Consider the following 56,644-nt stretch of genomic DNA (forward strand, 5'->3'; position numbering starts at 1 on the left):
GGATCGACGCGGACGGGAGCGTGTTCGCCGAGCCGATCAAGGGCACGCGGCGCCGCCTCGCCGACGCTGCCGCCGACGCAGCCGTGCGGGTCGAACTCGCGCTGAGCGCCAAGGACCGTGCCGAGAACGTGATGATCGTCGACCTGCTGCGGAACGACCTGCTGCGGACGGCGACCCCGGGTCGGTGCACGTCGATCGGCTGTGCGCGATCGAGACGTACACGAGCGTGCACCAGATGGTGTCCACGATCGGTGCCGTGCTGCCGTCGGGGACGTCGCCGGCGGACGTGGTGCGGGCGGCGTTCCCGCCGGGATCGATGACCGGTGCGCCGAAGATCAGCGCGATGGCGATCGCCGACCGGCTCGAGGGTGCGCCGCGCGGGGTGTACTCGGGGGCGATCGGGTACTTCTCGGCGAGCGGGGCGGTCGACCTGTCGGTGGTGATCCGGACACTGGTGACGGCGGTGGACGCCTCGGGCCGGGTCCGGTCGCGGACGCTCGGGGCCGGGGAGCGGTGACGTGGTCGTCGGTGGCGGCGGACGAGGCGGACGAGGTCGTGACGAAGACGCGGTCGGTGCTGGGTGCGGTCGGGGCGGTGGCGACGTGGTGAGCTGACCGAACACGCGTTCGACCCGATTGTCCACGGATGTCGGACGCGATTGACATCATCGAACACATGTTCGAATATGAGGGCATGCAGACGGCGGCGGCACTCCGGTCGCCCGGCCCGGACCGGGTCGGGCGGGGCGGTGCTGCACGCGGGGGTGCGGGTGCGGCGCGCGGGAACGGCGTGGGTACTGCGCGCGGGGGCGGCGCCGACCACCTCGGTGACGCTCGGGCGGCGCTCGACCGCATCACGTCCCTGCGGTCCCGGGTCACCGACATGGAGTCCACCCGCGTCGACACCGCTGGGCTCCCGACCGCCTCTGCTCTCGAACCGCTGCTGCCCGGCGGGGCGATCCGGGCCGGCGGCACCTACGCCGTCCCCGAGTCGGTGCTGCTCGCGATCACCATGCTGCAGGCGGCCTCGGCGGCCGGTGCGTGGTGTGCGGTCATCGGGGTGCCCTCCTTCGGGATCGAGGCGGCCGCCGCCGCGGGCATCGACCTCGAGCGGCTCGTGCTCGTCCCCGACCCGGGCGACCAGTGGCTCGCGGTGACCGCGGCGATGGCCGACGTCGCCCAGATCGTGCTCACCCGGCCGCTCGGCCGGGTGGTCCCGGGTGACGTCGCCCGGCTGTCTGCACGGCTCCGGCAACGCGGCGGTGCCCTCGTCGCGCTCGGGTCCTGGCCCGGTGCCGATGTCACGTTGCGGATCACGTCGTCGGTGTGGAGCGGCATCGGACAGGGCCACGGGCACCTGACCGAGCGTCGCGCCACCGTGACGGCGACCGGTCGCGCGGGTGCGGTGCGCCCCACGAGCGCCGAACTGCTCCTGCCCGCGGCCGACGGCACGGTCCGGGCAGCCACCCCGGTGCCGAAGGTGGGCTCCGGCGACACCCGGGTGCTGCGGCCCGTCGCGGTGGCGTCGTGATCGCCGCGGTGCTGCTGTGCGTGGCGGTGGCGTCGTGATCGCGCCGGGGCGTGTCCGGGCCGACGCGATCGCCCGCGGCGGGGCGCTGCCCGAGCCGCCACCGACCCGGACCATCGTGCTCTGGTGCCCGGACTGGCCGGTGATCGCGGCGGCCCGCGCGGCCGGTGCGCCGCCGGATCAGCCCTTCGCCGTGGTCGCGAAGGGCCTGGTGTTCGCGAGCTCCGCGTCCGCACGACAGCACGGCGTCGTCCGGGGCCTCCGGGTGCGCGAGGCACAGGCGCGCTGTCCGGAGCTCGTCGTCCAGCCCTACGACGACGCGCTCGACCACCGTGCGTTCGAACCCGTCATCCGCGCGGTCGAGGCGGCCGTCCCCGGGGTCGAGGTACTCCGTCCCGGCACCCTCGCCCTGCGTGCCCGGGGGCCGGCGCGGTACTACGGCGGCGAGCGGGCGGCAGCGGCGACCCTGGCGGGGATCGCGGCCGACCACGGTGCCCCGGCGGTGCGGGCCGGAGTGGCGGACACCCCGTTCGCAGCGGAGCAGGCAGCACGGGCCCGGCCGGTGCGTCCCGGCGAACGGGTGCGGATCGTGCCGGTCTCCGGCTCGTCGGACTTCCTGGCGGCCCTGCCCCTCGGTGTGCTCGGCGACCCCGAGCTCGCGACCGTGCTCGACCGGCTCGGCATCACCACGCTGGGCGCGTTCGCGTCGCTCAGCGACGAGCAGGTCCGCGACCGGTTCGGGGTCGCCGGGGCGTTCCTGCACCGGCTGGCGGGCGGACGCGACCCGCGGGAGATCTCGGCGCGCGCGATCCCGCCCGAGCTCCGGATCGAGGCCGCCTTCGAGCCCCCGCTCGACCGTGCCGACCAGATCGCGTTCGCGTTCCGGCGCTCCGCCGACGACTTCGCCGCACGCCTCCGTGCCGCGGGGTTGGTCGCGACCACCATCCGGGTGGGGATCGTCGACGAGCGGGACATCCTGCTCGAACGCACGTGGGCACACCCCGCTGGTTCGACGCCGCCGACGTCGTCGACCGGGTGCGGTGGCAGCTCGCCGGCGGGGTCGACCCGACCGGGCTCGAGGCCCCGGTCACCTCGGTCGTGCTCGAGCCGGTCGCCGTCGACGACATGGCGAACCACGAACGCGGACTCTGGGGCTCCGGGCCGGACGAGCGCGTGCACCACGGGCTGGCCCGGATCCAGGGCATGGTCGGGCACGACGGGGTGGTGAGCCCGCGAGTCGGCGGTGGACGGACCCTGTCCGAGCGGGTGGTGCTCGTGCCGTGGGGCGACGCCCCGCCCGGCGGCGAGCGTGCCCTGGCCACCGTGCGCGACCGACCGTGGCCCGGCAAACTGCCCGGTCCGCCGCCCGCCACCGTCCTCGAGCGTCCCCGGCCGGTCGACGTGGTCTCCGGCGACGGCGCGAGTGTCGACGTCGACGACCGCGGTGTGCTGTCCGGCGCGCCCGAACGCTTCCGCGCCGAGGGGGACCGGGGCGGCGGGTTCGCACCCGTCACCGCCTGGGCCGGCCCCTGGCCGCTCGTCGTGCGGTGGTGGGAGTCGGGCGGTCGACGACTGCACCGACTGCAGCTCGTCGACGCCGAGGGTCGTGCCTGGTACCTGGTGCTGGCGGACCACCGGTGGTGGGCGGAGGCGATCGCCACGTGAACCGATCCAGGAGCAGGACCTGATGGGCTACAGCAACCCACCCGTGCCGTGGTCGCAGTTCGAACGCGCCCTGTCGGACAAGCGCAGTCCGGGGACGGCGAAGGCCGGCGACGGCGGGGACAGCCCGGCGTGGTCGCGGAAGCGCGAGCGCTACGTGCCGACGGCCCTGGACACCGACGGCGCTCCGGTCGTGCCGTACGCCGAGCTGCACGCGCACTCGGCCTTCAGCTTCCTCGACGGAGCCAGCCAGCCCGAGCAGCTGTTCGAGGAAGCCGCACGGCTGCGCCTGCACGCCCTCGCGCTCACCGACCACGACGGCTTCTACGGTGCCGCCCGGATGGCCGAGGTCGCCGAAGCGTACCCGCAGGTCGGCACCGTCTACGGCACCGAGCTCTCGCTGGGTCTGACCGAGCCGCAGAACGGCGTCCCCGATCCGCAGGGCTCCCACCTGCTCCTGCTCGCCGACGGGCAGGACGGCTACCACCGGCTCGCGGGCGCGGTGACGAGTGCGCACCTCGCGGCCGGGTCCGAGAAGGGCAGCCCGCGGTACGACCTCGACGAGCTCGCGGGTCGGGCCGACGGACACTGGCGGGTGCTCACCGGGTGCCGGAAGGGCACCGTCCGGCAGGCGCTCGAGCAGGGCGGGGAGTCCGCGGCGGAGACCGCGCTGCGCGTGCTGCTCGACCGCTTCGGCGGCGGCAACGTCGTGGTGGAGCTCCTCGACCACGGCGACCCGCTCGACAGTGCGCGGAACGACGTGCTCGCGACCCTCGCCGAGCGGTACACGCTACCCCTGGTCGCGACCGGCAACGTCCACTACGCCACACCGGACCGGTTCCCGGTGGCGACGGCGCTGGCCGCGGTCCGGGCCCGGCGCAGCCTCGACGAGATCGACGGGTGGCTGCCGGCCGCCGACACCGCGCACCTGCGCTCCGGCGCCGAGATGACCCGGCGGTTCGGGCGGTACCCGGGGGCGATCGAGAACACCGTCACGCTGGCCGACGAACTCGGGTTCCGGCTGCGCACGGTCAAGCCCGGGCTGCCCGACCTCGACGTGCCGGACGGTCACACCGCGATGTCCTGGTTGCGGGAGCTCACCTGGACGGGTGCACGTCGGCTCTACCCCGGTAGCGCCGACGGCGTGGACCCGCAGAAGCGCGAGCGCATCGAACGCGAGCTCGCGGTGATCGAGGACAAGAACTTCCCCGGCTACTTCCTGATCGTGCGCGACATGGTGCAGTACGCCCGCGGCCGGGGATCCTCTGCCAGGGGCGGGGCTCCGCCGCGAACTCCGCAGTCTGCTACCTGCTCGAGATCACCGCGGTGGACTCGATCCGCTACGGCCTGCCGTTCGAGCGGTTCCTGTCGGCGATGCGCGACGAAGAACCCGACATCGACGTCGACTTCGACTCGGACCGCCGCGAAGAGGTGATCCAGTACGTCTACGAGAAGTACGGCCGGTACAACGCCGCCCAGGTCGCGAACGTCATCACGTACCGCCCGAAGGGTGCCGTCCGCGACATGGCGAAGGCCCTCGGCCACAGCCCGGGGCAGCAGGACGCCTGGTCGAAGCAGGTCGAACGGTGGGGCTCGGTGACCGAGAGCCAGGACCACGACATCCCGCCGGCGGTCGTCGGGCTGGCGAGCGACGTCCTGGGCTTCCCGCGCCACCTCGGCATCCACTCGGGCGGCATGGTGCTCACCGACCGGCCGGTGGGCGAGGTCGTGCCGATCGAACACGCGCGGATGGACGGCCGCACCGTGCTGCAGTGGGACAAGGACGACTGCGCCTTCATGGGACTCGTGAAGTTCGACATGCTCGGCCTCGGCATGCTCGCGGCGCTGCAGTACTCGTTCGACCTGGCGGCGGAGCACTGCGGGGAACGCTGGGAGATGCACTCCATGCCGAAGGAGGAACAGGGCGTCTACGACCAGCTCTGCCGAGCCGACACCATCGGGGTGTTCCAGGTGGAGTCCCGTGCGCAGATGGGCACCCTGCCCCGGCTGCTCCCACGGCGGTTCTACGACCTGGTGATCGAGGTCGCCCTCGTCCGCCCCGGCCCGATCCAGGGCGGTGCCGTGCACCCCTACATTCGGCGTCGGACCGGCGAGGAGCCGATCACGTACATCCACCCGTCGCTCGAACCGGTGCTCGAACGCACCCTCGGGGTGCCGCTGTTCCAGGAGCAGCTCATGCAGATGGCGATCGCGGTCGGCAACTGCTCGGGCGACGACGCCGACCTGCTGCGGCGGGCGATGGGATCGAAGCGCGGCCACGAGAAGATCGACCGGCTGCGCGACAAGCTCTACGCGGGCATGTCGGACAACGGCATCCACGGCGAGGACGCCGACGCGATCTACGCCAAGATCCAAGCGTTCGCGAACTTCGGCTTCGCGGAGAGCCACTCGATCAGCTTCGCCCTGATCGTCTACGCGAGCGCCTGGATGCGCCTGCACTACCCGGGGCGTTCCTGGCCGCGCTGCTCCGGGCACAGCCGATGGGGTTCTACTCACCGCAGACCCTGGTCGCCGACGCCCGTCGGCACGGCGTCCAGGTGCTCCGACCGGACATCCTGCGCTCGGGTGTCGACGCCACGCTCGAACCGCTCGGCGACGACCAGGTGGTGCCCTCGTGCGGTGACGACGCCTGCCTGCGCACGGAGCAGCCGCCGGTGCTGCCCTTCGACAAGGCACTGCCCGACGACACCGCACGGCACCGCCGCGACGGCGCCTTCGCGGTCCGGCTCGGACTCGCCGAGGTCGCCTCGCTCAGCCGGAAGAGCGCCGAGAAGATCGTCGCCGAGCGTGACGCGAACGGTCCCTTCGTCGACATGTCCGACCTGGCCCGCCGGGTGGGGCTGACGACGGCGCAGCTCGAGGCGCTCGCCGCCGCCGACGCCTTCGCCCCGTTCGACATCGACCGCCGCGGGGCGATGTGGTCGGCGGCCCAGGCCGCTGCGGAGCGCGCCGACCAGCTGCCGGACACGCAGGTCGTCGTCCAGCCGCCGCTGTTCGGGCAGATGACGAGCGGTGACGTCCTGATCGCCGACATGTGGTCGACGGGCATGACGACCGACGACCACCCCGTCCGGCACGTGCGCGACCGGCTCGCCGCCCGCCGGGTGCTCAGCGTGCAGGACACCGCGACGGCCGAGACCGGGCGGCGGGTCGAGATCGGCGGGATCGTCACGCACCGGCAACGTCCGGCGACGGCGTCGGGGATCACGTTCATGAACGTCGAGGACGAGACCGGGCTGGTCAACGTCATCTGCAGTGTCGGGGTGTGGGGGCGCTACCGCCGGATCGCCCGGGAATCCCCGGCGGTGATCGTCCGGGGCATCCTCGAGCGGTCACCCGACGGCGTGGTCAACCTGGTGGCGGACCGGATCGAGCACCTGTCGCTGTCCGTGCGCACGCGCTCGCGGGACTTCCAGTGAGCGGTCGCGGGCGAGGGGCGCGGAACGGGCGCGCGGCTACTCGACCTCGGGCAGTCGCACCGTGACCTCGAGTCCGCCGGAGCGCACGTTCCGCAGCGACGCCGTCCCGCCGGCGCGCTCGGCCACCGCACGGACGATCGCGAGACCCAGCCCGGATCCACCCGGCAGGGCGATCGCACCGGTGGCCGGATCGGGGTTCGGGCGCGACTTCCGGGCCTCGTCCGGTCGGGTGAACCGGTCGAACGCGACCGGGATGAACGACTCGGGGACGCCGGGGCCGTCGTCGGTGACCTGCAGGACGCCCTCGCCCCCGGTGCTGCGCCAGGAGACGAAGATGCCGCCGCCGCGGGGAGCGCCGACACCGCGTTGCCCGCGATGTTCGTGACGAGCTGCGCCATGCCGCCGGTGTCGAGCCGGTAGCGGGGTTCGTGGGTCCCACCGCCGATGCCCGGCCCGGAGCCACCGACGGCCACCGGTGCCTCGAGGTCGAAGTCGACGGTGACGTCCTTGGCCGACGCGATGAGCCGGACCCGGTCGACGGCCGCCATGACCTCGTCACCGAGGTCGGACCAGCCGGTCTCCGGGCGCTGGTCGCTGTCCTGCTCCCGCCGTTCGGACTCCTCGATCCGGGACAGCGCGAGCAGGTCGTTCGCCAGCCGGGACAGCCGGGCGACGCTGTGCTTGGCGCGCTCGATGTGGGCGGCCAGGGCAGCGGCGTCGTCGCCGTCGAGCGACGCCAGGTCGAGCTGTGTGGTCAGGATGGCGAGCGGTGTGCGGAGCTCGTGGCTGGCGTCGGACACCATCTGCCGCTCCCGCTCGGTGGCCTGGCGCGTGCGGGCGAGGAAGGCGTTGAGGGTCGTGGCGAGGGACGCGAGTTCGTCCTGCGCGGGGCCGACGGGCAACTCGGCCCGTTCGGGCGCGACGGACAGCCGCTCGGCCTCACGGCGCATCCGGTTGACAGGGCGGAGCGCCGCGGTCGCCAGGACCCAGGAAGCGATGCCGAAGGCGAGCAGGATCGCGACGCCGGTGAGCGACAGGGTCGAGGTGAGGTCGTCGACCACGATCGCCTCGGCTTGCGAGTTCCGGGCGGCGACGACCGTCCACCGGCCGGCCTGGTTCACGGGGTGTTCGACGACCACGCGGTACTCGGACCCGGACACCCGGATGATCGAGGTGCCGGCCGCCGTGGAGGTCAGGCTGCCGAGGGCGCTCTCCACCCGGGTGGGCATCGTCGAGAGCACGATGTCGCCGGACGGTGAGACCACGGCGACGAGCTGCGCGTTGCCCGGCGGGGACAGGTCGGGGTCGCTGTCCACCTCGAGCGTGGCGACGTACGGGTCGGCGTCGGCGTCCAGCAGGGTCCGGGTCGCACTCGCGACGACGCTGACCACCTGGAACCGCATCACCAGCACCAGCAGCACGATCACGACCGCGGCGATCGCCGTCGAACCGATCGTGATCCGTGCCCGCAGGGACAGCAGGCGCAGGGGGCGGACCAGACCGCGTCGTGGGCGGTCCGGCCCCGGGCGAGCGGAGGCCCCGCTCACGCCCCGAGCAGATCCAGGCGGTACCCGCGGCCGCGGACGGTCGCGATCGCGACGGTGGCCTCGTGGGCGACGAGCTTCTTGCGGAGGTACGAGATGTACTGCTCGACGACGTTCGGGTCGACGTGCTGCGAACCGTCCCAGACCTCTTCGAGGATCTTCGACCGGTCGACCACGCTGCCGGCGGAGCGCGCCAGCAGGCGGAGCAGCGCGAACTCGGTCGGGCTGACGGCGACGCGCTGCCCCTTGATCGAGATGCGACGGGCCTCGGAGTCGATCGAGACGTCGCCGACCTCGATCGTGCGGGGTGCCCCGGCGGACTCGCGGCGACCGAGGGCGCGGAGCCTGGCGGTGAGCTCGGCGAACGCGAACGGCTTGGTGAGGTAGTCGTCCGCACCAGCGTCGAGGCCGAACACGCGGTCGTCCACGGCGTCGCGCGCGGTGACGAGCAGGATCCGCACGGGGTCCTCGCGTTCGCGGATCCGTCGTGCGAGCTCGAATCCGGACATGCCGGGCATCATCACGTCCACGACGGCCAGGTCGAACGCCTGCTCGCCGAGGGCGATGAGCGCCTCGACCCCGTTCTCCACCGCCGTCACGCGGTACCCCTCGGCAGCGAGACCGCGCTCCATCAGGGCACGCATCTCGTCGTCGTCCTCGACCACCAACAGCCGCATAGTGGACCTCCTCGGACCCATCGTGGCATCGAACGGGCGTCGAGGGTCGATGCCCGGGCCGAACTCACTGAATCTCGTCACAGGAGCGGGTACCGTGGCTGCCCGACCACCGGGCAGAACGGTCTGTCCCGCGTTCTAGGGACATGAGGACTTCTTGCTTCATTGGTAGGATCACCCGGCGGACAGCGCTTACCCGAAGGGCGGTCCGTTGCAGCAGGGGGCACCATGAACGACCCGATCGACCACGCGTCCGTCGACCACCCGTCCGTCGACCACCCGGCCATCGTCCGTCTCCGCGCGGAGCTCGATGCCGCGTGGAAGGGCATCGGGGCGCTCGGCCAGATGGAGGGCGTCCGCCGCGACCGCGTGGTCGCCGAACTGCGGACGGCCGTCCCCGACGTCGCGAGTCGCGCGGCGCGCGAGGTCGGCTCCGAGGCCGCCGTCGCGGAGATCAGCCGGTTCGCCGACGTGGGCGTGCCCGGCGCCGACCCCGCCGTGCCGGCCGCGGTGATCTGGGACGACGTCGTGCAGACGGCGGCCGAAGCCGCACGCGCCACACGCTGACCAGCACTGGCACGCCGCGCCCGACCGGCGTCAGTCGTCCTCGCCGAGCAGCTCCTCGCGCACGCGTCGGACGTCCTCGAGTAGAGCGCCGATGAGCACCCAGTGCCGTGAGTTCGGTCGCACGATCTCCATCGGTGCCGTCAGCGCGGGTTCGGCGGTCGACACCTCGGCATCGTGCCCACCGGCACCCGCGGCGATCGACGGGTCCAGCCGCGTCGACTCGACCCGGGCGCTCAGAGCGCGGACGTCCGTGCCGATCCGGGCCACCTCGGTCGCGATGCCGCCGACCACCGGATCGGCGCGCAGGTCCGGTGCGGTGTTGTCGTGGATCGCCCGGGTCATGCCGGTGACGCGCGTGACCAGGACGCGCAGGTGCTCGGTGATGGCGACGTCGCGGTCGAGGATCGTGCGGTGCCGTCCACCTCGTGGGTTCATCGTCAGGGACTCGCGGGCCGCGTTCAGCGATGCCTCGGTCTTCGCGTGCTGCTGCCGGAGCGCGCGGGCCCGCACCAGGGCGTCCTGCCAGCGGTCGCGGTCCCACCCTCGGTCAGGCCGATCGCGACCCGTTCGAACGCCACGGCGGTGTCGCGGGCGAGTCGGGCGACGGCGAGGTGCGCGGGCTCGAGCAGGACCGGCGGGATGATCAGGGCGTTCACGACGAGGGCGACGACCGCACCGATCACGGTCTCGAGGATCCGGTCGGCCGAGTAGTTCGGCGTGACGACCCCCGCGGTGAGCACGAGCATCCCGCTGATGCTGACCTGGGTGGCCGAGGTCGGGGTCAGCCGGAGCACCCAGGCGATGAGGATGGCGAGCACGACCACGAGCAGGACGACCCACACCGAGTCGCCGAGCAGCAGGTGGAACCCGGTGGCGAGCAGCACGCCGAGCACGACCCCTGCGCTCCGCTCGAGGCCCTTGACGAACGACTGGTTGATGCTCGGCTGCACGACGAGCAGCGCAGCGATCGCGGCGAAGGTCGGGAACGGACCCTGGATCAGCAGCCGACACAGCAGCACCGCCGCGACGACCGCGACCGCGGTCTTCACGACCTGCAGGAACGGCGTGCGACTGGAGCTGCGGAGACGCGCGACCGGGTTCACCTCGACCACGCTAGCCACCGCCCGCACGCCGAGCCGTGCACGAACGCGACGAAAACGTCCGGACACGGTTGACTGATGTCGTGTGGCCCAACCATGAGCGCGTCATCCCGCAGGCCTTCGCCGGCTCCGGGACCTCCGTCGTGGCCGCACGGGCGCACTCCGTCGAGCCGTCGGGCAACGGCTACCTGTACGGCTACGAGGTCGACACGGTCGACCGGAACGGCCAGCGCGCCACCGTCCTGACGTACGTCGACACCGGCGGCGCGCACGACCAGAACAGTGCGATCGTCACCGATCCCGCGACCGGTGAACCCGTCTCGGTGTGGGCGTACCCGAACGACCCGGGTCTTCCGGTGCTGCCGCAGGTGACCTACCGCGACGCGGTCGCCGAGCTCCTGACGACGCTCGGCATGCCCGTCACCGACCCGGTGCTCACGGTGGCCGCGTACCGACCGGGCAAGCGTGCGGTGGTGCGGGTGGACGCCCCCGAACGCACCCTGTTCCTGAAGATCGTCCGTCCGCACCGGGTCGCGCCGATCGTGAAGTCGCACGAGCAGTTCGTGGCGGCGGGCCTGCCGGTGCCCCGAGTGCTGTCCAGCCGCGGCGACGGGCTCCTCGTGCTCGAGCGGATCCGCGGCGTGCCGGCCGGCAGTCGCATCCTCGACATCGCCGACGACCCGAGGTTCGTCGCGTCCCTGGCCGCCCTGAGCGGTCGGGTCGCGACCGTCCCGATGACCCAGCAGGCCCGCGCCGACGCGATGGACCACGCCGACTGGCACCGCCGTACGCTCATCGCCGCGTTGCCGCAGGACGCCGACGAGATCGACCGCCTGTACGACGCCATCGGCCGCCGGTCGATCGGTTGGACGAGTGCCGCGAAGCAGGTCGTGCACGGCGACCTGCACCTCGAGCAGGTGTTCGTCGACGAGGACGAGCCCTGGCGCATCTCCGGACTCCTGGACATCGACACCGCCGGCTGGGGCTTCCCGGTCCGCGACATCGGGGCGGTCGTCGCGCACCTGGTCGTCACCGGCCTCTGGCACCGATCGCGCGGAGATGCCGACCGCGGAGCCGCGGCCGAGCGCCTCGCCGACGCGATCGCCCGCGACTGGGTCGCCCGCAACCCGCGCGAGGCCGACCGCATCGGGCCCGCCATCGGCGCCCAGCTGCTGGCCCACGCCGGCGGCCAGGCGACCACCGGCTCCGCGAACGGCATCCAGACGGCCGAGCAGCTCCTCGCGGCGACGCGGGCTGCGTTGGCCGAGGCATCTCCGGTCCCGCCGGCGGCCGGTCTGGTCCGCCCGCGGTCCGCGCCCCGCGTCTGACGGGGTTCCACGGCACGCCACGCGCCGAGCGCCCAGGTTTCACGACACGCCACGCGACGAGCGCCGAGGTTCCACGACATGCCGCGCGCGGTGCGCCGAGGTTCCACGGACGGCTCCGAGGCGGCGCGAGGTGCCGAGATCTCGGAACCCCGGGCGCGGCGGTGCATGCGACCCATGGCGGTCAGGCGGCGCGTGGCGGGCCCGCCCCGGGCCTCCCGGTCGGCCGTCGCGAACGTTCCAGATCCCGTGGGACGCGCGCGGGAACGGGACGCTCGGGCCGCAACGGCCAGGAGGCGCGACGCGCGCGGGCGACGTGGAGTCGCCGCTGTCGGGGGTCGGGGAGTAAACTGAGCGCGCACGCACCGCGTTCCCGCGTGCCGCGTCGATTCCGGACGCAGCCGTCGATCACTTGATCGACGCGGGAACCGGGCCGTGACCGCCCCGCGGGGGCGTCACGTGCGTGTGACGACGCCGGATCCCGGCGCGGACCGTCGCACCCGGCGCCGAGCAGGCGCTCGCGGTGGAACGGTCCGCGGGACTCCACCGGACGTCCCGAAGCGGGGACCGGCGATGCGGTGGGCCACGGTGGCCCGCAGCCGAACCGGAGCCGTGTCAGGCCCCGGTGCAGGACTTCCGCCCCACGGGCGGCTCGCCCCGATGTGTGGGCGGAACAGGAGGAGCGTTGGCTCGATCAGGCACCCGGCGAGCTGCCGGCGGGACGCGGACCGCGTCACGTCGGACGAGGCCGCTGGACAACGACGGCGTGATCCCCGTCCTCGCCCGCGCGGTGCGCGAGGTCGAGGCGGCGGCGCAGCGCGGACCGCTCAAGGCGACGAACCGGACGAAGTTCCAGGCCGTCGCACTGCTCATGCGCGAAGAGCGCGCACGGGTGAAGGGCGACACCGACCTCACCGACTCGCAGCGCGCCGAGCAGCTCAAGCGGCTCGACGGCGTGGCGACGATCCTCGCGAAGACCGCGGCCCGCGACACCAGCGTCATCCAGCTGCTGGCGGAAGAGGTCCAGGTCTCCGAGGCGACCCGCGCCGTCAAGCGCGACATGATGATCGCCGGCGGCATGGAGCTGCAGCCGGAGGACCTCGTGATCGCGGCCGAGCCCACCCCGGTCGCCGAGACCCCGGTGCGCGCCGTCACCCCGCAGGCGGTCGTGCAGCGTCAGCTCGCGAACCCGTTCCTGCCGCCGGACTTCGCGCTCGCCGACCAGCCCGTCGCGCACCCGCGTCGCCTGGCGAACTGGGAGCTCTTCGGTCCGCTGTTCAAGTCGTTCGAGTACGGCGCAGGCGGGGAGCGGCGACGATGCCGCTGCCCGAGCCGACCTCGCTGCACTCCCGCTCCGGCACCACCCTCATGAAGCACCAGGCCGAACTGGTCGCCGCCGCGTCGCAGGGACACCGCACGTTCCTGCTCGCCGACGAGCCGGGCCTCGGCAAGACGGCGCAGTCGCTGCTCGCCGCCGACGCCGCGAACGCGTTCCCGCTGCTCGTCGTCGTGCCGAACGTCGTCAAGACGAACTGGGCGCGCGAAGCCGAGCGTTGGGTGCCGAACCACCGCGCCACCGTCATCCACGGGGACGGCAACGACCTCGACGGGTTCGCCGACATCATCATCGTGAACTACGAGATCCTCGACCGGCACGCCGGCTGGCTCGGCGGCTTCGGCTTCAAGGGCATGGTCGTCGACGAGGCGCACTTCATCAAGAACAAGGACTCGCAGCGCGCCCGGTTCGTGCTGCAGATCGCCGACCGCATCCGGCAGCGCACGGCAGCACCGCTGCTCATGGCGCTGACGGGTACCCCGCTCATCAACTCGGTCGAGGACTTCCGCACCATCTGGGAGTACCTCGGGTGGATCGACGACAAGAAGCCCCGCGCGAAGCTCATGAACGAGCTCGAGGAGATCGGGTTGACTCCCGCCGACCAGGGCTTCTTCGTCGAGGCCCGTCGTGCCGTCATCGACCAGGGCATCGTCCGACGCCGAAAGGTCGACGTCGCCGCGGACATCCCGGCCCGCCGGATCGCCGACATCCCCGTCGAGCTCGACGGCGACGAGGGGCGCTCCATCCGCGACGCCGAGCGCGAGCTCACCGCGAAGCTCGTGCGCCGGTACCACCAGGCGCTCGACGCCCGCACCGGGCAGGACCCGGTCGTCGGCATCGACCACAAGCTCGTCCGCCAGGTCGCGCGCTGGGAGCTCGAGGACCAGGACGCCTCGTCGACCGGCGAGAACGTGTTCTCGATGGTCCGACGCATCGGTCGCGCCAAGGCCCAGCTCGCAGCGGACTACGCCGCGCAGCTCGCGTCGAACGTCGGCAAGGTCGTGTTCTTCGCGAAGCACCTCGACGTGATGGACCAGGCGGAAGAGGTCTTCGCCCGCCGGGGTCTCCGCACCGCCACGATCCGCGGTGACCAGACGGCCACGCAGCGCACGGCACAGATCGACTCGTTCGTGAACGACCCCGACGTCGCCGTGATCGTCTGCTCGCTGACCGCGGCCGGCGTGGGCCTGAACCTGCAGGTGGCGTCCAACGTCGTGCTCGCCGAGCTGTCGTGGACGAGCGCCGAGCAGACCCAGGCAATCGACCGCGTGCACCGCATCGGGCAGGAAGAGCCCGTCACCGCGTGGCGCATCATCGCCGCGCAGACGATCGACACCAAGATCGCCGAGCTCATCGACTCGAAGGCGTCCCTGGCCGCCCGCGCGCTCGACGGCTCGGACGAGGAACTCGTCGACTCCGGCGACATCCAGCTCGACGCCATGGCCGCGCTGCTCACCGAGGCGCTCGGGGGCTAGTTCCGCGGCTGTTCCGGCCGCAAAACACCGGTGTTCGCACTTCAAACCGCGTCATGCACGTGTTCGGAGCGGGAACACCGGTGTTTTGCCGCGTCGCCGCGTCGCCGCTCAGATGCGGGACTGCACCTCGGCCAGCGACGGGTTCGTCGCCGTGGTGCCGTCGGGGAACACGAGCGTCGGAACGGTCTGGTTGCCGCCGTTGACCTCGGCAACGAGTTCCGCCGTGCCCGGGGTCTGCTCGATGTCGACCTCGGTGAAGGGCACGCCGGCCTTCGCCATCTGGTTCTTCAACCGGGCGCAGTAGCCGCACCACGTGGTCGTGAACATCGTGACGCCGCCGGCTTCGGGGGTGAACTGCTCGCGGGTGATCGTGTCGCTCATGGCGCCAGGCTAACCCCGCTTTCTGGACGCCCTTGACGTGCTTATCCGATATAGCTAGGTTAAGCCGCATGGATCCGATCCAACGCATCACCGCCCCGACGCTCGACGTGCTCGACGCACTGCTGACCGTCGACGGCCCGGCATGGGGGTTGCTCGTCATCAAGACCACCGGGCGCCACGCCGGCACCGTCTACCCGATCCTCGAACGACTCGAGCGGCAGGGGTGGATCACGTCGTCGTGGGACGACGAGACCGACCGCCCCGGGCCGCGCCGTCGGCTCTACGAGTTCACGCCCGACGGGGTCGACGCCGCACGCGACCTCGTCGCGGCGCGTCCGTCCGCCGCGACGCCTGCTCGTCCGGCTCGCTCGGCCCACCGGCCGGTGACCTCGTGAGCGCGCTCGACCGGGTGCTCGTGGGGGTCGCGGTCGCGGTCTCGCCCGCAGCACACCGCGCCGCCCGCCGCGAGCAGTGGCTCGCCGACGTCCGCGATGCCCATGAATTCGACCTCTCGCCGACCGCACTCGCGTTCGGCGCCTTCACCACGGCGCTGTTCCACCGACGCGCCGGCCACCGTTCCACCTGGGGGAACACCATGACCGCACTGCCGACACCCGTCCGTTCTGCACCGCACACCATCCGCACGATCCCGGTCCTCATCGCGCTCGCGGTCCTGTCCTTCGTCGTCTCGGTGGGCGTCCTCGCGCTCCTGCAGCGGTACAACGGTCTGCCCGAGGCGCGTCCGGTCTTCGACATGGTCGGGATCGGGCTCGCGGTGGTGCCGGGCGCCGCTGTCGCAACGAGCGTCCTCCTGGTGTCGGACGTCGCGCGCCGCCGCCGGGTCCTCGGCGCTGTTGCCGTGTTCGCCATCGCCGCCGTGTGGTGGGCGATCACGACCGGTTCGCTCAACGTCCCCGTGTACGCCCCGGTCCAGGTCGGCGTCATCGCGGCTGGGCTGCTCGCGGTCTGGCTCGTGGTGCTCCACCGACCGGTATGGACGTACTTGCTCCTCGTCCTGCCCGTCGTCGCTGCCGTGCTGGTGTTCCCGCTCGCAGAAGCAGCGAACGGCTCGGGGATCCCGTACTCCGCCATGGCACTGGTGTCGTGGATCGGGCAGCTCGTCCCGTTCCTGGTCGCCGTCGTCGGAGCCGTGGTGGCGTCACGGTTCTCCACAGATGCGCCAGCGGTGGTCGAGGCGCACGGCGAAGCCCTGGTAGACAAGACCGTGTGAGTGACACCCACCTCGAGATCGAGCGCACCTACGACCTGCCAGAGGGCGGTGCCCTGCCCGACCTCGTCGGCGCCGGTGGCATCCTCCGCACCGAGCACCAGGAGCCGTTCGAGCTCGATGCGACGTACTGGGACACCGAGCGGTACGACCTGGTGGCGGCGCGCGTCACGGTCCGGCGCCGGACCGGCGGTCCCGATGCCGGGTGGCACATCAAGCGCTCCGAGTCGGACACGGTCCGCCACGAGCAGCACTTCGCGCTGACCGACGACGCTGACACGGTTCCGACCGAGGTCCTCGCGGCGCTCTTCACCGAGCGCCGCGGCCGTGGCCTGCGCCCCGTGGTCCGCATCACGACCACTCGCACCGTCACCCGCCTGCTCGACGAGGACGGCGACCAGGTCGCCGAACTCGCCGACGACCAGGTGACCGCGCAGCGCCTCGACGACGACGCTCCCGAAACGCCGCGCACCTGGCGCGAGGTCGAGGTCGAGGCCGTCGCCGACGTCGACCCGCAGGTCGCGCACGAGCTCTTCGCGGCCCTCGACGGGCGCTTCGCGGCCGTCGGCGCCGGCCCCGCCGCTGTCGCGTCCAAGCTGGCACGCGGGCTGGCAGGAGCACCGGCACCGCGCCTCCAGACCGAGGAGAAGCCGGACAAGGGCACGACCGCGCGCGTCCTCGCGAAGCGGCTGCGGAAGCTGCGCGCTGCGCTGCTCGGCCAGGAATCGCGCCTCCGCGCCGGCGATGCGGCCGACCTCCGGCAGACGGCTGAGACCGCCCTCGAGATCGCTTCGATCCTCGATGCGTACCGTCCGGCGTTCGCCGCCGGCGACGCCGTCGACCGAGCCGCAGAGGCGGCCGATGGCCTGGCTGCCGTGACCGCGCGCGCAGCACTCAACGAGTACCTGGTCGACCGGTTGCCGCGGGCGTCGACCCCGGCGCAGGACGACCTGGTCGACTCGATGACCCGCGAACGCATCCTGGCGTCGACCCGTGAGCGTCGCGACCAGTCGGTGCGGGACGTCGTCGCGTTCGTGCACGGCGAGCCGTTCCTCGAACTGCTCGACGCGCTCGACGACGCCGTCGAACGACCGACCCCGACCGAGTGGTCGCTCCGTTCGCCGAAGAAGGTCGCACAGGACGTCGGTGCCGTCGTGAAGCCGCACATCCGCGAGCTCGTCCGGGCCGCGGTCGCCGACGACACCTCGGACACCGCCGCCGAGCGCGAGGCCGCTGACCGTGCGACCACCGAAGCCGCCTGGCAGGGCACGATGCGGGCGCGGATGGCGATGGACGTCCTCGGCGACGACGCGTTCCCGCACGCACTCTGGAAGCGGATCGGTAGCGCGGCCGATGTACTGACCGAGCGCGTCCGGTCGCTGCACGCCCTCGATGCGCTGCGGACCAACGCGGCGATCGCCGAACGCGGTGGCGAGGGGACGTTCGGGTACGGCGTGCTCGCGGGGACCGGGTGCGCCTGGCCGAGGAGTCCTACGACGAGGCGGTGCACGCGCTCAACCGCGTGTGAGCCGTGCGCTGCGCTTCGCCGCGGGCGTTCGCTTGGTGAGCAGGAATGGTCGGTTGCCTGCGGGCAGCGGACCATCCCTGCTCACGAAGAGCGTGGCGCTCAGCCGCCGAAGTCGACCGACGCAGACTCCGGCACCCGGAACCGCCGACCCGGGTAGCGCAGCCCCGACCAGTACATGTTGGTATGGGCAATGACGTGCACCGCCGGCACCGTGACGCCGTCGTGTTGGGCATCGGTCGTCGTGTGGGCGTCGGCGACGAGTGAGACGTCGTACCCGTCAGCCGCCGCTCGCCCCGCGGTGGTGCGGACGCAGTAGTCCGTCTGCGCCCCCACGATCACGAGGTGCGTGACGTCGAGCCCGTCGAGCACAGCACGCAGGTCCGTGTCGACGAACGAGTCCCGGTAGGTCTTGCGCACGACCGGCTCGGCGACATCGCGGACGAGCGGGCCCGCGAGCTGCCAGTCGTCGGTGCCGTACGGGAAGTCCTGTTCGTCCTGCACCCAGACGACGGGGACCCCCTCGGACCGAGCTCGCGTGACGAGGGCATGGATACGTGCGACCACGGCGTCGGCGTCGAGGCAGGAGCGGACCACCCCGGCCTGGACGTCGATCACCAGCAGGGCAGTGCTCATCCGAGTGCGAGGGGCGCGGCGCTCGCGGGCGCGGGCTCTTCGTCTGCCAGCCCGAGCACGTCGAGCAGCCAAGCCAGTTCGAACGCCCGCTCCTTCCACGAGGCGTACCGCCCGCTCACGCCGCCGTGGCCCGCGGACATCTCGGTCTTCAGCAGCACCGGCGCCCCGACCTCGCGCAGCTTCGCGGTCCACTTCGCCGGCTCGACGTAGAGCACACGGGTGTCGTTGATCGACGTCACGGCGAGGATCCGCGGGTACTGCACGTCGTCGCGGACGTTCTCGTACGGGGTGTACTCGCTCATGTAGCGGTAGACCTCGGCGTCGTGCAGTGGGTCGCCCCACTCGTCCCACTCGATGACGGTCAGGGGCAGGTCGGGGTCGAGGATGCTCGTGAGCGCGTCGACGAACGGCACCGCGGCGACGATCCCGGCGAACCGGTCCGGCGCGATGTTCGCCACCGCACCCATCAGGAGCCCGCCGGCGCTGCCGCCCTCGGCCACGAGCCGGTCCGCGGTGGTGCGGCCGGACTCGATCAGGTGGTCGGCGACCGCGACGAAGTCGGTGAACGTGTTCTTCTTCGTCAGGGTCTTGCCGTTCTCGTACCAGTGCCGGCCCATCTCGCCGCCACCGCGCACGTGGGCGACGGCGAAGACGACGCCGCGGTCGAGCATCGACAGGCGCATGACGCTGAAGCCCGGGTCGATGGAGTGCTCGTACGAGCCGTAGCCGTACAGGTGGAGCGGCGAGGGGGCGTCCGCGTCGACGGCGTCGCGGCGCCACACGAGCGAGATCGGCACGCGGGTGCCGTCCGACGCGGTGGCCCAGTCGCGCTCCTGGGCGTAGTCGGCGGGGTCGTAGCCGCCGAGTACCGGCTGGCGCTTCAGGACCGTCACCTGGCCGGTCGCCAGGTCCAGGTCGCTGACCTCGGACGGGGTGACGAACGAGGTGAACCCGATGCGGAGCGTCGGCTGGTCCCACTCGGGGTTGCCGCCGAGGCCGGCCGAGAACAGTGCTTCGTCGAAGGGGACCTCGTGCGCGTCGCCGTACCCGTCACCCTCGATGGGGATGATCGCGATGCGGGGGAGCGCCTCGGAGCGGTACTCGAGCGCGAGGTGCCCGGCAAAGGCGTCGACGGACTCGATGCGGCGCTCGGTGTGGTGCGCCACCACGACCCGGCGGTCGCGCTCGGACGTGGGGTCGTCGGCGGGGACGTCGACGAGCTCGAAGTTCTCGGCACCGTCATTGTGCAGCACCAGGAACCGGTCGCTGCCGCCGACGATGGCGTGCTCGATCTCGTACTCGACGCCGTCGCGTCGCGGCCACACGACCTGGAACTCGCCGGTCGGGTCGGCGGCGTCGAGCACCAGGGCCTCGGACGTGATCTTCGACCCGAGCTCGATGACGATGTACTGCGACGACCGGGTGACGCCGACACCGACCCAGTAGCGGTCGTCCGGTTCCTCGAAGACCAGGACGTCGTCGGACGCCGCCGTGCCGACGGCGTGCCGCCAGATCTTGTCCGGACGCCACGACTCGTCGACCGTCGGGTAGAAGACGTACCGGCCAGCCGGGTCGAACGTCGCGCCGGCCCCGGTGTTCGGGATGGCGTCGCCGAGGTCGGTGCCGGACGCCAGGTCACGCACGTGCAGGGTGTACCGCTCGTCGCCCTCGACGTCGATGCCGTAGACCAGGCGGGTGCCGTCATCGCTGATGTCGTAGGTGCCGAGGGAGAAGAACTCGTGGCCGTCGGCCAGGGCGTTGCCGTCGAGGACGACCTGCTCACCGGGGAGGGTCGACTCGCCCTCGACGACGGCCGGCGGGGTCCAGTCGTTGGCACCGGCGATCGGCGCGCGGCAGTGCACGCCGTACTGGCTGCCCTCGGCCGTGCGGGTGAAGTACCACCAGTCGCCCATCCGCACCGGCACCGAGAGGTCGGTCTCCTGCACACGGTTCTTGACCTCGGCGAAGACGCGGTCGCGCAGCGGGGCGAGGTGGTCGGTGGCGGCGTCGGTGTAGGCGTTCTCTGCCTCGAGGTAGGCGAGGGTGTCCGGCGAGTCCTTGTCACGCAGCCACTCGTAGTCGTCGACGAAGTCGATGCCGTGGTGGGTCCGCGTCACGGGCCGCTTGGCGGCGGTGGGCGGGGTGGCCTGGGAGTGCTCGGTGCTCACCGTCCCACCCTATGCGCACGGCCCGTAACGAGCCGGGCGTCACGCCGCCGCCCGGAATCGGTCGCACCGCGTCCGCCCGGCCACCCCGCGCGAACCCGCTGCTCGAAGGCCTCGAGCTCGTCCGCGACGGCCGGTGCGACCCAGGCGCGGTCACGCCGCCGCTCGGTGACCGGACGCAGTACTCCGGCGCGGACGAGGTCTGCGGCCACGGAGCCGGCCAGGTCGTCGTCGACCGGTCCGTCGTCGACACCGGCGAGGAGGTCCTGCAGTCGGGCCTCGGTCAGGACCGGGTCGTCGGAGAGCGCCCGCCCGACGACCGCGTGGGGACTCGTGGCACACGGACCCGCCATCCGGTCGGCCGCGTGCTCGTCGAGCAGCAGGGCGGTCACGGTCGCCTCGTCGCACACGGTGCCGATGGCGATCGCGACGTCTGCCACGAGGGCGTCCACGAGCCCGTCGCGGTACCGCTCGAGGTGCCGGAAGTACCGGCCCCGATCAGCTGCGAGCGCGGTGGCGATCGGCGCGGTCACCGTCGTCGTGACACCTCGCCGCCGCAACACGGCACTGATCACCGCCCGTCCGATCCGGCCGTTGCCGTCGGTGAACGGGTGGATCGACTCGAACTGGGCGTGCCCGATCGCGGCCTGGGCGATCGGGTGCAGGTCCGTCCGGTGCAGGAACGCGAACAGGTCGGTCATGAGCGGCGCGACGAGCTCCGGCGGCGGCGGGACGTACGTCGCCAGCCGCGGGGTGTCACCGCCACCGATCCAGTTCTGGACGCTGCGGTAGCGCCCGGCGTACCGCCCGTCGACCGGGTCGTCGCGCAGGAGCAGCCGGTGCGCTTCGAGCAGCGCGGCCTCGGTGATCACGCCCGTGTCCGCTGCCGCGACCAACCCCTCGATCGCCCCGGCGGCGCGGACGACGACGGTCGCACTCGGGTTCGCGCGGATGCCCACGAGTGCTCGGGCGCAGTCGTCGAGTGACGCGGACTCGTCCTCGATCCGCGACGAGGCGACGGCCTCGGTCCGACCGATCACCGACCCGAGGGGCGCGAGCCGGGAACCGTGGTGGACGTCGAGCGACCGGAGCGCCGTGGCCGCGCGGTCGAGCAGCGCCTCGGTCCGGGCATCGGGCACCCACCGAGCACGAGCGATCCTCGGTGGCAGCGACACCCGGACCGACGTGGTCATCCGGTCGGCACGGGACCCCCGGCGGGCGCTGCGCCACGGACGCTCCGCGCTGCCGTGCACGGGCCATCCGCGGTGCACGAGCACGCCGCTGTGCGCGGTCTTGCCGTCGAGCGCGGTCGAGCCGTCGTGGACGTCCGGGGTCTCGTTCCGATGCACCATGCCGGGAGCGTAGGGACTCCCGGACGCCCGATGCCAGGAATTCGTATTTCGCCGGTCCGCGTAGCGTTGGTGGCATGAGCAACTCCTTCGCGATCACCGGTGCCCACGTCGTCCCCGTCTCCGCTCCCGCCTTCGACGGCGGTGCGGTCGTCGTCGAGGACGGCCGCATCACCGCGATCGGCCCGGACGTCACACCGCCCCCGGGAATCACCGTCGTGGACGCAGCCGGTGCCTGGCTCGTCCCCGGGTTCGTCGAGTCGCACGGTCACGTCGGCATCCACGAGGAGGCGAACGGCGAGGCCGGCAACGACACGAACGAGATGACCGGCCCGAACATGGCCGGGGTCCGCGCGATCGACGCGATCGACATCGACGACGAGGGCTTCCGCGACGCGCTCGCCGGGGGCATCACGAGCATCGTCGTGAAGCCGGGGTCCGGCAACCCGATCGGCGGCCAGACCGTCGCCATCAAGACCTGGGGCGGGCGCACCGTCGACGAACAGCTCATCTCGGACTCGGTGAGCATCAAGAGCGCGCTCGGCGAGAACCCGAAGCGCGTGTACGGCGGCAAGGGCCAGACGCCGTCGACGCGCTTGGGCGTCGCGAAGATCATCCGTGACGCCTTCGTCGAGGCCCAGAACTACCGCGCCGCCCGTGACGCCGCCGCCGCGAAGGGTGAGCCGTTCGCGCGTGACCTGTCGAAGGAGGCACTCGTCCGGGTCCTCGACGGCGAACTCGTCTGGGACCAGCACACCCACCGCCACGACGACATCGCGACCGCCATCCGGCTGTCCGAGGAGTTCGGGTACCGACTCGTCGTGAACCACGGCACCGAGGCGCACAAGATCGCCAGCCTGCTCGCCGAGAAGGACATCCCGGTCATCTACGGCCCGCTGTTCACGAGCCGCTCGAAGGTGGAGCTCCGTGACCGAGGCATCCCGAACCTCGCCACCATCGCCGCCGCAGGCGTCAGGGTCGCGATCACCACCGACGCCCCCGTCGTGCCGATCGGCATGCTCGTCGACCAGGCCACGGCCGCGGTGAAGGAGGGTCTGCCCGCGCAGACCGCGCTCGAGGCGCTCACCGTCAACCCGGCCGAGTTCCTGGGCTTCGGTGACCGGGTCGGTCGGCTGGCCGTGGGCCACGACGCGGACCTCGTGCTCTGGGACGGCGACCCGCTCGACGCGACCAGTCGCGCGACGCGCGTCTGGATCGACGGCCGTCAGGTCTTCGAGTGGACGGACGGCGTCGGCGTCACCACCCCGCGCTGGTAGCGGGGAGAGCCGCCAGGCCCGGATCGCGACGTGCCTGCACGTCGCGATCCGGGCCTCCAGTCCGTGCGCCGGGGGCGCTGGATGGTGACGGCCGGCGAACCCGGCCGGCTCAGACCTCGCGTGCCAGCAGGAACTCGTTGATGCGGTCCGTCAGGTCCGCGTCGATCGCACGGGCGTCGCCGTTCACGGAGCGGATCGGCGCCGCCTGCCGGACGCTCGACACGAGCCAGAGTGCGTCCGCAGCCTGCAGGTCGGCGAGCGTGACGAGCTCGTAGGCGGTCTCGATGCCCTGCTGCTCGGCGAAGCGGAAGACGTCGGCCTGGGTGGTGCCGGCCAGGATCCCGATGTCGGTGCGCGGCGTGACGAGCCGGTCGCCGACCTTCAGGATCAGGTTGGCGCGCGTGCCCTCGAGCACGTAGCCGTCGCTCGACACGAACAGGGCGTCGTCGGCACCGCGCCGGGCGGCCTCGCGCAGGGCGGCCATGTTGACCGCGTACGACAGGGTCTTCGCGCCCTGCAGCAGCCACGGCGAGGTGCGCTCGACGTCGTGGCGGTAGCCGCGGTCCAGCACGACGACGGAGATGCCCTCGGTGCGCGCGGCGGTCGAGTCGACGGACGGCGCGGCGTACACCCAGCCGGTCGGACGGTCGGTGCCCTCGACGCCACGGGTCAGGACGGTCTTCGCGAAGGCCTCGCGGACCGGGTCGAGCCGGGCGCAGACGGCCTCGATCGCCTGCCGCCAGGCGTCGGGGTCCGGCGCGGGCAGGTCGAGCATCGCGGCGGAGCGGCCGAACCGGTCGAGGTGCGCCTCGAGGGCCTGCGGACGACCGTCGACCACCGTGATCGTCTCGAACACGCCGTCGCCCCGGGTGATGCCGAGGTCCTGCACCTGCAGGTGCTCCTCGAGCGGCTTCGCCCAGGTGAAGGCGTCCGCTGCGGGGTCGTGCGGCGCGGCGTCGCGGGAGGGCTGGTTGAGGATCGCGAGCACGGTTTCGGTCATGCGCCCATCCAACCGCACGTGCGTCCGCGCACGTTGTGCGTGGACGTCAGCTCGCGTCGGGCAGCGCGCCCATGAGCTTCCACACCGCCGGCGTCAACTCGGGGTGCTGCAGCGCGATCCGGCGCAACCGGTGGTACTCCTCGCCGAGGACGGTGCCCTGACCGGACGCGGGGTGCATCGACCACTGGGCGTGCCGCTTGCCGATCGCGGCGTCGAGGTCGACCGCGTCGGCCCGCAGGATGAGCACGACCTGCTCGTCGACCGTGGGGAGCGTCGGCATGAACTCCCACGGGTCCTCGCCCTGGCGGCTCCGGTGCTCGACGAGCATCGAGATCTCCTCGGCAGCCTCGGCGCGCAGCACTTCGAGGCTGCGCCCGGTCCTGCGGGGCTCAGCCATGGTGCCCCCGCAGCACGCCTGCCATGGGAAGAGCGTACGACACATCTTCGGCCAGACTGGACGGGTGACCCCGCGCGACGAGAGCAAGTCCCAACACCCCCGAGTGGTCGTCGTCTACCTGCTGCGCGACGGCGAGAGCGGACCCGAGGTCCTGCTCGGGGAGAAGCGCCGCGGCCTCGGCACCGGCCGGCTGGTCGGCCCGGGCGGCAAGCGCGAACCCGGTGAGTCGGCGGTCGAGACCGCCGTGCGCGAGGTGCGCGAAGAGGTCGGCCTGCGTCTCGAGACGGTCGACCTGGAGGCCCGTGGCACGTTGGACTACCGGTTCCCGTACCGGCCGTCCTGGTCCCAGGTCTCGGACGTCTTCGTGTGCCGCCGCTGGCAGGGCAGCCCGTCGGGCTCCGACGAGCTCGAGCCGCGGTGGATCCCCGTCGCGGACGTCCCCTACGAGGCGATGTGGGACGACGCGAAGTACTGGCTGCCGGCGGTGCTCCGCGGGGGTCGGTGCGTGCACGCTTCACGTTCGCCGACGACGACGCGACGGTCGCGGGCTTCACCGGGACGGGTGTCGAGTCACCCGCGTAGAGCGGGTCTGCGGGTCTGCGGGTCAGCGGGTCTGCTGCGTGCGGGTGCTGCCGGTGCGTGCTTCCTCGGCGGCGGCGATGACCTCGGCGTCGCCGCTGCGACCGCCGAGGGGCCGGACGAAGAAGTCGATGATCCCGAACACGATCGCGCCGACCATGGCGAACATCGCCCAGCCGACGAAGAGCCCGGCGGTGTTCCGGCCGTCGGCGGGTGCGAGCACGATGCTCGCGACGTAGAAGCCGACCGTCAGCACGAGGAGCACGACGACGACGGTGACGAGGACGCGGTGCCAGGTGATGCGGGGGTTCATGCCCCCAGGATACGCGCCGCCGACGCCTCACCGGTCCGCGTGGCGGCCGTGCGGCGGCTCGTCCGACGTGTCGACGCGGGCCGACGTGTCGGACCGAGCCGGTGCCCTGGAGCCCTCGGTGCGTGGGACGGGACGCGTGCGCGGTCCGGTCCCCGCGCCTCCCGGCCGCTGCACCGGTCCGGTGCGGTCCCCGGTCCGCACCACGGGGATGCGGCCGGTGGGGGTGGTCTCGGTCTCGAGGCCGTCGCGGCCGCCCGTGAAGACGTCGCCGCCGACGCGGGCGTCCTCCCAGTCATCGTCGCTCAGGACGCTCAGGGTGCCGGTCTCGGTGGACTCGAGGCCGTGGCGCTCGAGCTCGGCGTCGCGTTCCTTGCCCAGGAACTCGCGGTTGGCGGTGTTGGCGTCCTGGAACATGGTCGTCCGGCCCGTGACGATGGCGCGGATGCGTCGCCGTTCCCACCACTTCTTGCCGAAGTACATGAGCACCAGGCCGGCCGCGGCGTAGCAGCCCATCGTGATCAGGCCGCGGGCCGGGCCGGGGCCGACGCCGTAGATCTGGTGTTTGATCATGTCGACCATGCTCGACCCGACGACGACGTTGTTGAGCCAGGCGAACGGCTCCGGCATGAACCACTTCGGGTACGCCCCGCCGGACGACGGCATCGACAGGAACACGAAGCAGATCATGGCGGGTGCGGCGATGAACCGGCCGACGAAGTAGCTCAGCCCGTTGACGGCGAGACCGATCGCGACGATCCACCCCCACGCGATGAGGACGAGCTGGATCCAGTGGCCGTGGATGGCGCCGACGACCGGACCGGCGAGGGTGTTCGTGATCAGGGAGATGACGAGGCCGCCGACGACGATGACGGTCATTCGGGTGCGGTGCCGGAGCGGACCGCCCATGATCCCGATGAACATCGCGACCATGTAGCCGCCGATGCACCAGGCGAGCATGACGTACATCGGGACGGTGCCGTACTCGTCCCACGCGGGCAGGGCAGCGAGCTCGGTGGTCTTCGGGGTCGCGACGCCGATGCCCGTGAGCACCGCGCTCAGTGTCGCCGGCACGAGGCTCGCGACCTGGAACTGGTGTGCGCTCGCCTTGAAGAACTCGTTCGTGGACGGGTCGTACGCAACCGCCATCGACCCGGCGAGCACGTCCCGCTTCGCCGCAGCCAGGGAGTCGTAGGTGTGGAACACGAACTCGCCCGGCAAGGCCTTCTGCACCGCGGCGACGAGGGCCGGGTCACTGCCGATCAGCGCGATCGGGACGTCGTGCGGGTGCGGGGCGTGGAACGCGAAGACGTAGCAGAGGCAGAAGCCGACGATGAAGAACAGCGGCATCCACAGCTGCAGACCGATCAGCTGGAGCGACGGGTGCAACGTCGAGTACCAGCGGCGGTACGCACCGTGCTGCTGTGGCTCCGGGACGGGGGCCTGGCGACGCGGTGCAGCCCGCGTGGAGCCTGCGACCTTCGCACCGCGGCGGGGCTTCGTGCCACGGGCCGAGGGGCGGGTGCTGCGTGGCTTCGGGGCCGACGTCGGCCGGGACGCTCCGGGACGGTCCGGGGTGTCGTTGTTCTTCGGGACGTCGTTCCGCGGCGTGCTCACTCGGCGTTGTGCTCCTGTACTCGATCGGAGCGCCAGGATACGCCCGAGGCCCTCAGGAGCGGCTGCGTGAGGCCTGCGCCGAGTCCATCGCGAGTTCTTCGGCGTCGAGGGTCACGAGCACGCGGCGCATGACCTCTTCGTCGAGGTTCCCCTTCTCACGCTCCTCGAGCACGATCTCGCGTCGTCGGTCGAGCAGCTCGCGCCGGATGTCCTGGATCTGCGAGCCGCGCAGACGCATCGGGGCGTTGCGCTCCTCGACCTCTTCTTCCTCGGCGTCCTGGCGGAAGGTCTCGACCTGTCGCTCGAGCCGTGCCTTCAGCCGGTTCACCACCGAGTCGACGGCGACGTCGCCGTACTGCTTCGACCAGTCCGGACGTCGCTTCTCGAGCAGCTCGATGGCGGCCTCGGTGGTGCGCTGGTTCAGCCGCATCTCGCTCCGGACGTCCTCTTCGCCCTCGGCCGGGTCCTGCACCTTGAGCGCACGGATGACGAAGGGCAGCGTCAGGCCCTGCAGCAGCAGGGTGCCGACGGTCACGAAGAACGCGATGATGAAGATCGTGTCCTGCGCGGGGATCTGCGTCGGGCTCGCGACAACGGAGACCGCTGCGGCGAGGGTCACCACGCCGCGCATGCCGGTCCACGAGATGACGGTGAGCTCGCGCCAGTTGAGCTTCGGCTCGGCCGTGCCGCGCATCCACCGCAGCGACGGGTGGCCGCGGGAGAGCTTGATGCGCAGCGGACGGAGCCATCGCCCGTTGAAGCGGTTGCGCACGTACGACTCGAAGATGAAGAGGGGCCGCACCAGGATCACGACGCCGAGCACCACGGCCGCGGCGGTGAGCGTCTGGCCGAGACTCCGCTCGCTCTCGACCAGGTCCTGCACCACGGTGTTGAGCTGCAGGCCGATCAGGGCGAACACGAAGCCCTCGAGGATGACGTCGATGCTGGTCCACAGCGGACGCTCCTGCAGGCGGGTGGCGTAGCCCTCCTTCGGGGAGTTGTAGCCGATGTACAGGCCGGCCGTGACGACCGCGATGACGCCGGAACCGGAGAGGTCCTCGGCCAGGATGTAGGCGACGAAGGGCAGCAGGATGCTCATGATCGTCTCGACCACGGGGTCGTTGAGGCGCATCCGGATCCAGTGCACGACGACACCGAGCACGATGCCGACGGCCAGGCCGACGCCGATCGCCAGGCCGAAGATGCCGAGGTCCTGCCAGACGGTGAGCGACGTCCCCGCGATGATCAGGGTGAACACGCGCACCAGGGTCAGGGAGGCTGCGTCGTTGATCAGGCTCTCGCCGGACAGCACCGTCATCACCCGGCGGGGAGCCCGAGCTTGCGACCGATCGCGGCGGCGGACACGGCGTCCGGCGGGGCGACGATCGCACCGAGCAGGATCGCCGCGGGCAGGGTCATGTCCGGGATCAGGAAGTAGGCCACCGCGCCGACCACGAGTGCCGTCACGATGACCAGGAAGATGCCGAGACGCCGGATCTGCTTGATCGACGTGCGGAAGCTCTGCCACGACACGTCGAGCGCCGCCGAGTAGAGCAGCGGCGGCAGGATCACCGTCAGGATCACCTCGGAGTCGATCTCCATCGCGGGGAGCCCCGGCAGGAACGACGCTGCGAGCGCGACCGCCGTCACGAGCAGGGGAGCGGGGAGCCCCTTCGCCCGCGCGAACCCGGTCACCGCGAGCGATCCGACCAACAGGATGAGGAGCTCGACGGTGTCCATGGGACTCATTCTCGCATCGGCATGGTTCCGAATCTGAACGAGTCTGAAGCTCTGGTGAACAGCAGGTTGCCGATCAGGTTTGCTCCGGAGGCCGTCGATGGGGAACACTGGCCCGCGGTGGACATCACACTCATAGTCGTCCTGGTCATCGCGTTGGCCCTCTTCTTCGACTTCACAAACGGTTTTCACGACACCGCCAACGCGATGGCGACTCCGATCGCGACCGGGGCCATGAAGCCCAAGGTCGCGGTCACGGTCGCCGCGGTGCTCAACCTCGTCGGTGCGTTCCTCAGCACCGCGGTGGCGACCTCGATCTCGCACGGCCTCATCAACGAGGGCCCGGGCGGCGTCGCGATCTCACCGGAGATGATCTTCGCGGGGCTCATCGGAGCGGTCGTGTGGAACATGATCACGTGGCTCCGCGGGCTGCCCTCGTCGTCGTCGCACGCGCTGTTCGGTGGACTGATCGGCGCCGCGATCGTCGGCGCCGGGTTCCAGTCCGTCAACTACGTCGCGCTGCTGACGGTCGTCATCATCCCGGCCTTCGCGTCCCCGGTGATCGCGTCGCTCGTGTCGTTCCTGTCGACACGCATCGCGTACCGGATCACGAAGCGTCCGGTGTTCCCGAACGAGCGCGGCGGCTTCCGCGTCGGGCAGATCTTCACCTCGTCGATGGTGTCGCTCGCGCACGGCACGAACGACGCGCAGAAGACGATGGGTGTCATCACGCTGACGCTGATCGCGTCGGGGGCGCAGTCGTCGAACCAGGGCGTGCAGTTCTGGGTCGTCGTCGCCTGTGCCCTGGCGATCGCGCTCGGTACCTACACGGGCGGGTGGCGCATCATCCGCACGCTCGGGTCCGGCATCACCGAGATCCGGGCCACCCAGGGCTTCGCGGCCGAGGCATCGACCGCCGCGACGATCCTGGCGTCCAGCCACCTCGGCTTCGCGCTCTCGACCACACAGGTGTCCTCCGGCTCGATCATCGGTGCCGGGCTCGGCCGCCGCGGCTCGAAGATCCAGTGGTCCACCGCCGGCAAGATCGTCATCGCCTGGTTCATCACGCTGCCGGCCGCCGCAGCCGTTGGCGCCGTGGCATCGGGCATCGCACGCCTGGGCGTCATCGGCCTCGTCATCGACGCGATCGTCGGTGCCGCGGTGATCCTCGGCCTGTACCTGTGGTCGCTCCGGAAGCCGCACGAGCAGGCCTCGGCCATCGAGGTCGACGTCGCCGCGAACGCCGTGTACACCCGCAAGGAACTGCGCGACCTGCAGCGCAAGAAGCGCGCCGACGCCGTCGCGGACCGCCGCGCAGCGCTGAGCCGCGAGCGCACGCTCCGCCGCATGGCCGCGCGCAAGGGAGGTCGTCGCTGATGGGAATCGACTGGTTCGCGTTCCTCACCGTGGCGCTCGTCGCCGTGGTCTCGTCGTGCTTTGTCGTGGCCGTGTACTCCGTCGGTCTCCGGTTCTGGAGCGCCGCGGACACCCGCGCCGGCAAGTTCACCGTGAAGGACGACGGCACGATCGGTCCGGCGACCGCCGGGTTCCCGAACCCCGACGGAGCGACGACCGCGGTGCGTGCCTTCCGTGCGCTCGCGATCCTCTGCTATGCGGTCTGCGGCGCCGTCGTGCTGTACGGCATCTACCTCATCGTCCCCCAGTTCCACTGACCCGGGGCGCGCGCGACGCCAGCTTCGTGAGCAGAAATGGTCGGGTGCGTTCCGGCGACCCGACCATTCCTGCTCGCCATGTGCGCACTCCCGCCCGGCACGCCCCCGGCACGCCCCCGGGCGCACACCCCGAGCTCGTTCCGGACCGGCCGGACGGACTGGGCTAGCCTCGACGTGTGACCGGCAACGAAGCAGCACAGGCCCCCACCGGGGCGCAAACCCGTACCGAGAGCGACTCGCTGGGGTCGCGCGAGGTCCCGATCGACGCGTACTGGGGCATCAACACCCTGCGGGCCCTGGAGAACTTCCCGATCACGTCCGTGCCGATCTCGGTGTACCCGGACCTCATCGAGGCCCTCGCCACCGTCAAGCAGGCGGCAGCGCGGGCGAACCGGGCGATCGGGGTCCTCGACGACGAGCGCGCCGACGCCATCGACCGTGCTGCGCAAGAGGTACGGGACGGCGCCCTGCGTGAGCAGTTCGTCGTCGACATCGTGCAGGGCGGTGCCGGCACGAGCACGAACATGAACACGAACGAGGTCCTGGCGAACCGGGCCCTCGAGCTCCTCGGCCGTAAGCGGGGCGACTACGGGTACCTGCACCCGATCGACCACGTGAACCGCAGCCAGTCGACGAACGACACGTACCCGACGAGCATCAAGATCGCGATGATCTTCTCCGCCCGGCGGCTCATCGAGCAGCTCGAACAGCTCTCCGCGGCGTTCGCCGAGCGGGGAACGCCTTCGCCGACGTGCTCAAGGTCGGCCGGACGCAGCTGCAGGACGCCGTACCGATGACCCTCGGGCAGGAGTTCACCGGCTTCTCGCACACGATCCAGGAGGACGCCGACCTGCTCCGCAAGGTCCTGCCGCTGCTGGCCGAGATGAACCTCGGCGCGACGGCGATCGGTACCGGGATCACCGCGGACCCGCTCTACCGCGACGAGGTCCGCCGGCAGCTGCAGGACGCCAGCGGCATCGACGTCGTGACGGCACCGGACCTGATCGAGGCGACGAGCGACGCCGGCGCCTTCATGACGTTGTCCGGCACGGTGAAGCGCAGTGCCGCGAAGCTCTCGAAGATCTGCAACGACCTGCGGTTGCTCGCGTCGGGGCCGCAAGCGGGCCTCGGCGAGATCACCCTGCCGGCGCGCCAGGCGGGCTCGTCGATCATGCCGGGCAAGGTGAACCCGGTGATCCCCGAGGTCGTGAACCAGATCGCGTTCGCCGTGGTCGGCGCCGACACCACCGTGACGATGGCGGCGGAGGGCGGTCAGCTCCAGCTCAACGCGTTCGAGCCGATCATCGCGCACTCGATCCTGCAGTCGCTGCAGTGGATGTCGCGGGGCTGTGCGACGTTGCGCGAGCACTGCGTGACCGGCATCGAGGCGAACGAGGCGAAGCTCGCGGCGCAGGTCGACACGAACGTCGGGGTGGTCACGGCCCTGACCCCGTACATCGGCTACGCGGCTGCGGCGTCGATCGCGCACACGGCACTGACCACGTCGACGCCGATCTCGACGCTCGTCGTGGCTGCCGGCCTGATGGACGAGGACCAGGTGCAGCGCGTGCTGAGCCCGGCGCGGCTGTCCGGCATCGAGCTCGCCACCGGTGCGATCCCGGTGGTCACCGAGGAGATGCTGGACCAAGCGGCGCGCGAGCGCTGACGCGCAACCAGCGCAACCAGCGCAACCAGCGCAACCAGCGCAACCGCCTCAGGGCATCGGCGCCTCGCCGACGCGCACCTGCTGTGCCACGTCGCGCAGGTGCTCCTCGGCCGGGGTCGGCTCGGCGTCCTCGTCGGCGGCGACCTGGGCCGCGGTGGTCCGGACGTTCCGCGCCGCGGCGATGTCGGCGTCCCGCCACCGCGCCAGCGTGAAGTTGCGGGTGACGTCGCGCAGCGGCAACCGGATGGACTCGTCGGCCTCGATGCCGGCCAGGAGCTGCCGCATCCGGATCACCTCGGAGTCGAGCTCACCGCCGACCACGAGCACGAAGTTCGAGATGTACAGGTAGACGAGCAGCAGGATCCCGCCGCCGAGCCACCCGTACGCACGGTTGCCGCCGCCGATCGTCTCGACGTAGACGGCGAAGCCGAGGGTCGCCAGCGCCCAGGTCACGATGGCGAACGCGGCACCGGCGGACACCCACCGCAGCTGCGGCGTCTTCACGTTCGGGGTCGCGTAGTACAGGACCGCGACCATCACGACCAGGTCGACGGCGAGCACGGGCCACTTCACGACGTTCCACACGTCGTCGATCCACGGCGCCCAGCCGAACGACGCGACGATCGCCGCCGAGATCGTCGGGGTACCGAGCAGGATCACGATCGCGATCGCCCCGCCCGCCATCACGAGCAGGGTCACGAGGAGCATCATGCTGCGGAACTTCCAGATCCGCCGACCCTCTTCGACCTCGTACGAGGTGTTCATCGCCCGCCCGAACGCCGTCGCGTACCCGGACAGCGACCACAGCGTCAGCACGACGCCGGTCGCGAACCCGAGCCACGGGTTGTCGAGTGTCAGCAGCTGACGCAGCGGGGTCTCGAGGTGCTCCGCCGTCTCCGGCCGCAGGATGAACCCGAGCACGCCGATGATGTCGGCCAGGCTGTCGCCCTTGCGGTCGACGATCGACAGTGCGGACACCACGGTCAGCGCGGTGGGGAACACGGTCAGCAGCGCGAAGAACGTCAACGACGCCGCCGCGTCGACGACGCGGTGCCGGATGACCGAGTGGTAGGTGCGCCGGACGACGGCGCGGACTCCCGTCCGCTGGAGATCGCGCGATGCGCTGTCCGGCATGCGTTGTACGGTACCCGACACGTGACGTCGCCTCGGTGCCCTGGTCGCGCCGCGGTGCGGACGGGAGGCCCGTGGCGGGCCCGCCCCGCGCCTCCCGTCCACCGCCTGGTCGCGTCGACCCCGTCAGAGCGACACGAGCCCGCCACGGTCCGTCGTCCGTCTCGCGAAAGCGACAGACATCCGCGGAAGGTTCGCGCAAATCTGTCGCTTTCGCGGAAGGGGGTGGTCCGGTGCTGCGGCCGCTCAGCCGTCAGTTGGCGTGGGGGTGCATGGCGTCGTACCGGCGGAAGGAGGGGACGAGGCGGAGGAGCAGCGCGACGAGCGCCACGATGAGCACGCCGCCGATGATCGGCGGGTACGCGATGCCGGCCGCGACGACCAGACCCGCGTAGAGGTCGCCGAGCCGCGGTCCACCGGTGACCACGACGATGAAGATGCCCTGCAGCCGGCCGCGCATGCCGTCAGGCGACGCCGCCTGCAGGATCGTGTTCCGGAACACCGAGCTGACGTTGTCCGCACCGCCGGCCGCCGCCAGGAACAGCGCCGCCAACCCGAGCGCGGGCAGGATCCCGACCGAGAACGACTCGCCCGAGCGTCCGCCGAGCACGTGCGCGAGCGCGATGACGACGCCGAACGCCGCGATCGCGCCGCCGTACGCCGTGATGGCCCAGCCGACCGCCTCGCCCTGGCGGCGCACCTGCCCGAGCGGCCCGGAGAAGACGCTCGACAGCAGGGCGCCGATCGCGTAGGCGGCCGTGAGCGTGCCGACGGTGATCGATCCGCCGCCGATCACGAGCGCCCCGATCGCGGGGAACAGGACGCGGGGCTGGCCGAACGCCATCGCGACGATGTCGAGCACGAACGTCATGGTGATGTTGCGCGACCTCCGCAGGAACCGTGCGCCCTCGACCAAGGAGCTCAGTCCCGGGCGGAGTGCACCGTGGTCGGCCGCCATCCTCGGCAGCGTGAACACCCCGAGGAACGCGAACGTGAACAGGACGACGTCGATCGTGTAGGTCGGCGCGAACCCGACGCTCGCGATGAGGACACCGGCGACGGCCGGTCCGACGGTGACCTGGAACCCGGAGGCGATGCCGCCCAGGGCGCTCGCCGCGGGCAGCAGGTCGGTGCCGACGAGTCGCGGGACGATCGCCGAGCGCGAGGCGTTGCTGACGGTCGCGGCGACGGCGTTCACGGTCGCCAGGACGTAGAGCAGTGCGACGCTGTGCAGTCCGAGCCACGAGTGGGTGGCGATGAGGGCGACCGCGACCCAGGCGATGATCGACGACACGAGCGCGACCGTGCGGCGGTCGAAGGCGTCGGCGAGCATGCCGCCGTACAGGCCGGCGACCACCATCGGCAGCAGGGCGATGACCCCCACGAGCGCCACCGCGAAGGTGGAGTGCGTGATCTCGTACACCTCGAGCCCGACCGCGACCGTGGTCATCTGCGTGCCGATCCCGGCGATGGCGGTGCCCGCCCAGAGCCGGGCGAAGGCGGGGGATCGGCGGAGCGGGGTGAGGTCGGCGAGCAGGCGGCGGCGCGGCGGTGCGGGAGTGGGTCGTGTCACGGTGGAACCATTCTGCGGCCTGTGTGGCCGTTGCGTCTGCCGTTGCCGCGCTCTGGTTGACTGGATCGCATGACTGACCTCAACAGCAAGCCCGAGTTCGACGCGCCCGAGGGCCCGGCCCCCACCGATCTCGTCATCACCGACATCGTCGAGGGTGACGGCGACGTCGCGAGCGCCGGGTCGACCGTCAAGGTGCACTACGCCGGCGTCGAGTACGAGACCGGCGAGGAGTTCGACAGCTCGTGGAACCGCGGTGAGCCCATCGACTTCCCGCTCGCGGCGCTCGTGCGCGGTTGGCAGGAGGGCATCCCCGGCATGAAGGTCGGCGGTCGCCGCAAGCTCGTCGTCCCGCCGGAGCTCGCCTACGGTCCCGCCGGTGGTGGCCACTTCCTGTCCGGCAAGACCCTGATCTTCGTGATCGACCTGCTCGGGGTGCGCTGATGCAGGTCGGTGCCCCGACCATCGAGCTGAACGACGGCCACCGGTTCCCGGAGCTCGGCCTCGGCACCTACGGCCTGAACGGCGACGAGGGTGCGGCCGCGGTCGGCGCCGCGATCGCGAGCGGCTACCGGCTCCTCGACACGGCGCTGAACTACGGCAACGAGGACGCGGTCGGTCGCGCCGTCCGCGAGTCCGACGTCGCGCGTGAGGACCTCGTCGTCACGTCGAAGCTCCCCGGCCGCCACCACGGCTACGACGAGGCGCACCGCTCGATCGACGAGACCCTGGGCAACCTCGGGCTCGACCACGTCGACCTGTACCTGATCCACTGGCCGAACCCGTCGGTGGACAAGTTCGTCGACACGTGGAAGGCGTTCGTCGACCTGCGCGACAGCGGCAAGGTCCGCTCGATCGGCGTCTCGAACTTCACCCCGGAGCACCTGCGTCGCATCATCGACGCGACCGGTGTCGCCCCGGCCGTGAACCAGGTCGAGCTGCACCCGTACTTCCCACAGGCGGAACTGCGGAAGGTGCACCAGGAGCTCGGCATCGTGACCGAGAGCTGGAGCCCGCTCGCGGTCCGGTCGGAGCTCCTCACCGAGCAGCCGATCACCGACGCCGCAGCGGCCCACGACGTGACCCCCGGCCAGGTCGTCCTGCGGTGGCACGTCCAGCTCGGCGCCGTGCCGGTGCCGAAGTCGGCCGACTCCTCCCGGCAGCGCGAGAACCTCGACGTGTTCGGCTTCGAGCTGACCGACGCCGAGGTGCAGGCCATCTCCGGCCTCGAGCGCGGCCGGCTCTGGGACGCGGACCCGGACACGCACGAAGAGATGTGACCGACGACCCTTCGGGAACTGCGGGGCTCCAGCGGGCAGTACACTGGATTCCCCTCTTCCCGAAGGGTTGCGTGTGTCCGAACCGACCGAGATCGACCGCGAGCGCGGCTACGTGGACGGCCTCTTCCGCCGTCTCGACGAGCTGACCGCCGAGGCCGAGCAGCGTCTCGCCGAGACCCGTCGTCAGGCGGTCGGCGGGAACCACCAGAGCCGCAGCGAGCGCGACGCGTACGCCCGACTCTACGAAGACACCGTGGCGACGCTCGAGCGCGTGGGGGACCGTCTGGTCTTCGGCCGGCTCGAGGTCTCCGAGCCCGACAGCTCCGAGGACGCCTTCCGGTACATCGGCCGCGTGGGCCTCCGCGACGCCGACCACCGCCCGCTGCTGCTCGACTGGCGTGTGCCCGGTGCCAGCGCGTTCTACCAGGCCACCGCGGCGCACCCGATGGGGATGCGCTCGCGTCGCCACCTGTCGCTCGAGGGCCGTCGGGTCGTCGGCGTCGAGGACGAGGTGTTCGACGCCTCGCTCTACGACGACGAGCGCACCCACCTGCAGGGCGAGGGGGCGCTGCTGGCCGCGGTGACCGCCGAGCGCACGGGCCGGATGACCGACATCGTCGCCACCATCCAGGGCGAGCAGGACCGCATCATCCGTTCCCCGCTCGAGGGCGTCCTGATCGTGCAGGGCGGCCCAGGCACCGGCAAGACCGCCGTGGCGCTGCACCGTGCCGCGTACCTGCTGTACTCGTACCGCGAGCGGCTGCGGGGCTCCGGCGTCCTGATGGTCGGCCCGTCGCCGGCGTTCCTCACCTACATCGAACAGGTCCTGCCGTCGCTCGGCGAGACCGGCGTCGTGATGGCCTCGCTCGGTTCGCTCTACCCGGGTGTGCACGCGACGACGCACGACCCCCGCGACGTGGCCGCCGTGAAGGGTGCTGCGCAGACGGCTGCACTCCTGCGCCGCGCCGTGCGGTCCCGCCAGGTCGTGCCGACCGAGTCGGTGACGCTCGACGTCGAGGGCGAGCGGCTCGTGGTGCCGCCGCAGCTCGTGGCCGACGCGATGAAGCGTGCACAGGACCGCGGCAAGCCCCACAACGCCGCGCGCGTGACGTTCAACAAGCTCGCGCTCGACGCGATGACCCGGCTGCTCGCCGAACAGCTGCGCGAGCGTGGGACGACGGTGGACGAAGCCGACGAGAAGGTCCTGCGCGAGGACATCCGGAGCTCGTACGACGCCCGGGTGCTGCTCAACACCGCGTGGTTGCCGCTGCCCCCGGAGAAGTTCCTCGAGGACCTGTACGCCCGTCCGAACTGGCTCGCCTCGCTGACCCCGGACTGGACCCCGGAGCGCCGTGCCCTGCTGCAGCGCGCACGCGGTGGTGCCTGGACGGTCGAGGACGTCCCCCTGCTCGACGAGGCCGCCGAACTGCTCGGACCGTTCGACCCGACCGGTGGCGCCGCCAAGCGCGCGGCGAAGGCCAGCCGGAACCGCGACATCGAGAACGCGCGGCAGGCGATCGAGAACATGGGCGTCGAGGGCATCGTCACCGCCGAGCAGGTCGCCGGCTCGTTCGCCGAGGGCGGCGACCCCCGCTCGACGGCGGAGCGCGCTGCCGACGACCGCGAGTGGACCTACGGGCACATCGTGGTCGACGAGGCGCAGGAGCTCTCGCCGATGCAGTGGCGCGTGCTCGCACGCCGCAACCCGCTGCGGTCCTTCACGATCGTCGGCGACATGGCGCAGGGATCCTCGCCCGGCGCCGCACGCACCTGGGACGACGTGCTCGGGGCGCTGGCCCGCCGACGCCGCGGCCGGGCGCCGCTCGTACCGCTCGACCACCGAATCGAGCAGCTCACCGTGAACTACCGCACCCCGCGGTCGATCGTCGAGGCCGCCGGCGTCTTCGCCGACGGTGCCGGCCTGACCGTCACCCGCAACGAGGCCGTGCGCGACGGCGACCCCGTCGAGCGCGTCCGCGTCGCCCGTGCCGACCTGCTCGACACGGTCGTGTCGGTCGCCGACGCCGAACGGTCGCGGATCGGTGCCGGCACCATCGGCGTGATCGTCCCGGAGTCCGAGGTCGACGCCGTCCGGCAGCGCCTCGCCCGCACCGAGGCCGACGTGCGCGGGCTCGCCTCGCCGCACGCCGGGTCGCTCACGGTGCTGACCGGGGCGGACGCCAAGGGCCTCGAGTTCGACGGCGTGCTGCTCGTCGACCCCGACCGCGTCGGAGGCGACGCTGCGCGCCCGGCGGCCGCGGTCTACGTCGCGATGACCCGTCCGACGCGGCGCCTGACGGTCATCGACGTCGCCTGACCCGCGGGTCGCGCGCTCGCGCGGCCACTTCGTGAGCAGAAGCGGTCGGGTCGGCAGCGCGGACGCGACCATTCCTGCTCACGATCCGCGGCGGTACGGTGGCGCGGTGCGGACGGGAGGCCCGTGGCGGGTCCGCCACACCCCCGCCGTCTCAGGACGGGTCGCCTGCAGAGCGGACGCGCGCGACGAGGTCGGCCCACGCGCCGTCGAGGCGGCGACCCGGGATCGTCACGGTCGTGCGCTCGACGGTGATCGTCCACGTGAAGTCGTCGGGGACCGGCGGCCCGGCCGAGGCGGTCGCGGGGGTCCGGGGAGCGCGTCGACGACCTCGGACCACGCCGCGGGGTCGGCGCTCGTGTCGGTGTCGACCCGCCAGTGCCGCGTGGTACCGGCGAAGCCCCGGAACGACGGACCTCGATGCGCATGCTCCCGACCGTACGCCGGACGACGTGCTCAGTCGAGGACGCCCACCGTCCGCCAGGCGTCCTGCACCGCGGTGTGCTCCGCGGACTCGGCGCCGAACCGGGCCCCAGCGGCGTCGATCGTCACGGCGGCGAAGCCGGCGAAGTCGATCGAGGCGGTGACGGCGTCCGAGGTCAGGGCGTCCCACCACACGGCACCGGCGCCCTGCCAGGCGTACCCGCCGATCGCGGTCGCCGCCAGGAAGAACGCGTGGTTCGGGATGCCGGAGTTCGTGTGCACCCCACCGGCGTCGTCGGTCGTGACGACGAAGCCGGCCATCGTCGCGGGCTGGGGGTCCTTGCCGAGCACCGGGTCGTCGTAGGCGGTGCCGGGTGACCGCATCGAGCGCAGGGCGTCGCCGTGCACGGCATCCGTGAAGAGCCCCTCGCCGATGAGCCAGCTCGCCTGCTCGGCGGTCTGCCCGGCCGCGTACTGGGCGACGAGGGAGCCGAACACGTCGCTGATCGACTCGTTGAGCGCCCCGGACTGCCCCTGGTAGGTGAGATCGGCGGTGTACTGCGTGACGCCGTGCGCCAGTTCGTGCCCGATGACGTCGAGCGCGATCGTGAAGCGCCGGAAGACCTCGTCGTCGCCGTCGCCGAACACCATCCGGCTGCCGTCCCAGTAGGCGTTGTCGTAGTCTTGCCCGAAGTGGACCGTGGCGTCGAGGGGGAGTCCGGCGCCGTCGATCGACACCCGGCCGAAGACGTCGAGCCAGAAGGCGTGGGTCGCGCCGAGGCCCGCGTACGCCTCGTCGACGGCCGCGTCGCCCGTGTCGGGGTCGCCCTCGCTCCGGACGACCGTGCCGGGCAGGGTCGTCGTGCCACGGGCATCGGCGATCGTGCGCTGGGGCGACCGGTCGACCGTGCCGCTGACGCCGCGCGGGGCGAGCAGGTGCTGGTGCTTCGGGGTCTGCACGAGCTCGAGCGACGCCAGGGCGGTGCGCGCGGCCGAGGCCGCCCGGGGGTACTCGGCCGCCTGGGCCACGGCGTGGAGCAGGTAGGGCGGGACGACGGAGCGCCGGCTGTCGGTCGGGGTCATGCGCTCATGCAACCACCGGGCACCGACACCCCGGCCGTGGGTCAGTCGCGCGTGCGGTTCTCGACCAGGCCGAGCGCGTACGACTCCCACCACTGCCCGGCGGCCGGTCCGCCGTTGCACGTGCCGTCGCTGAGCCCCGGCGTCTTGACCCAGAGCAGGGCGTCGAGCCGGCTCGATCCACCGGTGACGTGCGGGTCTTGGCCGAGGCCCGCACCTTCGGGGTTGCACCAGGTCCCGCGCCAGCCCTGGCCGTTCCGGGAGACGTCGATGACGAAGTGCGGATCACCACCGATCGCGTCGGCGAGTTCGTCGGCGTAGGCGCGTTCCTGGTCGACGCGGTAGAAGTTCGACACGTTCGTGAAGAAGCCCTGCACCTCGTCGACACCCGCCCGACGCAGCCAGTCGGCCATCGTCGCGGTCGGGACGCGGTTCTCGTTGCCGCCGTCGAGGTACACCGTCAGTCCGTGCCCGGTCAGGGCGTCCACGGCCTTGCGGAGCAGGGGGAGCCGGGAGTCGCGGAGGCGCTCGCAGTTCTGGATCTGTGCGATCGCGTCCGGTTCGACGAGCACGACGGCCTTCGAGCCGGCCATCGCGCGGACGGCGGAGCGGACCCACGGCAGGTACGCGTCGTCGGTCGTGCCGCCCTTCGAGTAGCTGCCGCAGTCGCGGTCCGGCACGGTGTACAGGACGAAGACCGGGGTGGCCCGCTGCTGCTCGGCATTCCGGACGACGGTGCGGATCGTCGCGCGCGTCTCGGACCGCGAGGTGTCCGTGAGCCAGGTCGCGATCGGCTGGTCGGCGATGCGGGCGATCTGCGCCGCGGTGTCGTCGTGGCCGGCGGCGCGGGCCTGGCGCTCGCGGATGCCCGGCTGGTTGACCGCGGACGGCTGGTGCGCGAGGCCGCCGGGGAAAGCCTGCTCCACGGTCTTCCGCGTCACGACGTCCCGTCCGCTCGTCGGCGGGTCGGCATCCGGCTCGCTGCCGTGCGGTACGACGACCACGAGCGTCGTGACGACCGCCGCGACGCCGACGACCGCGGCCGTGATCCACAGCCACTGACGTCGCGCGGGCGCACGCTTCCCCTGGTGCTCCGGCATCCGGCGGTCCTCCCTGTTCGCACCCATGCTGACAGGTGCGGGGAGTCCTGACCAGGACGCCGGGGTGTTCGTCCAGGTCAGCCGACGGGTTCTGCCAGGAGCGCTCCAGCGGGCGTGCAGGGCGGTGCCGCAGACTGGCGGGATGTTCCGTCGACTCCTCCTCCTCGCCGTGACCGCGGCGTACGCCTGGGTGATCTGGCGGATGACGCTGACCCCGCAGGTGTTCACCTCGGCACAGAACTCGTTCGTGCTGCACGCGATCGCCTGGGTGCAGCAGCTGCCGCACGGTGCCTGGTTCACGTACGAGCGCACTGAGTTCCTGGCCAACATCGCGATGTTCGTGCCGGTCGGCATGCTCGCCGCACTCTGGCTGCCTCGGCGCTGGTGGATCCTCGGAGCCCTGGTCGCGGTCGCCCTGTCGACCGGCATCGAGTTCGCGCAGGCCACCTACCTGCCCTACCGCGTCGCCGACCCCCGCGACGTGCTGTCGAACGGCCTCGGCGGTCTGCTCGGCGCGACCCTCGTCGGACTCGTCCGCAGCCTGCTGCCGGCCCCGCGTCGTCGTCGCCTGCGCCCCAGGACCGCCTAGGACTCTGGTAGTCTTGCGCGGTTGCCGTCGAACGGCCGCGGACAAAGAGCGCTCGTGCATCAGGCACGGGCACCGCGCAACGGACTGAAAGGGGATCTACGCATGGCACTTGACGCGAAGGTCAAGCAGGAGATCATCGAAGAGTACGCGACCCACCCGGGCGACACCGGTTCCCCCGAGGTCCAGGTCGCCGTTCTGACGCGTCGTATCAACGACCTGAACGAGCACCTCAAGGAGCACAAGCACGACCACCACTCGCGTCGTGGTCTGCTGCTCATGGTCGGTCAGCGTCGCCGTCTCCTCGGTTACCTCTCCGACGTCGACATCGCCCGCTACCGTGCGCTCATCGAGCGCCTCGGCCTGCGCCGATAAGGTACGAGCCGCTGGTCGACGCCTCACGGCTTGACCGAACGCCCCGGTCCTCCTCGCGAGGACCGGGGCGTTCTCCGTTCTGCGGGAATGGTTGCGTGCGGCACACGGTTCGGTACGATGTTCATGCAAACGCATCGAAAGTCGGGAACCACCATGACCACCATCGCCGTCGTCTCCGCCGGACTCTCCGAGCCCAGCTCCACCCGCCTGCTCGCCGACCGCCTGGGCGAGGCCGCCGTCGCCGCGCTCGTCGCCGAGGGCACGCCCGCGCACGTCCTGCACGTCGAGCTCCGGCCGCTCGCGCACGAGATCACCGACGCGATGCTCACCGGCTTCGCGGCGCCCGCGCTGTCCGCCGCCATCGCCGCGGTGGTCGAAGCCGACGCCGTCGTGTTCGTCACGCCGATCTTCACGGCCGGCGTCAGCGGTCTCGCGAAGTCCTTCCTCGATGTCCTCGACAAGGACGCGCTCGCCGACCTGCCCGTCCTGCTCGGCGCGACGGGTGGCACCTCGCGGCACTCGCTCGCCATCGACCACGCCCTGCGTCCGGTCTTCGCGTACCTCCGCACCGCGGTGGTACCGACCGGCGTGTTCGCCGCGACCGACGACTGGGGGAGCGACGGCGACGCCGCGGCCCTGGACGGACGCATCCGCCGGGCCGGAGCGGACCTGGCGTGGGCGATCCGGGCCTCCCGGCGGACCCCGCAGGAAGCCGACGCGCTCCCCGCGACCGCGGACTTCGCGAGCCTGCTCGGTGGCCTCGGCCACTGATCCCGATCGCTGACCCCGTGACGCGCTCTTAGGCGGACCACAGGGTTCGTGGGGTCGGAGTGCGGCCGGCTGGCGGCTCACTCATCGGTGGGCTCGGGAACCTCGTCCTGACGACGAGGAGGACCGATGGACACCAGAGGCAACGGCAAGCGATCCGCACGGGTGACGAGTGCGCTCGTGAGCCTGGGCGGACTCGCGGTCGCGACGGTCACGGGTGCCGGGCTGTGGTTCGGGCACGAGCAGGCCAGCACGACGACGACCGACACGTCCACGAGCACGAGCACGACGACGGACTCCGGTTCGGGTACCGGGACGTCGGGCGACGCCACCACCGACTCCGGGTCCTCGTCCTCCTCCTCCTCGTCGTCGAACGACACGTCGACCGACAGCGGCTCGAGCAGCAGCGACACCGGCGTCTCGCAGGGCACCACCGGTGGGTCGTCCGACACGACGACGACGGGGTCGTGACCGTGCGCGCCACCGCCGAGTGGGACCTCTGGACCACCACCGCCCGGGTCGTCCTCGACCGCCGCGACCGCCGCCACCTCGCCGCCGCCGAGTCCTGCGTCCGCGACGTCACGGCCGCCGTCGACGCCGCGTGCAGCCGGTTCCGCGCCGACTCCGAACTCGTGGCCCGCGCCGAGGACCTGGTGCGCGGCACCGAGGTCTCGCCCCTGCTGGCGACGCTCGTGCACCAGGCCGTCGACGCCGCACGGCTGTCCGACGGGGACGTCGACCCGACGCTCGGACGGCACATGGTCTCCCTCGGGTACGACGCCGCGTTCGCCGACGCACCACCGGTTGCGTCACCCGACGCCGTGGCCCGATCGCTCGACGACCGCCCGGCGTGGCAGCGGATCCTGCTGTCCGGCACGTTCCTGCGGGTCCCCGAGGGTGTCACGCTCGACCTCGGCGCCACGGCGAAGGCCGCCGCCGCCGACATGGCGGCCGCGAGCATCACCGCGCGGCTCGGCGTCGGTGCCCTCGTCTCGCTCGGCGGGGACGTCGCCACGGCCGGCCCGGACCCATCCGGCGGCTGGCAGGTGCGCGTGCGGGACCTGGCGGACGATCCCGTCGACCACGTCCGCATCGCCTCCGGGTGGTCCGTCGCGACCTCGAGCACGCAGAAGCGCCGCTGGGAGCAGGACGGGACCGCGCGGCACCACATCCTCGATCCGCGGTGGGGCCTGCCCGCCGAACCGGTGTGGCGGTCGGTGACGGTCGTCGCCCCCTCGTGCACCACCGCCAACACGATGACCACCGCCGCGGTCGTCCGGGCACACGGCGCCGTGGAGTGGCTCCGGCAGAGCGGCCGTGCGGCCCGACTCGTCGCCGCCGACGGTTCGGTGCTGCGGCTCGGCGGCTGGCCGGAGGACCAGGCTGCCGACGGTGCCGTCACCGTCACCGTCGACGGGGCGGACGCCGCCTGATGGACACCGCGCTCTGGGTGATCGGCCGCGGGACGGGTGTCGCCGCCGTCGTGCTCCTGACCCTGACGGTCCTGCTCGGCATCGTGACCCGCGGCGGACGACCGCTCCCCGGCCTGCCGCGGTTCGGCGTGCAGCTCGTGCACCGGGACGTCGCCCTGGCGTCCACCGTGTTCGTGGCCGTGCACGTGGTGACGCTGTTGCTCGACACCGAGGCCGAACTCCGCCTGCTGGACGCCGTCGTGCCGTTCGTCGGTGCGTACCGCTGGTTCTGGCTCGGGCTCGGCACCCTGGCGGTGGACCTGCTCGTGGTGCTCGTCGTCACGGCGATGCTCCGCCGGGTGATCGGTCCGCGGGTGTTCCGCGCCGTGCACTGGGCCGCCTACGCCATGTGGCCGATCGCGATGGCGCACGCGATCGGCACCGGGACCGACGGCACCTCCGCCTGGTTCCTGGTGGTCGCCGGGGTCTGCGCCGCCGCCGTCCTCGGCGCCGTGGCCTGGCGCTGCTCCGCACGCGTCACCGAGTTCCGTTCCCCACCGACGGGACGCCCGCGCCCGATCGAGCCGCAGCCGACGGAGGCCCTCCGATGACCCTGACCCACCCGCTCACCGTGTCACCACCGACCGGCGCGCAGCGACTCCTCGCCGCCCCCGGCCCCGGACTCGACGCCCACCTCCGCACGCACGGACCCCTGCCGCACGTGGGACCCGGGGTCATCGACGAGATCGGTCTCGCCGGCGTCGACGGCCGCGGCGGCGCAGGGTTCCCGCTCGCCCGCAAGCTCGACGCCGTGGCGGCCCGCACCCGTCGCGGCGGACGTGGCGCCCCGATCGTCATCGCGAACGGTGCCGAGGGGGAGCCCGCCAGCCGCAAGGACGCCGTCCTGCTCGAACGGGCACCGCACCTGGTGCTCGACGGCATCGTCGTCGCGGCGCAGGCGATCGGTGCGACCGAGGCCGTGGTCGCCACGAGCGCGCGGCTCGCCGACCGGGCCCGGCAGGCACTGGCCGAACGCACCGACGGCCGGCGCGGCACCGGCACCGACGGCCGGCGCGGCACCGGCACCGACCCGGTCGCCATCGAGGTCCGGGCCCTGCCGCACACCAGCTTCGTCGCCGGGCAGGCCACGGCGCTCGCCTCGGCCGTCGTCGGAGGACGAGGCCTTCCGGAGGACCGTGTCGTGCGGCTCGCCGACCGTGGCCCGAGTGGTCGCCCGACCCTCGTGTCGAACGTCGAGACCCTCGCTCAGGCGGCCCTCGTCGCACGGTACGGGGCGGCCTGGGCGCGGAGCGTCGGCAGCGCGAGTGCCCCCGGTACCCGTCTCGTGACGGTCAGCGACGTGACCGACCCGGGTGGTGCCGTGGTGCTGGAGACCGCCGGGGGTGCGCCGCTCGGGCAGCTGCTGGGGGCCTCCCGGCTGCCGGCGGCCGACCCGCGACGGACGCGAGCCGTCCTGCTCGGCGGGTGGGGCGGCACCTGGGTGCCGGCCGCGGCGCTCGACGCGCCCTTCGACGTCGACGGGCTCGCACCGTGGGGTGCGGCGCCCGGGGCGGGCGTGGTGGCCGTGCTCGACGACCGGACCTGCCCGGTCGGGGTCACCGCAGGCCTCGCCGCGGCGCTCGCCGGGGCGTCCGCCGGCCGCTGCGGGCCGTGCGTGAACGGGTTGCCGCGGATCGCCGACGTGGTCGCCGACCTGGCCTCCGGGCGTCGGGCGGGCGACCTGGCCGGCGAGGTCCGACGGGTCGCTGCCCTGGTCGACGGACGCGGCGCCTGCCACCACCCGGACGGCGTCGCGCGGATGGTGCGGAGCGCCCTCGACGTGTTCCACGACGACGTGCAGGCGCACCTGCGCGGCGCGTGCCTGGTCGGGGGACGAAAGTGAGCGGCGCACCGGGCGGCGCCACCGCCGGCGGCTCCGTCGCCCTGCACGTCGACTGGACCCGCTGTCGGGGACGCGGCCTGTGCACCGAACTCTTCGCCGAGCGGCTGGCGCGCGACGAGTGGGGCTACCCGATCGCGCGGGACGGCGGCGGCACCCGCGACGTCCCGGTGCGGCCGGACGAACGCGCCGCCGCTGCGGACGCCGTGACCATGTGTCCGCTGCAGGCGTTGCGGCTGGTGGCGCGGTGAGCGGGTGCGCGGCGAGCAGGGACGCGGTGAGCAGTGCTGCTCAGTACCAGTGCGGGTTGACGCTCATCTCGTGGCCCCACGCACCGCACGGCGACCCGTACGCGCTCTTGATGTAGGCGAGTCCCCAGTTGATCTGGGTGTTCGCGTTCGTCCGCCAGTCCGCCCCGGCCGCCGACATCTTGTCGGCGGGCAGCGACTGCGGGATGCCGTAGGCCCCGCTCGAGGCGTTCAGCGCGTTCGCCCGCCAGCCGGACTCCTGCGTCCAGAGCGACACCAGGCAGGAGAACTGGTCGTCGCCCCAGCCGTACGACCCCAGGGCGCTCCTGGCGTAGGCCTGCGCGGCCGCGGGGTCCACGACGACCCCGCCGGTGCTCGGGTAACTGGTGCCCGAGCCGCCGCTGGCGCTGCTGCTGCTGCCGCCGCTGCCGGTGTCGACGCTCGCCGAGGCTGCTGCCGCCTGGGCCGCGGCGGCCGCCGCGCGCTTGCGCTGCTGTTCGGCCTTCTGCGCCGCGACCTTCTGCCCGAGCTCGTACCCGGCGGCCTGCTTCGCGGTGGTGTCCCGGAGCGACGCCAGCTGCGCGTACAGCTCGTCGCTGTGCTGCTCGGTCGACTCGACCGCGGCGTTCGCCACGGACTCGGCGGACTTCGCCGCCGCGGACCGTTCCTCGGCCGCCTGCGCACGCGTCGCGCGTTCGGTCTCGGCGCGTTCGGCCTGTTCGTGCAGTGACGACGCCGTGCCGGCCGCGACGGACGCCTCGTCCATCACGCCGGACCAGGTGGACGACAGCTGGTCGAGCGCGCCCAGCTGGTAGAGCAGCTGGTCGGGGTTCCCCGCGGTCGCGATCCGTGTGGTCATCTGGTTCGTGCTGCCGTCGCGGTACAGGTTCGCCGCCAGTTGGCCGGCGCGCTGCTGGGCCCGGTCCGCCGTCTCCGTCGCGTGCTGTGCCTGGGCCTGGAGGCTCGTGGCGGCCTGGGTGGCCTCCGCCAGCTCCGCCTCGGCCGCGTCCGCCTTCGACGAGGCCGTCAGCGCGGCCTGTGACTTCGCCGCTGCTTCGTCCTGCGCCGACTGCAGCGCGGCCTGCACCTTGGCGACCTCGGCGCGCTTGGCGGTCTCGTTCCCCTTGGCCCGCTGCACGTCCTGCCAGGTCGGGTACGCCGTCGCGGACGCCGGGACAGCGGTGAGGACCGGGGCGACGAGCGCGCCGACGACCACGGCGGCCGCGACGAGCACGCCCCGCGAGGGGGTGAGACGCATGGCAGCAGGCTACCGAGGCTCGCCCGGCCGTCAGCGAGCCGCGCCGCCGATTCCCTGTGGACTGGTAAAGTCCATCGTGTCCGAGGACCGTTTCCCCGGATGTTCGACACAACACTGCGCAGGCCGGGCACGGAGCTGGTCATCGGTGGTGGCTCGCGGGCCGGAACGGTTTCCCGAGTGCTTCTACTGCTGGCCAGACATGCGTCCGGAACGATCGGCGCGCACGCACCATCGAGTGCCGTCGCCACGGCCTGCCGAACACACATCAAGGAGGCACCCTTTTGGAGGGTCCCGAGATCAAGTTCGCCGAAGCCGTCATCGACAACGGCAAGTACGGCAAGCGCACCGTCCGGTTCGAGACCGGTCGGCTCGCACAGCAGGCGCAGGGCGCGGTCGCCGCGTACCTCGACGAGGAAACGATGCTCCTCTCGGCCACCAGCGCCGGCAAGCACCCGCGTGAAGGCTTCGACTTCTTCCCGCTGACCGTCGACGTCGAGGAGCGCTCCTACGCCGCCGGCAAGATCCCCGGCTCGTTCTTCCGCCGCGAAGGCCGCCCGTCGACCGAGGCCATCCTGGTCTGCCGACTCATCGACCGGCCGCTGCGCCCGTCGTTCGTCGACGGCCTGCGCAACGAGGTCCAGATCGTCATCACCGTCCTGAGCATCGCTCCGGACGAGTTCTACGACGCGCTGGCCATCAACGCTGCGTCCGCGTCGACGCAGATCTCCGGTCTGCCGTTCTCCGGCCCGATCGCCGGTGTGCGCCTCGCGCTCATCGGTGACCAGTGGGTCGCGTTCCCGAAGGCATCGCAGCTCGCCGACGCCGTCTTCGACCTCACGGTCGCCGGCCGTGTCGTCACCGACGAGGCGGGCAACGAGGACGTCGCCATCATGATGGTCGAGGCCGAGGCCACCGAGCACAGCTGGGAGCTCATCCAGGGCGGCGCCACCAAGCCCGACGAGGCCGTCGTCGCGCAGGGTCTCGAGGCGGCCAAGCCGTTCCTCAAGTCCCTCGTCGACGCCCAGGCGAAGCTCGCCGCGCAGTCCGCCAAGGAGATCCAGGACTACCCGGTCTTCCCGCCGTACGCGCCCGAGGTCTACTCGGCCGTCGAAGCCCTCGCGCTCTCCGAGCTCGGCGACGTCTACAAGATCGCCGCCAAGACCGAGCGCCAGGACGCCGACGACGCACTCAAGTCGCGCGTCAAGGAGGCCATCGCGTCGAAGGTGTCGGCGGGCGAACTGCCCGAGGTCGCCAACTCGCAGGTCAGTGCCGCGTACAAGTCGGTCACGAAGAAGGTCGTCCGCGGCCGCATCCTGACCGAGCAGGTCCGCATGGACGGTCGCGGCCTCGCCGACATCCGTCCGCTGGACGCCGAGGTCGCCGTGATCCCGCGCGTCCACGGTTCGGCGATCTTCCAGCGCGGCGAGACGCAGATCCTCGGCGTCACCACGCTGAACATGCTCAAGATGGAGCAGCAGATCGACTCGCTGTCGCCCGTCACGAAGAAGCGCTACCTGCACCACTACAACTTCCCGCCCTACTCGACCGGTGAGACCGGCCGTGTGGGTTCGCCGAAGCGTCGCGAGATCGGGCACGGCTTCCTCGCCGAGCGCGCCCTCGTGCCGGTGCTGCCGACGCGTGAGGAGTTCCCGTACGCCATCCGTCAGGTCTCCGAGGCGCTCAGCTCCAACGGCTCGACCTCGATGGGGTCCGTCTGCGCCTCGACCCTCTCGCTGCTCAACGCCGGTGTGCCCCTCAAGGCCCCGGTCGCGGGCATCGCGATGGGCCTGGTGTCCGACACCGTCGACGGCCAGACCCGCTACGCGGCGCTGACCGACATCCTCGGTGCGGAAGACGCCCTCGGCGACATGGACTTCAAGGTCGCCGGTACCTCGGAGTTCGTCACCGCGATCCAGCTCGACACCAAGCTCGACGGCATCCCGTCGACGGTGCTCGACGCGGCGCTGAAGCAGGCCAAGGAGGCCCGCTCGGCCATCCTCGGTGTGCTGAACGAGGCGATCGACGCCCCCGACGAGATGGCGGACACCGCTCCTCGCGTCATCTCGGTGCAGATCCCCGTCGACAAGATCGGCGAGCTGATCGGCCCGAAGGGCAAGACGATCAACGGCATCCAGGACGAGACCGGTGCCGACATCTCGATCGAGGACAACGGCACCGTCTACATCGGTGCCGTCGACGGACCGTCGGCCGAGGCCGCCCGTGCGTCGGTCAACGCGATCGCGAACCCGACCAACCCGGAGATCGGGGACCAGTTCCTCGGCACCGTCGTGAAGATCGCCACGTTCGGCGCCTTCGTGTCGCTGCTCCCGGGCCGTGACGGTCTGCTCCACGTCTCCGAGGTGCGCAAGCTCGCCGGTGGCAAGCGTGTGGAGAACGTCGAGGACGTCCTGGGCGTCGGCCAGAAGGTCCTGGTCGAGGTCACCAAGGTGGACGACCGCGGCAAGCTGTCGCTCGCGCCGGTCGTCGCCGAGGAGTCGGACACCGACTCCAGCGGTGCCCGCGAGGAGTCGACGGACGCCACCGTCTGATCCACCCCTGGTACACGAACGGCCGTCGTCCCTTCCGGGGCGGCGGCCGTTCGTCGTTGCGGGGGCGGTCTACGCGGCGGCGGTCTCCTGCGTGCCGACGAGCTGCGCGCGGCCGAGCAGGTGCTCGCGCAGCACGAATCCGACGACCGCGGGGTCGCGTCGGCCGGCGCCTCGAGCAGCGGCACGTCGAGGGCGCTCAGCGTGAAGAAGTAACGGTGCACGCCGTGGCCGGCGGGCGGAGCGGCGCCGAGGAACGTGTCGGTGCCGAACTCGTTGCGTCGACGGAGTGCCTCGGCCGGCAGCAGGGCGTCGTCGGTGCCGGCGCCGGCGGGCAGCGAGGTCGCCGCGCCCGGGATGTCGGTCAGGCTCCAGTGCCAGAAGCCAGAGCCGGTCGGGGCGTCGGGGTCGTACACGGTGAGGACGAAGCTCTTCGTGCCCTCGGGAGCGCCGGACCACTCGAGTGCGGGGAGCGGTCCTCACCGCCCGCGTCGGTGCCGCGCGCCGAGGTCGGCAGGGCGCCGCCGTCGGTGAAGTCGGGGCTGGTCAGGGTGAACGAGGGGACCTCGGGGAGGTTCCAGTTGGGGTCGTTGGCCATGTCCCCAGCCAACACCCGCAGCCTCGGTCTGCGCTCGGTGCTCGGGGTGCTCGGGGTGCTCGGGGTGCGCGGGTGCGGACGGGAGGCACGGTGCCAGGCCGGCGCGGGCCTCCCGTCCCGCAGGTGGTCGCGCCGGGCTGGCGCCGACGGCTGACGCGACGAGGTCGACGTCGTACGACGTCGAGGCTGTCGTTCGTGCGCGCCTGCAACTGGTGCGGCCGCGGTGGAGCGACAAGGCCGACGTCGTACGACAGCGGTGATGTCGTTCCGCGTCGGCGGCTCCCGTGCGTCGGCGGCAGCCGAGCGTCAGGCGGCGAGGACGCGGTCGACGACGCGACCGAGCGCGGCCGTCGCCGCGATGGCGTCGCCGGCGTAGGCACCGGCCATCGCACCGTCGCGCGCGAGCATGAGCTCGTCGGCGCCGTCGCCGGGCAGCTGGTGGCCGGACTCCTGCAGCAGGGTGGCGAGCCGGTCGGTGTACCAGTCGCGGTGGGTGGCGACCACCTCGCGCACGGGGTCGCGGGGGTCGTGGTACTCGGCGGCGGCGTTGAGGAACGCGCACCCACGGAAGTCGGGGTCGTTGACCTCGTCCGCCAGGGCGGCGACCCACGCGCGGACCGCTGCGGCGGGGGAGCCGGCGTCGGTGACGAGCTGTTCCATGCGTTCCTGCACGCGCTCGTGCTGCGTGCGGATGTAGGCGAGGATCAGGTTGTCCTTCGACCCGTAGTGCTTGTAGAACGTCGCCTTCGTGACGCTCGCCTCGGAGATGAGGCGGTCGACGCCGACGCTGTGGATGCCCTCTTCGTAGAAGAGACGGGTGGCCGTCTCGAGGATGCGGACCTTCGCGCCGCCGGAGCGGGGAGTCGGGGGGACGCTCGACCCGTCCGGCGACGCGAGGTTCGTGCTCGGACCGAGGAGACGCTGGACGGCCGGTTGGGGGAATCGACCGTCACAGCGTGGCTCCTTGGTTCATCGGCTCCGCGGACGAGTGGGGGGACTCGTGGCCGCGAGGACTGATGTCCCGAGCCACCGGATCGGAACTTAGGGGGCTTTCGATCCGGTGTGAACGACTGTACCACAAGGAGGACAGACAGACGAGTCGGTCTGTCCGCAATTTCTGTACCCCTCTTCGAGTGACAGTCCGCGGGCCTGTGGAAACTGGGCGGTGGGCTCCGGAGCATCAGTAGGCTCGTCTGCGATGAACCAGCCAGTGCCACTGCCGCTCGGGGCCCCGGACGCGTCCTTCCTGACGTCCGGAGGAGCCTTCGTCCGCCGCACCGTGCTGCCGTCGGGTGTCCGTGTGCTGACCGAAGCCGTGCCCGGTGCCGCTTCGACCAGCATCGGGTTCTGGGTCGGCGTCGGTTCGCGCGACGAACGCGACGGCCAGTTCGGATCGACCCACTTCCTCGAGCACCTGCTGTTCAAGGGCACCGAGACCCGGTCGGCGCTCGACATCGCGATCGCGTTCGACTCGGTCGGCGGCGAGCACAACGCCGCGACGGCCAAGGAGTACACCTGCTACTACGCACGGGTGCGGGACGCCGACGTCCCGATGGCCGTGCAGGTCATCGGGGACATGGTGACCGGCTCGGTGCTCGACCCCGAGGCGTTCGCCGTCGAGCGCGGCGTCATCCTCGAAGAACTCGCGATGGCCGCCGACGACCCGGCCGACGTCGCGGGTGAAGCGTTCTTCGCCGCGGCCTTCGGCGGTCACCCGCTCGGTCGCCCGATCGGCGGGACCCCGGACAGCATCCGCGCGGTCCAACGGGACGAGGTCCTGGCCCACTACCGCGAGCACTACGCACCGAACGGCATCGTCGTGACCGCCGCCGGTGCCGTCGACCACGACCGGTTCTGCGACGCGGTCGCCGCCGTGTTCCACGACGCCCCGCACGCCGAGCCGCTCGCGCGCCGGACGCCGCAGACCGTCGCCGACCCCATCGAGCCCAAGCTGTCGGTGGTCCACCGTCCGACGGAGCAGGTCAGCATGCTGCGCGGCTCGCAGGGACTCGACCTGCGCGACGACCGCCGGCCGTCCCTCAGCGTCCTGAACGCCGTGCTCGGCGGGGGCATGAGCTCCCGGCTGTTCCAAGAGGTCCGCGAGCGACGCGGCCTCGCCTACGCGGTGTCGTCCTTCGCGCCCGCCTACCTCGACAACGGCGCCTTCGGCGTCTACGCGGGCTGTGCGCCCGACAACGTCCCCGGGGTCATCGAGATCATCGACGCCGAGTTCCGCCGCATGGTGGACGACGGCATCACCGACGACGAGCTCCGCCGCGCGAAGGGCCAGATCGAAGGCGCCCTGACGCTCTCGCTCGAGGACTCCGACGCCCGGATGACCCGCCTCGGCCGGTCCGAGCTCGGCACCGGGGAGTACACCGACCTGGCGACCGCACTGGAGCGTGTCGACCGGGTCACCACCGACGGCGTGCTCGAACTCGCCCGCGACCTCCTGACCCGCCCGACGATCACGTCGGTGGTCGGGGCGGTGCAGCAGGACGAACTCGCCGCAGCGATCCGGATGGGCAGCTGAGCACGGACATGTCGCACTACCTGTACCTCGTCCGGCACGGCGAACACCAGGACGCCGAGCACGGCCTCCGCGACGGCAAGCTCTCGGAGCGCGGCAAGCGCCAGGCGATGCTCGTCGCCGACCGGCTCGGCGGGCTGCCGTTCGACGGCGTGTACCACTCCCCGTTGGAGGCCCCGAGCGAGACCGCCGCGTTCCTCGCGCAGCGCCTGCCGTCGATCCAGCCCGAACCGTCGACGCTGCTGTTCGACTGCGTCCCCTCCGGCCCGACCCCGGACATGCCGCACGCCTACCAGGGCTGGTACGGCGGCGTCACGGAAGAGGAGATCATCGCCGGCCAGGCGCAGATGGGCGACGCCGTCTCCGAGTGGTTCACCCCGGCGCGCGAGGACCGGCACGACCTGCTCATCACCCACAACGCCGTGATCGGCTGGTTCGTGCGCGAGGCGTTCCAGGCACCCGAGTGGCGCTGGATGGGCACGAACGTCGCGCACACCGCCCTCACGATCATCCGGATCCGCTCCGCGAAGCCAGCCGAGGTGGTCGCCCTGAACGACCTGGCCCACCTGCCGGTGGAGCTCCGCACCGGGCTGCCGGTCGACCAGCCCGTCTAGCGTCGCGGGCTGGCCGGGTGGTCCGCGTCGACCGGGAGGCCCGTCACGGCTCAGACGATCGGCTTGCGGGCCGTGCGCTTGCGGAACCAGGCGGTCGCGTTCGGGTTGTCGTTGAACGGCGCGACGCGCTCGTAGCCCCGGCTGCGGTACATCGCGCCTGCGGCGACGAGCGAGTCGTTCGTGTCCAGCACGATGGCCGTCGCGCCCAGCGCGGCGCCTTCCCGTTCGAGCGCGTCCATCAGCGCCGTCGCCACGCCCTTCCCCGGCCCGCCGGGGTGACGAAGACGTGCTTGACCTCGAACCGGACGTCGTCGCCGTCGTCGGGGATCCGCCGCAGGCCGCCGCAGCCGACCGCGACCCCGCCGTCGTACGCCACCGCGAAGACCCCGTTCGGCGGCGTGAACTCGGCCGCCGGGGTGCGCTTGCGTGAGTACGCGCCCTGCGCACTGGGGAACGTCGCCTCGCGCTCGTCGAGGTACGCGTCGAGCAGGACGTCGACCTCGGGCAGATCGGCCGGCACGGTCCTGACCTCGACTGACATGCGTCGATCCTAGGATGGACCGCATGGTCACTCCCGTCGCCGTCGTCGGCGCCACCGGTCGTCTCGGGGGCCTCGTGGCCTCCGTCGTCGAGGAACTCCCGGAGTTCGAGCTCGTCGCCCGCCTGTCGTCGAAGGACGGTGCCCACGAAGCACCGCCGTCGGTGTTCGGCGGTGCCGCGCTCGTCGTGGACGTGACGGTGCCGGCGCTCAGCCCCGCGATCGTCGAGAACGCGCTGTCGAGCGGAGCGAACGTCCTCGTCGGCACGTCCGGATGGTCCGCCGACCGTCTCGCGAAGCTCCGCACCGCTCTGCAGGAGCGTCCCGACCAGGGTGTCCTCGTGGTCCCGAACTTCTCGATCGGGTCGGTGCTCGGCACCCACCTGGCCACCATCGCGGCGCCGTGGTTCCCCTCCGTCGAGATCGTCGAGACGCACCACGCCGGCAAGATCGACTCGCCGTCCGGCACCGCGGTCCGCACCGCCGAGCTCATCGCCGAGGCCCGTCGCGACGTCGGCCCGGTCGAGGCCCCGCACGTCGACCAGCGCGCCCGCGGCCAGCAGGTGGCGAGCGTGCCGATCCACTCGCTCCGGCTGCCCGGGGTGAAGGCCGTGCAGGACGTCCTGCTCAGCGGCCCCGGCGAGACCCTGACGATCCGGCACGACACCAACGACGACGTCGCCTACGTCGCCGGGATCCGTGCAGCGCTGTCCGCCCTCGGATCCGCCCGCGGGCTCACCGTGGGGCTCGGCAGCGTCCTCGGCATCGGCTGACCCGGTGGGACGTGCAGCGCGGGCCGGCCGCGCGATCCGGTCGCCGTTCTGGGGCGCAGCGCTGATGACCCTGCTGTTGGCGCTCTACATCGTGCTCGTCGGGCAGCGGGCCGTGGCGTTCATCGCCACCGGCATCCCGATCGGGATCGGCATCGGCGTCGCCCTGTTCGTCGTCGCGGCGATCGGGGCGCTGCTGCTCGTGCTCGAGTTCCGCTTCGGCATCCGGATCACCCGGCTCGGCTCCCGGCTCGAGGCCGAGGGTGGTGCACCGGAGGACGTCGTGCCTGTGCGTCCGTCCGGCCGTCCGACGCGCGAGGCCGCCGACGAGCTCTTCCCGCAGTACAAGGCCGCCGTCGAGCAGGACCCGGCGGACTGGCGTGCCTGGTACCGGCTCGGGGTCGTCTACGACGCAGCGGGGGACCGCAAGCGTGCGCGTGCTGCTATGCGGACGGCCCTGTCGCGGTCGAGCGCCTGAGACCTGGTCAGAGGACCGCGTCGACCGCGTCCACTGCACGCGTGTACCGGAAGGCGTAGCCGGACTCGAGCAGCTTCGTCGGCACCATCCGCTGACTCGACAGCAGCATCTCGTCGGCGGCGTCCTGGAGCGCCAGGCGCAGTGCGAACTCCGGGATCCGGAACAGGTACGGCCGGTGCAGGTCCTCGGCGACGCGCTTCGTGATGCGGTCGGCGACGACGGCTTCCGGACCGGCGAGGTTCACCGGCCCGCTGACGCCGGACGCCGACGGGCTCGTCGCCAGGTGCACGATCGCACCGACCTCGTCCTCGAGCGCGATCCACGGCCAGTGCTGCCCGCCGGTGCCGAGGCGGCCGCCGAGCCCCGCCCGGGTGAGCGGGATGAGGGTGCGAGCGCGCCGCCGCCCTCGCCGATCACGATGCCCGTGCGCAGGGTCACCACACGGACGCCGTCCGGGGCAGCGTTCGCCGCGGATTCCCACGCGGTGCAGACCTCGGCGAGGAACCCGGTGCCGGGCGCCGCGTCGTCCTGCAGGACGTCCGCCGGGCGATCGCCGTACACGCCGGAAGCCGATCCGGACAGGAACAGCGCCGGGGAGTGCTGGCGTGCCGCATGGCCTCGACCAGGGTGTCGGTCGCGTCGACGCGGGAGCGCCGGATCTCCTCGCGGTACTTCGCGGTCCAGGGCAGCTTGCCGATGTTCGCCCCCGCCAGGTTGATCACCACGTCGGCACCGTCGACGATGGCCGGGTCGAGCGGCCGGCGACCCGGGGCCCATCGGAACTCGGTGGCCGTGTGCGGCTCGCGTCGGACGAGCGTGGTCACGTGGTGGCCCGCCTCGCGCAACGCGCGGACGAGCGGGGTGCCGATGAAACCGGACGCGCCGGCGATCAGGATCGAGAGGGGCTCTGCCGCCGTGTCTGCCATGCCGCCAAC

General features: G+C 72.0%; 50 protein-coding genes and 9 pseudogenes (1 of these 59 running past the window's edge). 32 read left to right on the forward strand and 27 right to left on the reverse strand.

The window, feature by feature from the left end; all coding sequences use genetic code 11:
• The 5 genes and pseudogenes from JN350_RS08745 to JN350_RS08765 all read left to right on the forward strand — a co-directional run.
• Positions 1-517, forward strand: a pseudogene (locus tag JN350_RS08745) (anthranilate synthase component I family protein) (it extends 931 nt beyond the left edge of the window).
• 128 nt (positions 518-645) lie between these two features.
• Positions 646-1,530: a hypothetical protein gene (locus JN350_RS08755; RefSeq protein WP_205464237.1), complete on the forward strand. Its 885-nt coding sequence runs from the start codon at positions 646-648 to the stop codon at positions 1,528-1,530.
• A 34-nt stretch (positions 1,531-1,564) separates the two neighbouring features.
• Positions 1,565-2,755 (forward strand): DNA polymerase Y family protein, encoded by a 1,191-nt coding sequence (locus tag JN350_RS08760; protein ID WP_461964276.1) that lies wholly within the window; start codon positions 1,565-1,567, stop codon positions 2,753-2,755.
• Entirely contained in the window at positions 2,752-3,192 is a 441-nt protein-coding gene (locus JN350_RS20770; RefSeq protein WP_461964278.1) for a hypothetical protein, read from the forward strand. The genes JN350_RS08760 and JN350_RS20770 overlap by 4 nt, the downstream gene beginning before the upstream one ends.
• A gap of 22 nt (positions 3,193-3,214) precedes the next feature.
• Positions 3,215-6,629, forward strand: a pseudogene (locus JN350_RS08765) (error-prone DNA polymerase).
• A 36-nt stretch (positions 6,630-6,665) separates the two neighbouring features.
• On the opposite strand, the gene JN350_RS08770 reads toward JN350_RS08765, so the two are convergent.
• From JN350_RS08770 to JN350_RS08775, 3 genes and pseudogenes are all read right to left on the reverse strand, one after another.
• Positions 6,666-6,965: an ATP-binding protein gene (locus tag JN350_RS08770; RefSeq protein WP_205464414.1), complete on the reverse strand. Its 300-nt coding sequence runs from the start codon at positions 6,963-6,965 to the stop codon at positions 6,666-6,668.
• A gap of 341 nt (positions 6,966-7,306) precedes the next feature.
• Positions 7,307-8,032, reverse strand: a pseudogene (locus JN350_RS20775) (HAMP domain-containing protein); the annotation flags it as partial.
• A 140-nt stretch (positions 8,033-8,172) separates the two neighbouring features.
• Complete coding sequence (locus JN350_RS08775) at positions 8,173-8,850, reverse strand: response regulator transcription factor (protein ID WP_205464238.1); 678 nt, start codon at positions 8,848-8,850, stop codon at positions 8,173-8,175.
• Between the two features lie 225 nt (positions 8,851-9,075).
• Here JN350_RS08775 and JN350_RS08780 point away from each other — a divergent pair, with 225 nt between their 5' ends.
• Complete coding sequence (locus JN350_RS08780; RefSeq protein ID WP_205464239.1) at positions 9,076-9,414, forward strand: hypothetical protein; 339 nt, start codon at positions 9,076-9,078, stop codon at positions 9,412-9,414.
• A 30-nt stretch (positions 9,415-9,444) separates the two neighbouring features.
• Here the strand turns inward: JN350_RS08780 and JN350_RS19270 are convergent, their stop codons facing one another.
• Together JN350_RS19270 and JN350_RS19275 are read right to left on the reverse strand one after the other, a co-directional pair.
• Positions 9,445-9,924, reverse strand: a complete 480-nt coding sequence (locus JN350_RS19270) for a hypothetical protein (protein ID WP_240347654.1) — start codon at positions 9,922-9,924, stop codon at positions 9,445-9,447.
• A complete protein-coding gene (locus tag JN350_RS19275; protein ID WP_240347655.1) occupies positions 9,873-10,535 on the reverse strand; it encodes an aromatic acid exporter family protein in 663 nt (220 codons plus the stop codon). Before JN350_RS19275 ends, JN350_RS19270 begins: the two co-directional genes overlap by 52 nt.
• A gap of 62 nt (positions 10,536-10,597) precedes the next feature.
• On the opposite strand from JN350_RS19275, the gene JN350_RS08790 reads away from it, so the two are divergent.
• Positions 10,598-11,842 (forward strand): aminoglycoside phosphotransferase family protein, encoded by a 1,245-nt coding sequence (locus JN350_RS08790; RefSeq protein WP_205464240.1) that lies wholly within the window; start codon positions 10,598-10,600, stop codon positions 11,840-11,842.
• A gap of 682 nt (positions 11,843-12,524) precedes the next feature.
• Positions 12,525-14,650 (forward strand): annotated as a pseudogene (locus JN350_RS08795) (DEAD/DEAH box helicase).
• Positions 14,651-14,758: 108 nt separating this feature from the next.
• On the opposite strand, the gene JN350_RS08800 reads toward JN350_RS08795, so the two are convergent.
• Positions 14,759-15,031: a mycoredoxin gene (locus JN350_RS08800; RefSeq protein ID WP_111084552.1), complete on the reverse strand. Its 273-nt coding sequence runs from the start codon at positions 15,029-15,031 to the stop codon at positions 14,759-14,761.
• A 68-nt stretch (positions 15,032-15,099) separates the two neighbouring features.
• On the opposite strand from JN350_RS08800, the gene JN350_RS08805 reads away from it, so the two are divergent.
• The 3 genes from JN350_RS08805 to JN350_RS08815 are packed head-to-tail and all read left to right on the forward strand — an operon-like array spanning position 15,100 to position 17,944.
• Positions 15,100-15,426, forward strand: a complete 327-nt coding sequence (locus tag JN350_RS08805) for a PadR family transcriptional regulator (protein WP_205464241.1) — start codon at positions 15,100-15,102, stop codon at positions 15,424-15,426.
• On the forward strand, positions 15,423-16,262 hold the full coding sequence (locus tag JN350_RS08810) for a hypothetical protein (protein WP_205464242.1): 840 nt from the start codon (positions 15,423-15,425) through the stop codon (positions 16,260-16,262). Before JN350_RS08805 ends, JN350_RS08810 begins: the two co-directional genes overlap by 4 nt.
• The gene (locus JN350_RS08815) at positions 16,259-17,944 is read left to right on the forward strand and encodes a CYTH domain-containing protein (RefSeq protein ID WP_205464243.1); all 1,686 of its coding nucleotides are present in this window, start codon (positions 16,259-16,261) and stop codon (positions 17,942-17,944) included. Before JN350_RS08810 ends, JN350_RS08815 begins: the two co-directional genes overlap by 4 nt.
• Here JN350_RS08815 and JN350_RS08820 read toward each other — a convergent pair.
• From JN350_RS08820 to JN350_RS08830, 3 genes are read right to left on the reverse strand one after another with little or no spacing between them, the layout of a single operon-like run.
• Positions 17,887-18,420, reverse strand: a complete 534-nt coding sequence (locus tag JN350_RS08820) for a cysteine hydrolase family protein (RefSeq protein ID WP_205464244.1) — start codon at positions 18,418-18,420, stop codon at positions 17,887-17,889. The two genes, JN350_RS08815 and JN350_RS08820, sit on opposite strands and share 58 nt — an antisense overlap.
• Positions 18,417-20,588: a S9 family peptidase gene (locus JN350_RS08825; protein WP_205464245.1), complete on the reverse strand. Its 2,172-nt coding sequence runs from the start codon at positions 20,586-20,588 to the stop codon at positions 18,417-18,419. Before JN350_RS08825 ends, JN350_RS08820 begins: the two co-directional genes overlap by 4 nt.
• On the reverse strand, positions 20,585-21,937 hold the full coding sequence (locus tag JN350_RS08830) for a Fic family protein (protein ID WP_205464246.1): 1,353 nt from the start codon (positions 21,935-21,937) through the stop codon (positions 20,585-20,587). The genes JN350_RS08825 and JN350_RS08830 overlap by 4 nt, the downstream gene beginning before the upstream one ends.
• A gap of 74 nt (positions 21,938-22,011) precedes the next feature.
• Here JN350_RS08830 and JN350_RS08835 point away from each other — a divergent pair, with 74 nt between their 5' ends.
• The gene (locus JN350_RS08835; protein WP_205464247.1) at positions 22,012-23,211 is read left to right on the forward strand and encodes an amidohydrolase; all 1,200 of its coding nucleotides are present in this window, start codon (positions 22,012-22,014) and stop codon (positions 23,209-23,211) included.
• 109 nt (positions 23,212-23,320) lie between these two features.
• Here the strand turns inward: JN350_RS08835 and JN350_RS08840 are convergent, their stop codons facing one another.
• A complete protein-coding gene (locus JN350_RS08840; protein WP_205464248.1) occupies positions 23,321-24,211 on the reverse strand; it encodes an aminodeoxychorismate lyase in 891 nt (296 codons plus the stop codon).
• Positions 24,212-24,257: 46 nt separating this feature from the next.
• Entirely contained in the window at positions 24,258-24,608 is a 351-nt protein-coding gene (locus JN350_RS08845; protein ID WP_111084560.1) for a tryptophan synthase subunit alpha, read from the reverse strand.
• Here JN350_RS08845 and JN350_RS20780 point away from each other — a divergent pair.
• Positions 24,607-25,077, forward strand: a pseudogene (locus JN350_RS20780) (8-oxo-dGTP diphosphatase); the annotation flags it as partial. The gene JN350_RS08845 and the pseudogene JN350_RS20780 overlap by 2 nt on opposite strands.
• A gap of 135 nt (positions 25,078-25,212) precedes the next feature.
• Here the strand turns inward: JN350_RS20780 and JN350_RS19280 are convergent.
• Genes JN350_RS19280 through JN350_RS20135 form a run of 4 tightly spaced genes read right to left on the reverse strand, consistent with a single transcriptional unit; the run spans position 25,213 to position 28,854 of the window.
• Positions 25,213-25,500 carry a hypothetical protein gene (locus JN350_RS19280; RefSeq protein ID WP_111084562.1) on the reverse strand — a complete coding sequence of 96 codons (288 nt, stop codon included), beginning with the start codon at positions 25,498-25,500 and terminating at the stop codon, positions 25,213-25,215.
• A 27-nt stretch (positions 25,501-25,527) separates the two neighbouring features.
• On the reverse strand, positions 25,528-27,114 hold the full coding sequence (locus JN350_RS19285; RefSeq protein WP_240347656.1) for an ABC transporter permease: 1,587 nt from the start codon (positions 27,112-27,114) through the stop codon (positions 25,528-25,530).
• Positions 27,115-27,166: 52 nt separating this feature from the next.
• Positions 27,167-28,432, reverse strand: a complete 1,266-nt coding sequence (locus JN350_RS08855; RefSeq protein WP_275898026.1) for a cation:proton antiporter domain-containing protein — start codon at positions 28,430-28,432, stop codon at positions 27,167-27,169.
• Positions 28,432-28,854 (reverse strand): cation:proton antiporter domain-containing protein, encoded by a 423-nt coding sequence (locus JN350_RS20135; protein ID WP_275898027.1) that lies wholly within the window; start codon positions 28,852-28,854, stop codon positions 28,432-28,434. The genes JN350_RS08855 and JN350_RS20135 overlap by 1 nt, the downstream gene beginning before the upstream one ends.
• 117 nt (positions 28,855-28,971) lie before the next feature.
• On the opposite strand from JN350_RS20135, the gene JN350_RS08860 reads away from it, so the two are divergent.
• The 3 genes and pseudogenes from JN350_RS08860 (at position 28,972) to JN350_RS08870 (ending at position 32,190) form a co-directional block, all read left to right on the forward strand.
• A complete protein-coding gene (locus tag JN350_RS08860; protein ID WP_123673409.1) occupies positions 28,972-30,228 on the forward strand; it encodes an inorganic phosphate transporter in 1,257 nt (418 codons plus the stop codon).
• Complete coding sequence (locus tag JN350_RS08865) at positions 30,228-30,524, forward strand: hypothetical protein (RefSeq protein ID WP_205464249.1); 297 nt, start codon at positions 30,228-30,230, stop codon at positions 30,522-30,524. The genes JN350_RS08860 and JN350_RS08865 overlap by 1 nt, the downstream gene beginning before the upstream one ends.
• Positions 30,525-30,700: 176 nt before the next feature.
• Positions 30,701-32,190 (forward strand): annotated as a pseudogene (locus JN350_RS08870) (aspartate ammonia-lyase).
• A 48-nt stretch (positions 32,191-32,238) separates the two neighbouring features.
• Here the strand turns inward: JN350_RS08870 and JN350_RS08875 are convergent.
• Together JN350_RS08875 and JN350_RS08880 are read right to left on the reverse strand one after the other, a co-directional pair.
• Complete coding sequence (locus JN350_RS08875) at positions 32,239-33,324, reverse strand: YihY/virulence factor BrkB family protein (RefSeq protein ID WP_205464250.1); 1,086 nt, start codon at positions 33,322-33,324, stop codon at positions 32,239-32,241.
• A 250-nt stretch (positions 33,325-33,574) separates the two neighbouring features.
• Positions 33,575-34,894, reverse strand: coding sequence for an MFS transporter (locus tag JN350_RS08880; RefSeq protein ID WP_205464251.1), 1,320 nt, complete (start codon positions 34,892-34,894; stop codon positions 33,575-33,577).
• 69 nt (positions 34,895-34,963) lie between these two features.
• On the opposite strand from JN350_RS08880, the gene JN350_RS08885 reads away from it, so the two are divergent.
• The 3 genes from JN350_RS08885 (at position 34,964) to JN350_RS08895 (ending at position 38,488) form a co-directional block, all read left to right on the forward strand.
• Entirely contained in the window at positions 34,964-35,335 is a 372-nt protein-coding gene (locus JN350_RS08885; protein ID WP_111084569.1) for an FKBP-type peptidyl-prolyl cis-trans isomerase, read from the forward strand.
• Positions 35,335-36,171, forward strand: coding sequence for an aldo/keto reductase (locus tag JN350_RS08890; protein WP_205464252.1), 837 nt, complete (start codon positions 35,335-35,337; stop codon positions 36,169-36,171). Before JN350_RS08885 ends, JN350_RS08890 begins: the two co-directional genes overlap by 1 nt.
• 73 nt (positions 36,172-36,244) lie before the next feature.
• Positions 36,245-38,488, forward strand: a complete 2,244-nt coding sequence (locus JN350_RS08895; protein ID WP_240347657.1) for a helicase domain-containing protein — start codon at positions 36,245-36,247, stop codon at positions 38,486-38,488.
• Positions 38,489-38,639: 151 nt separating this feature from the next.
• Here JN350_RS08895 and JN350_RS08900 read toward each other — a convergent pair whose 3' ends face one another.
• From JN350_RS08900 to JN350_RS08910, 3 genes are all read right to left on the reverse strand, one after another.
• Complete coding sequence (locus JN350_RS08900; RefSeq protein ID WP_205464254.1) at positions 38,640-38,825, reverse strand: hypothetical protein; 186 nt, start codon at positions 38,823-38,825, stop codon at positions 38,640-38,642.
• A 116-nt stretch (positions 38,826-38,941) separates the two neighbouring features.
• Positions 38,942-39,991, reverse strand: a complete 1,050-nt coding sequence (locus JN350_RS08905; protein WP_205464255.1) for a M4 family metallopeptidase — start codon at positions 39,989-39,991, stop codon at positions 38,942-38,944.
• Positions 39,992-40,032: 41 nt separating this feature from the next.
• Positions 40,033-41,088 carry a glycoside hydrolase family 6 protein gene (locus JN350_RS08910; RefSeq protein ID WP_205464256.1) on the reverse strand — a complete coding sequence of 352 codons (1,056 nt, stop codon included), beginning with the start codon at positions 41,086-41,088 and terminating at the stop codon, positions 40,033-40,035.
• Positions 41,089-41,230: 142 nt separating this feature from the next.
• On the opposite strand from JN350_RS08910, the gene JN350_RS08915 reads away from it, so the two are divergent.
• The 8 genes from JN350_RS08915 to JN350_RS08950 all read left to right on the forward strand — a co-directional run bounded on the left by JN350_RS08915 (position 41,231) and on the right by JN350_RS08950 (position 46,380).
• Positions 41,231-41,677, forward strand: a complete 447-nt coding sequence (locus JN350_RS08915; protein WP_205464257.1) for a VanZ family protein — start codon at positions 41,231-41,233, stop codon at positions 41,675-41,677.
• 102 nt (positions 41,678-41,779) lie between these two features.
• Positions 41,780-42,049 carry a 30S ribosomal protein S15 gene (gene rpsO / locus JN350_RS08920; RefSeq protein ID WP_070416523.1) on the forward strand — a complete coding sequence of 90 codons (270 nt, stop codon included), beginning with the start codon at positions 41,780-41,782 and terminating at the stop codon, positions 42,047-42,049.
• 153 nt (positions 42,050-42,202) lie between these two features.
• Positions 42,203-42,820, forward strand: a complete 618-nt coding sequence (locus tag JN350_RS08925; RefSeq protein WP_205464258.1) for a CE1759 family FMN reductase — start codon at positions 42,203-42,205, stop codon at positions 42,818-42,820.
• A gap of 126 nt (positions 42,821-42,946) precedes the next feature.
• Positions 42,947-43,288, forward strand: coding sequence for a hypothetical protein (locus JN350_RS08930; RefSeq protein ID WP_205464259.1), 342 nt, complete (start codon positions 42,947-42,949; stop codon positions 43,286-43,288).
• A complete protein-coding gene (locus tag JN350_RS08935) occupies positions 43,285-44,250 on the forward strand; it encodes an FAD:protein FMN transferase (RefSeq protein ID WP_205464260.1) in 966 nt (321 codons plus the stop codon). The genes JN350_RS08930 and JN350_RS08935 overlap by 4 nt, the downstream gene beginning before the upstream one ends.
• Positions 44,250-44,840, forward strand: a complete 591-nt coding sequence (locus JN350_RS08940; RefSeq protein ID WP_205464261.1) for a ferric reductase-like transmembrane domain-containing protein — start codon at positions 44,250-44,252, stop codon at positions 44,838-44,840. The genes JN350_RS08935 and JN350_RS08940 overlap by 1 nt, the downstream gene beginning before the upstream one ends.
• Positions 44,837-46,132 carry an NADH-ubiquinone oxidoreductase-F iron-sulfur binding region domain-containing protein gene (locus tag JN350_RS08945; protein WP_205464262.1) on the forward strand — a complete coding sequence of 432 codons (1,296 nt, stop codon included), beginning with the start codon at positions 44,837-44,839 and terminating at the stop codon, positions 46,130-46,132. The genes JN350_RS08940 and JN350_RS08945 overlap by 4 nt, the downstream gene beginning before the upstream one ends.
• On the forward strand, positions 46,129-46,380 hold the full coding sequence (locus JN350_RS08950) for a ferredoxin (protein WP_240347658.1): 252 nt from the start codon (positions 46,129-46,131) through the stop codon (positions 46,378-46,380). Before JN350_RS08945 ends, JN350_RS08950 begins: the two co-directional genes overlap by 4 nt.
• Before the next feature lie 40 nt (positions 46,381-46,420).
• On the opposite strand, the gene JN350_RS08955 is transcribed toward JN350_RS08950, so the two are convergent.
• A complete protein-coding gene (locus JN350_RS08955; RefSeq protein ID WP_205464263.1) occupies positions 46,421-47,635 on the reverse strand; it encodes a coiled-coil domain-containing protein in 1,215 nt (404 codons plus the stop codon).
• A gap of 281 nt (positions 47,636-47,916) precedes the next feature.
• Here JN350_RS08955 and JN350_RS08960 point away from each other — a divergent pair, with 281 nt between their 5' ends.
• A complete protein-coding gene (locus JN350_RS08960; protein WP_205464264.1) occupies positions 47,917-50,184 on the forward strand; it encodes a polyribonucleotide nucleotidyltransferase in 2,268 nt (755 codons plus the stop codon).
• A 69-nt stretch (positions 50,185-50,253) separates the two neighbouring features.
• Here the strand turns inward: JN350_RS08960 and JN350_RS08965 are convergent.
• The 3 genes and pseudogenes from JN350_RS08965 to JN350_RS20140 all read right to left on the reverse strand — a co-directional run.
• Positions 50,254-50,779, reverse strand: a pseudogene (locus tag JN350_RS08965) (YbhB/YbcL family Raf kinase inhibitor-like protein).
• Between the two features lie 306 nt (positions 50,780-51,085).
• Positions 51,086-51,451 carry a TetR family transcriptional regulator C-terminal domain-containing protein gene (locus JN350_RS08970; RefSeq protein ID WP_240347659.1) on the reverse strand — a complete coding sequence of 122 codons (366 nt, stop codon included), beginning with the start codon at positions 51,449-51,451 and terminating at the stop codon, positions 51,086-51,088.
• A gap of 36 nt (positions 51,452-51,487) precedes the next feature.
• Positions 51,488-51,613, reverse strand: a pseudogene (locus JN350_RS20140) (TetR/AcrR family transcriptional regulator); the annotation flags it as partial.
• A 364-nt stretch (positions 51,614-51,977) separates the two neighbouring features.
• On the opposite strand from JN350_RS20140, the gene JN350_RS08975 reads away from it, so the two are divergent.
• Complete coding sequence (locus JN350_RS08975) at positions 51,978-53,312, forward strand: M16 family metallopeptidase (protein ID WP_205464265.1); 1,335 nt, start codon at positions 51,978-51,980, stop codon at positions 53,310-53,312.
• Positions 53,313-53,320: 8 nt separating this feature from the next.
• Positions 53,321-53,923: a histidine phosphatase family protein gene (locus tag JN350_RS08980; RefSeq protein WP_111084585.1), complete on the forward strand. Its 603-nt coding sequence runs from the start codon at positions 53,321-53,323 to the stop codon at positions 53,921-53,923.
• 50 nt (positions 53,924-53,973) lie between these two features.
• Here JN350_RS08980 and JN350_RS20785 read toward each other — a convergent pair.
• Positions 53,974-54,464 (reverse strand): annotated as a pseudogene (locus JN350_RS20785) (GNAT family N-acetyltransferase).
• A gap of 23 nt (positions 54,465-54,487) precedes the next feature.
• Here JN350_RS20785 and JN350_RS08995 point away from each other — a divergent pair.
• A complete protein-coding gene (locus tag JN350_RS08995; RefSeq protein WP_228505012.1) occupies positions 54,488-55,234 on the forward strand; it encodes a 4-hydroxy-tetrahydrodipicolinate reductase in 747 nt (248 codons plus the stop codon).
• 4 nt (positions 55,235-55,238) lie between these two features.
• Positions 55,239-55,709 carry a tetratricopeptide repeat protein gene (locus tag JN350_RS09000; RefSeq protein WP_374114422.1) on the forward strand — a complete coding sequence of 157 codons (471 nt, stop codon included), beginning with the start codon at positions 55,239-55,241 and terminating at the stop codon, positions 55,707-55,709.
• Positions 55,710-55,716: 7 nt separating this feature from the next.
• On the opposite strand, the gene JN350_RS20790 is transcribed toward JN350_RS09000, so the two are convergent.
• Both JN350_RS20790 and JN350_RS20795 read right to left on the reverse strand, forming a co-directional pair.
• Positions 55,717-56,190, reverse strand: coding sequence for a DUF1731 domain-containing protein (locus JN350_RS20790; RefSeq protein WP_461964297.1), 474 nt, complete (start codon positions 56,188-56,190; stop codon positions 55,717-55,719).
• Entirely contained in the window at positions 56,144-56,635 is a 492-nt protein-coding gene (locus JN350_RS20795) for an NAD-dependent epimerase/dehydratase family protein (RefSeq protein WP_461964299.1), read from the reverse strand. Before JN350_RS20795 ends, JN350_RS20790 begins: the two co-directional genes overlap by 47 nt.
• Between the last annotated feature and the right edge of the window lie 9 nt (positions 56,636-56,644).

It is taken from the genome of Curtobacterium sp. 24E2, from assembly GCF_016925595.1.
Classification (GTDB): Bacteria; Actinomycetota; Actinomycetes; order Actinomycetales; family Microbacteriaceae; genus Curtobacterium.

Bases quoted from the DNA above. Each gene is read 5' to 3' on its own strand.
- JN350_RS08755 (WP_205464237.1), top strand. From the start codon at position 646: ATGTCGGACGCGATTGACATCATCGAACACATGTTCGAATATGAGGGC.
- JN350_RS08775 (WP_205464238.1), bottom strand. From the start codon at position 8,850: ATGCGGCTGTTGGTGGTCGAGGACGACGACGAGATGCGTGCCCTGATG.
- JN350_RS08780 (WP_205464239.1), top strand. From the start codon at position 9,076: ATGAACGACCCGATCGACCACGCGTCCGTCGACCACCCGTCCGTCGAC.
- JN350_RS08800 (WP_111084552.1), bottom strand. From the start codon at position 15,031: ATGAGCGACACGATCACCCGCGAGCAGTTCACCCCCGAAGCCGGCGGC.
- JN350_RS08805 (WP_205464241.1), top strand. From the start codon at position 15,100: ATGGATCCGATCCAACGCATCACCGCCCCGACGCTCGACGTGCTCGAC.
- JN350_RS08820 (WP_205464244.1), bottom strand. From the start codon at position 18,420: ATGAGCACTGCCCTGCTGGTGATCGACGTCCAGGCCGGGGTGGTCCGC.
- JN350_RS08830 (WP_205464246.1), bottom strand. From the start codon at position 21,937: ATGGTGCATCGGAACGAGACCCCGGACGTCCACGACGGCTCGACCGCG.
- JN350_RS08835 (WP_205464247.1), top strand. From the start codon at position 22,012: ATGAGCAACTCCTTCGCGATCACCGGTGCCCACGTCGTCCCCGTCTCC.
- JN350_RS08840 (WP_205464248.1), bottom strand. From the start codon at position 24,211: ATGACCGAAACCGTGCTCGCGATCCTCAACCAGCCCTCCCGCGACGCC.
- JN350_RS08845 (WP_111084560.1), bottom strand. From the start codon at position 24,608: ATGGCTGAGCCCCGCAGGACCGGGCGCAGCCTCGAAGTGCTGCGCGCC.
- JN350_RS19280 (WP_111084562.1), bottom strand. From the start codon at position 25,500: ATGAACCCCCGCATCACCTGGCACCGCGTCCTCGTCACCGTCGTCGTC.
- JN350_RS08855 (WP_275898026.1), bottom strand. From the start codon at position 28,432: ATGACGGTGCTGTCCGGCGAGAGCCTGATCAACGACGCAGCCTCCCTG.
- JN350_RS20135 (WP_275898027.1), bottom strand. From the start codon at position 28,854: ATGGACACCGTCGAGCTCCTCATCCTGTTGGTCGGATCGCTCGCGGTG.
- JN350_RS08865 (WP_205464249.1), top strand. From the start codon at position 30,228: ATGGGAATCGACTGGTTCGCGTTCCTCACCGTGGCGCTCGTCGCCGTG.
- JN350_RS08875 (WP_205464250.1), bottom strand. From the start codon at position 33,324: ATGCCGGACAGCGCATCGCGCGATCTCCAGCGGACGGGAGTCCGCGCC.
- JN350_RS08885 (WP_111084569.1), top strand. From the start codon at position 34,964: ATGACTGACCTCAACAGCAAGCCCGAGTTCGACGCGCCCGAGGGCCCG.
- JN350_RS08890 (WP_205464252.1), top strand. From the start codon at position 35,335: ATGCAGGTCGGTGCCCCGACCATCGAGCTGAACGACGGCCACCGGTTC.
- JN350_RS08905 (WP_205464255.1), bottom strand. From the start codon at position 39,991: ATGACCCCGACCGACAGCCGGCGCTCCGTCGTCCCGCCCTACCTGCTC.
- JN350_RS08910 (WP_205464256.1), bottom strand. From the start codon at position 41,088: ATGCCGGAGCACCAGGGGAAGCGTGCGCCCGCGCGACGTCAGTGGCTG.
- JN350_RS08915 (WP_205464257.1), top strand. From the start codon at position 41,231: ATGTTCCGTCGACTCCTCCTCCTCGCCGTGACCGCGGCGTACGCCTGG.
- rpsO (WP_070416523.1), top strand. From the start codon at position 41,780: ATGGCACTTGACGCGAAGGTCAAGCAGGAGATCATCGAAGAGTACGCG.
- JN350_RS08925 (WP_205464258.1), top strand. From the start codon at position 42,203: ATGACCACCATCGCCGTCGTCTCCGCCGGACTCTCCGAGCCCAGCTCC.
- JN350_RS08930 (WP_205464259.1), top strand. From the start codon at position 42,947: ATGGACACCAGAGGCAACGGCAAGCGATCCGCACGGGTGACGAGTGCG.
- JN350_RS08940 (WP_205464261.1), top strand. From the start codon at position 44,250: ATGGACACCGCGCTCTGGGTGATCGGCCGCGGGACGGGTGTCGCCGCC.
- JN350_RS08945 (WP_205464262.1), top strand. From the start codon at position 44,837: ATGACCCTGACCCACCCGCTCACCGTGTCACCACCGACCGGCGCGCAG.
- JN350_RS08955 (WP_205464263.1), bottom strand. From the start codon at position 47,635: ATGCGTCTCACCCCCTCGCGGGGCGTGCTCGTCGCGGCCGCCGTGGTC.
- JN350_RS08975 (WP_205464265.1), top strand. From the start codon at position 51,978: ATGAACCAGCCAGTGCCACTGCCGCTCGGGGCCCCGGACGCGTCCTTC.
- JN350_RS08980 (WP_111084585.1), top strand. From the start codon at position 53,321: ATGTCGCACTACCTGTACCTCGTCCGGCACGGCGAACACCAGGACGCC.
- JN350_RS08995 (WP_228505012.1), top strand. From the start codon at position 54,488: ATGGTCACTCCCGTCGCCGTCGTCGGCGCCACCGGTCGTCTCGGGGGC.
- JN350_RS20795 (WP_461964299.1), bottom strand. From the start codon at position 56,635: ATGGCAGACACGGCGGCAGAGCCCCTCTCGATCCTGATCGCCGGCGCG.